General features: G+C 38.1%; 57 protein-coding genes and 1 tRNA gene (2 of these 58 cut by a window edge). 28 read left to right on the forward strand and 30 right to left on the reverse strand.

What is annotated here, in order from left to right:
- From ACESK1_RS00910 to ACESK1_RS00935, 6 genes are all read right to left on the reverse strand, one after another.
- Positions 1–468: the 5' portion of a type 1 glutamine amidotransferase domain-containing protein gene (locus tag ACESK1_RS00910; RefSeq protein ID WP_372916970.1), read on the reverse strand. Its footprint begins 81 nt before the window's first position; the window shows 468 of its 549 coding nt (coding positions 1–468); its start codon is at positions 466–468; its stop codon lies beyond the left edge, outside the window.
- Between the two features lie 145 nt (positions 469–613).
- On the reverse strand, positions 614–1612 hold the full coding sequence (locus tag ACESK1_RS00915; protein WP_372916972.1) for a YihY/virulence factor BrkB family protein: 999 nt from the start codon (positions 1610–1612) through the stop codon (positions 614–616).
- Positions 1609–2130, reverse strand: coding sequence for a DinB family protein (locus ACESK1_RS00920; RefSeq protein ID WP_372916974.1), 522 nt, complete (start codon positions 2128–2130; stop codon positions 1609–1611). Before ACESK1_RS00920 ends, ACESK1_RS00915 begins: the two co-directional genes overlap by 4 nt.
- On the reverse strand, positions 2130–4703 hold the full coding sequence (locus ACESK1_RS00925) for a phosphoenolpyruvate carboxylase (protein ID WP_372917119.1): 2574 nt from the start codon (positions 4701–4703) through the stop codon (positions 2130–2132). Before ACESK1_RS00925 ends, ACESK1_RS00920 begins: the two co-directional genes overlap by 1 nt.
- A gap of 86 nt (positions 4704–4789) precedes the next feature.
- Positions 4790–5269: an Lrp/AsnC family transcriptional regulator gene (locus ACESK1_RS00930; RefSeq protein ID WP_081211670.1), complete on the reverse strand. Its 480-nt coding sequence runs from the start codon at positions 5267–5269 to the stop codon at positions 4790–4792.
- A 75-nt stretch (positions 5270–5344) separates the two neighbouring features.
- Positions 5345–6508, reverse strand: coding sequence for a M14 family zinc carboxypeptidase (locus ACESK1_RS00935; protein ID WP_372916976.1), 1164 nt, complete (start codon positions 6506–6508; stop codon positions 5345–5347).
- Positions 6509–6786: 278 nt separating this feature from the next.
- Between ACESK1_RS00935 and ACESK1_RS00940 the strand changes: the two genes are divergently transcribed.
- Positions 6787–7203, forward strand: a complete 417-nt coding sequence (locus ACESK1_RS00940) for a helix-turn-helix domain-containing protein (RefSeq protein ID WP_372917121.1) — start codon at positions 6787–6789, stop codon at positions 7201–7203.
- A 31-nt stretch (positions 7204–7234) separates the two neighbouring features.
- Positions 7235–7612 (forward strand): DNA topoisomerase IV, encoded by a 378-nt coding sequence (locus ACESK1_RS00945; protein ID WP_372916978.1) that lies wholly within the window; start codon positions 7235–7237, stop codon positions 7610–7612.
- On the opposite strand, the gene mscL is transcribed toward ACESK1_RS00945, so the two are convergent.
- From mscL to ACESK1_RS00985, 8 genes are all read right to left on the reverse strand, one after another.
- On the reverse strand, positions 7613–8059 hold the full coding sequence (gene mscL, locus ACESK1_RS00950; protein ID WP_372916980.1) for a large-conductance mechanosensitive channel protein MscL: 447 nt from the start codon (positions 8057–8059) through the stop codon (positions 7613–7615).
- Positions 8059–10710 carry a DNA gyrase/topoisomerase IV subunit A gene (locus tag ACESK1_RS00955; RefSeq protein ID WP_372916982.1) on the reverse strand — a complete coding sequence of 884 codons (2652 nt, stop codon included), beginning with the start codon at positions 10708–10710 and terminating at the stop codon, positions 8059–8061. The genes mscL and ACESK1_RS00955 overlap by 1 nt, the downstream gene beginning before the upstream one ends.
- Entirely contained in the window at positions 10710–11192 is a 483-nt protein-coding gene (locus tag ACESK1_RS00960) for a hypothetical protein (RefSeq protein ID WP_372916984.1), read from the reverse strand. Before ACESK1_RS00960 ends, ACESK1_RS00955 begins: the two co-directional genes overlap by 1 nt.
- Positions 11189–13051 (reverse strand): DNA topoisomerase IV subunit B, encoded by a 1863-nt coding sequence (locus ACESK1_RS00965; protein WP_372916986.1) that lies wholly within the window; start codon positions 13049–13051, stop codon positions 11189–11191. The genes ACESK1_RS00960 and ACESK1_RS00965 overlap by 4 nt, the downstream gene beginning before the upstream one ends.
- A gap of 241 nt (positions 13052–13292) precedes the next feature.
- Entirely contained in the window at positions 13293–14387 is a 1095-nt protein-coding gene (gene ychF, locus ACESK1_RS00970; RefSeq protein WP_372916989.1) for a redox-regulated ATPase YchF, read from the reverse strand.
- A gap of 91 nt (positions 14388–14478) precedes the next feature.
- Positions 14479–14913 carry a response regulator gene (locus tag ACESK1_RS00975; protein WP_372916991.1) on the reverse strand — a complete coding sequence of 145 codons (435 nt, stop codon included), beginning with the start codon at positions 14911–14913 and terminating at the stop codon, positions 14479–14481.
- A 56-nt stretch (positions 14914–14969) separates the two neighbouring features.
- A complete protein-coding gene (locus ACESK1_RS00980; protein WP_372916993.1) occupies positions 14970–18905 on the reverse strand; it encodes a PAS domain S-box protein in 3936 nt (1311 codons plus the stop codon).
- 135 nt (positions 18906–19040) lie between these two features.
- Positions 19041–19394: a 4Fe-4S dicluster domain-containing protein gene (locus tag ACESK1_RS00985; protein WP_372916995.1), complete on the reverse strand. Its 354-nt coding sequence runs from the start codon at positions 19392–19394 to the stop codon at positions 19041–19043.
- A 144-nt stretch (positions 19395–19538) separates the two neighbouring features.
- On the opposite strand from ACESK1_RS00985, the gene ACESK1_RS00990 reads away from it, so the two are divergent.
- The 7 genes from ACESK1_RS00990 to ACESK1_RS01020 all read left to right on the forward strand — a co-directional run bounded on the left by ACESK1_RS00990 (position 19539) and on the right by ACESK1_RS01020 (position 26325).
- Positions 19539–20597, forward strand: coding sequence for an acyl-CoA reductase (locus ACESK1_RS00990; RefSeq protein WP_372917123.1), 1059 nt, complete (start codon positions 19539–19541; stop codon positions 20595–20597).
- 56 nt (positions 20598–20653) lie between these two features.
- Positions 20654–21718, forward strand: coding sequence for a 3-phosphoserine/phosphohydroxythreonine transaminase (gene serC, locus ACESK1_RS00995; RefSeq protein ID WP_372916997.1), 1065 nt, complete (start codon positions 20654–20656; stop codon positions 21716–21718).
- A gap of 48 nt (positions 21719–21766) precedes the next feature.
- Positions 21767–22720, forward strand: coding sequence for a D-2-hydroxyacid dehydrogenase (locus tag ACESK1_RS01000; protein ID WP_372916999.1), 954 nt, complete (start codon positions 21767–21769; stop codon positions 22718–22720).
- A 190-nt stretch (positions 22721–22910) separates the two neighbouring features.
- Positions 22911–23336, forward strand: coding sequence for a DUF6146 family protein (locus ACESK1_RS01005; protein WP_372917001.1), 426 nt, complete (start codon positions 22911–22913; stop codon positions 23334–23336).
- Between the two features lie 46 nt (positions 23337–23382).
- Entirely contained in the window at positions 23383–23688 is a 306-nt protein-coding gene (locus ACESK1_RS01010) for a DUF6787 family protein (RefSeq protein WP_372917003.1), read from the forward strand.
- Between the two features lies 1 nt (position 23689).
- Positions 23690–24004 (forward strand): hypothetical protein, encoded by a 315-nt coding sequence (locus ACESK1_RS01015; RefSeq protein ID WP_372917005.1) that lies wholly within the window; start codon positions 23690–23692, stop codon positions 24002–24004.
- A gap of 47 nt (positions 24005–24051) precedes the next feature.
- Entirely contained in the window at positions 24052–26325 is a 2274-nt protein-coding gene (locus tag ACESK1_RS01020) for a TonB-dependent receptor domain-containing protein (protein ID WP_372917007.1), read from the forward strand.
- A 71-nt stretch (positions 26326–26396) separates the two neighbouring features.
- Here ACESK1_RS01020 and ACESK1_RS01025 read toward each other — a convergent pair whose 3' ends face one another.
- Both ACESK1_RS01025 and msrA read right to left on the reverse strand, forming a co-directional pair.
- Positions 26397–26699, reverse strand: a complete 303-nt coding sequence (locus ACESK1_RS01025; RefSeq protein ID WP_372917009.1) for a hypothetical protein — start codon at positions 26697–26699, stop codon at positions 26397–26399.
- Between the two features lie 68 nt (positions 26700–26767).
- On the reverse strand, positions 26768–27319 hold the full coding sequence (msrA, locus tag ACESK1_RS01030; RefSeq protein ID WP_372917011.1) for a peptide-methionine (S)-S-oxide reductase MsrA: 552 nt from the start codon (positions 27317–27319) through the stop codon (positions 26768–26770).
- A 97-nt stretch (positions 27320–27416) separates the two neighbouring features.
- Here msrA and ACESK1_RS01035 point away from each other — a divergent pair, with 97 nt between their 5' ends.
- Genes ACESK1_RS01035 through ACESK1_RS01045 form a run of 3 tightly spaced genes read left to right on the forward strand, consistent with a single transcriptional unit; the run spans position 27417 to position 31405 of the window.
- Positions 27417–29915: a DUF5916 domain-containing protein gene (locus tag ACESK1_RS01035; RefSeq protein WP_372917013.1), complete on the forward strand. Its 2499-nt coding sequence runs from the start codon at positions 27417–27419 to the stop codon at positions 29913–29915.
- Positions 29916–29969: 54 nt separating this feature from the next.
- Complete coding sequence (locus tag ACESK1_RS01040; protein ID WP_372917015.1) at positions 29970–30629, forward strand: ABC transporter ATP-binding protein; 660 nt, start codon at positions 29970–29972, stop codon at positions 30627–30629.
- An 11-nt stretch (positions 30630–30640) separates the two neighbouring features.
- Positions 30641–31405 carry a TIGR02757 family protein gene (locus tag ACESK1_RS01045; RefSeq protein ID WP_372917017.1) on the forward strand — a complete coding sequence of 255 codons (765 nt, stop codon included), beginning with the start codon at positions 30641–30643 and terminating at the stop codon, positions 31403–31405.
- 10 nt (positions 31406–31415) lie between these two features.
- On the opposite strand, the gene ACESK1_RS01050 is transcribed toward ACESK1_RS01045, so the two are convergent.
- Positions 31416–31661 carry a hypothetical protein gene (locus tag ACESK1_RS01050; protein ID WP_372917019.1) on the reverse strand — a complete coding sequence of 82 codons (246 nt, stop codon included), beginning with the start codon at positions 31659–31661 and terminating at the stop codon, positions 31416–31418.
- 236 nt (positions 31662–31897) lie between these two features.
- Between ACESK1_RS01050 and ACESK1_RS01055 the strand changes: the two genes are divergently transcribed.
- From ACESK1_RS01055 to ACESK1_RS01080, 6 genes are all read left to right on the forward strand, one after another.
- Positions 31898–33142 carry an ATP-binding protein gene (locus ACESK1_RS01055; RefSeq protein ID WP_372917021.1) on the forward strand — a complete coding sequence of 415 codons (1245 nt, stop codon included), beginning with the start codon at positions 31898–31900 and terminating at the stop codon, positions 33140–33142.
- Between the two features lie 66 nt (positions 33143–33208).
- Positions 33209–34411 carry an ATP-binding protein gene (locus ACESK1_RS01060; protein ID WP_372917023.1) on the forward strand — a complete coding sequence of 401 codons (1203 nt, stop codon included), beginning with the start codon at positions 33209–33211 and terminating at the stop codon, positions 34409–34411.
- Between the two features lie 37 nt (positions 34412–34448).
- Positions 34449–36356, forward strand: coding sequence for a BatA domain-containing protein (locus ACESK1_RS01065; protein ID WP_372917025.1), 1908 nt, complete (start codon positions 34449–34451; stop codon positions 36354–36356).
- Complete coding sequence (locus ACESK1_RS01070; protein WP_372917027.1) at positions 36353–37603, forward strand: dihydroorotase family protein; 1251 nt, start codon at positions 36353–36355, stop codon at positions 37601–37603. The genes ACESK1_RS01065 and ACESK1_RS01070 overlap by 4 nt, the downstream gene beginning before the upstream one ends.
- A 43-nt stretch (positions 37604–37646) precedes the next feature.
- Positions 37647–37973 carry a DUF4870 domain-containing protein gene (locus tag ACESK1_RS01075; RefSeq protein ID WP_372917029.1) on the forward strand — a complete coding sequence of 109 codons (327 nt, stop codon included), beginning with the start codon at positions 37647–37649 and terminating at the stop codon, positions 37971–37973.
- Positions 37973–38629, forward strand: a complete 657-nt coding sequence (locus ACESK1_RS01080; RefSeq protein WP_372917031.1) for an alpha/beta hydrolase — start codon at positions 37973–37975, stop codon at positions 38627–38629. Before ACESK1_RS01075 ends, ACESK1_RS01080 begins: the two co-directional genes overlap by 1 nt.
- Here ACESK1_RS01080 and ACESK1_RS01085 read toward each other — a convergent pair.
- A complete protein-coding gene (locus ACESK1_RS01085; RefSeq protein ID WP_372917033.1) occupies positions 38626–39123 on the reverse strand; it encodes a hypothetical protein in 498 nt (165 codons plus the stop codon). The genes ACESK1_RS01080 and ACESK1_RS01085 overlap by 4 nt on opposite strands.
- A gap of 1 nt (position 39124) precedes the next feature.
- The gene (locus ACESK1_RS01090; protein ID WP_372917035.1) at positions 39125–39886 is read right to left on the reverse strand and encodes an MBL fold metallo-hydrolase; all 762 of its coding nucleotides are present in this window, start codon (positions 39884–39886) and stop codon (positions 39125–39127) included.
- 100 nt (positions 39887–39986) lie between these two features.
- Between ACESK1_RS01090 and ACESK1_RS01095 the strand changes: the two genes are divergently transcribed.
- The gene (locus ACESK1_RS01095) at positions 39987–41447 is read left to right on the forward strand and encodes a TonB-dependent receptor (RefSeq protein ID WP_372917037.1); all 1461 of its coding nucleotides are present in this window, start codon (positions 39987–39989) and stop codon (positions 41445–41447) included.
- Between the two features lie 73 nt (positions 41448–41520).
- Here ACESK1_RS01095 and murA read toward each other — a convergent pair whose 3' ends face one another.
- The 3 genes from murA to ACESK1_RS01110 form a co-directional block, all read right to left on the reverse strand.
- Entirely contained in the window at positions 41521–42831 is a 1311-nt protein-coding gene (gene murA / locus ACESK1_RS01100) for a UDP-N-acetylglucosamine 1-carboxyvinyltransferase (protein ID WP_372917039.1), read from the reverse strand.
- Between the two features lie 15 nt (positions 42832–42846).
- Positions 42847–43482, reverse strand: a complete 636-nt coding sequence (locus ACESK1_RS01105) for a DUF4290 domain-containing protein (protein ID WP_372917041.1) — start codon at positions 43480–43482, stop codon at positions 42847–42849.
- 97 nt (positions 43483–43579) lie between these two features.
- Positions 43580–43873: a DUF493 family protein gene (locus tag ACESK1_RS01110; RefSeq protein ID WP_372917125.1), complete on the reverse strand. Its 294-nt coding sequence runs from the start codon at positions 43871–43873 to the stop codon at positions 43580–43582.
- An 86-nt stretch (positions 43874–43959) separates the two neighbouring features.
- Here ACESK1_RS01110 and ACESK1_RS01115 point away from each other — a divergent pair, with 86 nt between their 5' ends.
- The 5 genes from ACESK1_RS01115 (at position 43960) to ACESK1_RS01135 (ending at position 48494) form a co-directional block, all read left to right on the forward strand.
- On the forward strand, positions 43960–44499 hold the full coding sequence (locus ACESK1_RS01115) for an AAA family ATPase (RefSeq protein WP_372917043.1): 540 nt from the start codon (positions 43960–43962) through the stop codon (positions 44497–44499).
- 5 nt (positions 44500–44504) lie between these two features.
- Complete coding sequence (locus ACESK1_RS01120; protein ID WP_372917045.1) at positions 44505–46406, forward strand: ATP-dependent DNA helicase RecQ; 1902 nt, start codon at positions 44505–44507, stop codon at positions 46404–46406.
- On the forward strand, positions 46406–47353 hold the full coding sequence (gene fmt / locus ACESK1_RS01125; protein WP_372917047.1) for a methionyl-tRNA formyltransferase: 948 nt from the start codon (positions 46406–46408) through the stop codon (positions 47351–47353). The genes ACESK1_RS01120 and fmt overlap by 1 nt, the downstream gene beginning before the upstream one ends.
- A 185-nt stretch (positions 47354–47538) precedes the next feature.
- A complete protein-coding gene (locus tag ACESK1_RS01130) occupies positions 47539–47811 on the forward strand; it encodes an HU family DNA-binding protein (RefSeq protein WP_006990442.1) in 273 nt (90 codons plus the stop codon).
- Between the two features lie 122 nt (positions 47812–47933).
- A complete protein-coding gene (locus ACESK1_RS01135) occupies positions 47934–48494 on the forward strand; it encodes a YqgE/AlgH family protein (protein ID WP_372917050.1) in 561 nt (186 codons plus the stop codon).
- Here the strand turns inward: ACESK1_RS01135 and ACESK1_RS01140 are convergent.
- Positions 48491–49336 (reverse strand): aminotransferase class IV, encoded by an 846-nt coding sequence (locus ACESK1_RS01140; protein ID WP_372917052.1) that lies wholly within the window; start codon positions 49334–49336, stop codon positions 48491–48493. The two genes, ACESK1_RS01135 and ACESK1_RS01140, sit on opposite strands and share 4 nt — an antisense overlap.
- A gap of 83 nt (positions 49337–49419) precedes the next feature.
- A complete protein-coding gene (locus tag ACESK1_RS01145) occupies positions 49420–49806 on the reverse strand; it encodes an START-like domain-containing protein (RefSeq protein WP_372917055.1) in 387 nt (128 codons plus the stop codon).
- Between the two features lie 181 nt (positions 49807–49987).
- Between ACESK1_RS01145 and ACESK1_RS01150 the strand changes: the two genes are divergently transcribed.
- Positions 49988–50061: transfer RNA gene (locus ACESK1_RS01150), tRNA-Met, on the forward strand.
- 101 nt (positions 50062–50162) lie between these two features.
- Here the strand turns inward: ACESK1_RS01150 and glk are convergent.
- Positions 50163–51236 carry a glucokinase gene (glk, locus tag ACESK1_RS01155; RefSeq protein ID WP_372917057.1) on the reverse strand — a complete coding sequence of 358 codons (1074 nt, stop codon included), beginning with the start codon at positions 51234–51236 and terminating at the stop codon, positions 50163–50165.
- Between the two features lie 149 nt (positions 51237–51385).
- Between glk and ACESK1_RS01160 the strand changes: the two genes are divergently transcribed.
- Positions 51386–52339 carry an aldo/keto reductase gene (locus ACESK1_RS01160; RefSeq protein ID WP_372917059.1) on the forward strand — a complete coding sequence of 318 codons (954 nt, stop codon included), beginning with the start codon at positions 51386–51388 and terminating at the stop codon, positions 52337–52339.
- Positions 52340–52397: 58 nt separating this feature from the next.
- On the opposite strand, the gene hisS is transcribed toward ACESK1_RS01160, so the two are convergent.
- Positions 52398–53768 (reverse strand): histidine--tRNA ligase, encoded by a 1371-nt coding sequence (hisS, locus tag ACESK1_RS01165; RefSeq protein ID WP_372917061.1) that lies wholly within the window; start codon positions 53766–53768, stop codon positions 52398–52400.
- Between the two features lie 142 nt (positions 53769–53910).
- Between hisS and ACESK1_RS01170 the strand changes: the two genes are divergently transcribed.
- Positions 53911–55158 (forward strand): ABC transporter permease, encoded by a 1248-nt coding sequence (locus ACESK1_RS01170; RefSeq protein ID WP_372917063.1) that lies wholly within the window; start codon positions 53911–53913, stop codon positions 55156–55158.
- 16 nt (positions 55159–55174) lie between these two features.
- On the opposite strand, the gene ACESK1_RS01175 is transcribed toward ACESK1_RS01170, so the two are convergent.
- The 4 genes from ACESK1_RS01175 to rpsF all read right to left on the reverse strand — a co-directional run bounded on the left by ACESK1_RS01175 (position 55175) and on the right by rpsF (position 56902).
- Positions 55175–55645: a DUF6495 family protein gene (locus ACESK1_RS01175; protein WP_372917065.1), complete on the reverse strand. Its 471-nt coding sequence runs from the start codon at positions 55643–55645 to the stop codon at positions 55175–55177.
- A gap of 153 nt (positions 55646–55798) precedes the next feature.
- Positions 55799–56248, reverse strand: coding sequence for a 50S ribosomal protein L9 (gene rplI / locus ACESK1_RS01180; RefSeq protein WP_372917067.1), 450 nt, complete (start codon positions 56246–56248; stop codon positions 55799–55801).
- Positions 56249–56261: 13 nt separating this feature from the next.
- Positions 56262–56561 carry a 30S ribosomal protein S18 gene (gene rpsR, locus ACESK1_RS01185; RefSeq protein ID WP_013071549.1) on the reverse strand — a complete coding sequence of 100 codons (300 nt, stop codon included), beginning with the start codon at positions 56559–56561 and terminating at the stop codon, positions 56262–56264.
- Positions 56562–56563: 2 nt separating this feature from the next.
- Positions 56564–56902, reverse strand: a complete 339-nt coding sequence (rpsF, locus tag ACESK1_RS01190) for a 30S ribosomal protein S6 (protein ID WP_081211625.1) — start codon at positions 56900–56902, stop codon at positions 56564–56566.
- Between the two features lie 165 nt (positions 56903–57067).
- Here rpsF and ACESK1_RS01195 point away from each other — a divergent pair, with 165 nt between their 5' ends.
- Positions 57068–57671: the 5' portion of a LytR/AlgR family response regulator transcription factor gene (locus ACESK1_RS01195; RefSeq protein ID WP_372917070.1), read on the forward strand. It continues 110 nt past the right edge of the window; only the first 604 of its 714 coding nucleotides appear in the window; its start codon is at positions 57068–57070; the stop codon falls past the right edge of the window.

Below are 57671 nucleotides of genomic sequence, written 5' to 3' on the forward strand. Positions count from 1 at the left end.
TCGGCTTGTTACAAAACCTTCATCAACCACAACTTCCTTATCTACCCAGAGGGCCCCTGCATTTTTAAGATCGGTTTTTATTGAATTATAGGAAGTCATAGTTCGCCCCTTCACCACATCGGCTTCAATAAGCGTCCATCCGGCATGACAAATGGCTCCTACAGGTTTTCCCTGTTTGAAGAAGTCTCTAACAAAAGTGAGCACATCTTCATTTCTTCTTAAATTATCAGGGTTCATCACTCCACCCGGAAGCACCAATCCATCATAATCTTTAGCGCTTACCTCTTTGGCAGTATGATTGACCTCTACTTCTCCGCTCCAGTTTCCATCTGCCCAACCTTTGATTTTACCTTTTTCAATGCTGATAATATCAACTTTGAAACCTTCTTTTTCCATAGCTTCCTTTGGAGACTTCAACTCAGATTCTTCAAATCCATTCGTAGCTAAAATTGCAACTTTCTTTTCCATAATATTATCTTTTTTTCGGTTCTATCAAATATAGCCAACAAAGAAAGAAGATGATATTAAGGGCCTTATAAAAAAAGCGATCCCTTAGTTAAACTTTACTAAGACAAAAGGAATAGGAATAACTTCTCTTAAAAGAATCAAACGGCTACTTCTTAGAAGCCTTCTTTTTTTCTTCTTCGAGGTCGAAATTGCTTTTGAGGGTATCAATGACCTCTTTTTCTTCTTCAAGCTGCACCCGTTTTTGCTGCAGTTTTTCCATTTCCTGATAAATAGCGGGTTCTCCATATTTATTGGGTACAACTTTTTCATTTTTATATAAGGCATACTGAACAGTGAATTCGGCTCCGAAAAATAGAATGAGACAGGTATAATAAACCCATAACAGAATTAAAACTACCGAAGATGCGCCACCATATACAGAGGCCGGTTCACTATTACCAAAATAAAAACCTAGAAGTTTTTCTCCTATCAAAAACAAAATAGTAGTTAAAGCTGCCCCTAAATAGGTTACACGCCACCTGATTTTAATATCTGGTAAAAGTTTAAAAATAGAGGCAAAAAGAGTGGTGACTATTATAAAGGAAATAAGAAAATTAGCCAAATCCACCATAAACCCGGTTATTCCGGGAGCAAAGCGTTCCACGTGCTCACTTAAAATAGCCAGAACCGCAGATATCACCATGGATACTAAAAGCAGAAGTCCTATAACCAGGACCATTCCGAAAGAAATTACACGATCCAGGATCATCTGCAAAAAGGTAGACTTCTTGGCGGCTACATTCCAGATGTTATTCATGGCTATCTTAAGCTGAAAAAAGACTCCGGTCGCACCAAATAGCAATAAACCAATTCCAAAGATAATGGCCCAGTTTGAATCATCTGAAAGAGCCGCATTACTTACAATAGATTCCAGGGCTTTTGCTGAATCCTGGCCAATAAATTCGCCAATTTCAGTAGTTATACGTCCCTGAACTTTTTCCTGTTTAAAAAAATAGCTCGCAATCGTTACAACAATGATAAGTAAAGAGGGTAAAGAAAATAAAGTATAATAGGCGATGGTCGCACTCCTTGCATATGGTTCGTTGCGATTCCAGCTGAAATAAGCTTTTTTTAGTAAATTAAAAAAAGTTTTGAAGAATTTCATATTAGGTACTTTTTCTTCAAAAGTTCCAAATGATGAATGGTATGGCCTATCGTTATAAAACCAATCGCTCCTGCACTGGTAGGGTTATTATTCACCACCCCTTTACGTTGAAGCATTTCTTCAGAAAAGCTTTGGTAAAGATCAATCCCCGAACTTCTTACATTTGAAAATTCTGTTTTTAAATTTTGAAGTTCCCGCCGGTTAGCTTCAGAAGCTGGTACATAGGCATCATGATCAAATCCAGGTAGGGAAGTTTTATCATTTCTGGCTATACTAAGGGCTCGATATTGAAAAATACGCTCCACGTCGATCATATGCTGAAGGACTTCTGCGAGAGTCCATTTCCCGGCCTCATAGCTAAATTTTAATTTTTCCGGAGTAATTATACTCAGGATTTCCTGAAGATCTTTTTGATTATCCTTCAGCAAACTTCCCAGCGTCTCGTCGCGGGGAAGCTTGTCAATATAGGTTTGATAAAATTCGTGGTAATCTCCTCTGTTTAAATCTGAAACTTTCATTATGCTGAATTTCTACTTGCATTAATATTACCGTACAAAGAACGGGTAACCATTTTTTCATAGACTTCAAGCAACTCTTCAGAAGCTTTGCCTTTCTCCTGAAGTTCCTGAACCTTTCGCAAAGCATGTTGTTGAATGGTAAGTAAAGGCAAAACAATGCGTTCCCGAGCCTGAATGGAAGCTTTTCCCGCCGGTTGATTTTCTAACAACTCCTTATATCCGGTCACCTTAAGCAACATTCTTTTTGTGCGCTCGTATTCTTCAAAAATGAGCTGCCAGAACTCTCCAAATTCTTCATCCTCTTTCATATAAGCAGTTAAAGCAAAAAATGACTTAGTAAGGCTCATCATGCTGTTTTCCAGTAGAGTTTTGAAAAATACAGAGTTGTTGTATAGGTGGCGCACCTTATCAAAATCTCCTTCCTTTTCATAATGTTCCATAGCGGTTCCTACCCCGAAAAATCCGGGTACATTTTGCTTCAACTGGCTCCAACTACCCACAAATGGAATAGCTCTTAAATCTGATAAATTCAGTTTCGCAGACTTATTCCTTTTTGATGGTCTACTACCAATATTTGTCTTAGCATAATATTTTAGCGTACTCATTTTTTCCAGATAAGGAATAAATTTTGGGTGCTGCTTGAAGTCCTTATAAGTATTGTAGCTAATTTCAGCGAGATTATTCATTGTTTCCCTGTCTTCATCTGAAAGAATGTTCTTTCCTTCACTAAAAATCTCATTAAAAACCCCAGAACTTAGCAATTGCTCCAGATTGTACCTGCAGCTATCCTGGGTACCGAAATTTGAACTGATGGTTTGTCCCTGAACCGTAAGCTGAATTTCTTCATTTTCTATTTTCTGACCTAAAGAAGCGTAGAACTGATGTGTTTTTCCCCCTCCCCGCGCCGGCGGACCGCCACGACCATCAAAAAATACCACTTTGATATCATACTTCCTCGAAACCTCTGTAAGCATTTCCTTGGCCTTATAAATACTCCAGTTAGCCATTAAATAACCGCCATCTTTTGTACCATCGCTAAAACCTAACATAATGGTCTGCCTGTTCCCACGCCGCTTTAGGTGCTTCTTATAGACAGGGTTAGTATAAAGAACCTCCATTACCTCGTGTGCTTTTTGCAAGTCGGGTACTGTTTCAAACAAAGGAATAATATCTACCGAAGGCTTCTCCCAGCCGCATAGTCGCATAAAAGCAAAGGGTTGCAGAACCCCTTGAACGCTACCACAATTGCTTATAATATACCTGTTGGCTCCATTCTCGCCATTTGTCTCCTGGATAGTCTGCATTGCATAAATCGAGGATAAGGTAGATTTAGCCATTCCCTCTTCCAGGTTTTCAGGATCTATATTATCCTGAACTTTAGTTAAGGCGTCAATTTGCTCTTCTTCGGTTAAATCAAAATAACTTTTTCCGAAAAGATCGGATTTATATTGTTCAAGCTCCTCCACAACTTCGATATGTTTACTGGAGTCCTGACGGATATCCAAAGTTCCGAAATGATATCCAAAGAGGTTGATTTTATTAAGAAGGTCATCTACTTCATCTAAAAACAAAGACTGATGCTTCTCTAAAACAATTACCCTGATCTGATGCAATTTAGACTTAAGTTCTTCAAGTGTTATTTTAATCTTCCCGGTTTTGGAAATTGCACTTGCGTATAGCTTAGGCTCTATTTCAGAAATTATTTCATCTACCTCACTAAAGGTCAGGCGACGTTTCAATTTCCTAAGATCCCTGTAATAATTTAGGAGAATGGTAGACCTAAGCCTCTTTGCTACTTTTAGTGTGATCTCTGTGGTCACAAATGGATTCCCATCTCTGTCTCCTCCGGGCCAGAAGCCTAGATTGATCACCTGGTTCCCTGGATCTTCTCCATCAAAAATGTTTTGTTGCAGGTAATTATAGATCTGACTTACGCTTTGATAAAATACATTCTCAAAATACCAGATAAGACTTACTGCTTCATCAAAGGGTGATGGTTTCTCTTTCTTAAAAAAAGGTGTTTTGCCCAGCTGCGCAAGCAAGTTTTTAATCGTGGTAAGATCATTTTTTTGTACCGCCCTATCAAGATCGGTTATGATCCCCAATACGGCTCCGGGATAAAATTGTGTCGGGTGTGCCGTTAATGTAGGCCTTACCTTGAAACGCTTTAAATACTCCCTCAATTCAGAAGTTTTATTGGCCGCCTCGGCCTCTTCTTTTACATTTCTCAGTGTACCGTGGCCATCCATGTTGTTAACCACTGGGAATGCAGCATCTTCAATGGCATCAAACAATACTACCTGCCTTTCTATATACTGAATAAACCTAAAAAGCAGGTTATTTTTTTCTTCTTCTGAAGGATCTTCCTGATACTTATTGAAAAAGGTTTCGATTATTTCTGAAGGATTCTTGTTTTCAGCAAAACCGGCTTCACAGATCTCCTGAAATAGAGGCAATAAAGCCCCAGTCTTTTTTATATCGTCAAAAGGTAAGGTGAGAAAAATGCTATTGTAAACCTGGTACTTTGCTAGTACACTTTCATTAAATCTTTCCAGTTTCGGTTCTCTGTGCATCATCTTAATTGGTGTTTAATTAAATGTATAAAAAAACCCTTTAAACAAATAAGCTTAAAGGGTTTTTAGTAAAAGTTTAGTACCCTTTACAAATTCTGAAAAATTGAGTGCATTAAACGTTTTTTGTCGTTTAAACTCTCCTCGAGAGAAATCATAGTTTCGGTTCTGTAAACTCCTTCGATATCATCTAACTGAAAGATGATCTCTTTAGCGTGCTGTGTATTACGAGCTCTTATTTTACAGAAAACATTAAATTTTCCGGTAGTGACGTGAGCAACAGTCACAAAGGGAATTTCGTTTATTCTCTCAAGAACAAATTTTGTTTGAGAAGTATTTTTAAGGAATACCCCAACGTAAGCGATAAAGGCGTAACCCAGCTTTTTATAGTCTAATGTCAGGGAAGAACCTGTAATAATTCCTGCTTCTTCCATTTTTTTCACCCTTACGTGAACCGTTCCGGCCGATATCAATAGTTTTTTTGCTATATCGGTAAATGGTGTCCTGGTATTCTCGATAAGCATATCAAGAATCTGGTGGTCTGTTTCGTCTAATTTAAACTTGGCCATTTTTTCAAATCTCTTTTTTTAATGAAATTCAAAATTAATACAAAATCATTGAATTATTGCTAAGTATTTTGAGAATTATTCACGTTTAAGAGTCCATATATCGCCATTTAGGACAATTTTATTAACTATAACGTTTTCGTGCAGATTGTTTAACTCCGGAAACTCAATTTTTTGATCTTTTAGCTCAATTTCCCAATGGGCGAAATTTGGTATATCAGGGGCAATTTTTTCAATTATCGGTACAAATTTCAATGTTTCATTTTCTAATTCTTCTTTATACTGAATAGAAACATCCAATTTCTGATTATTTATCAATGCATTCCGCAGGATAATATCATTAAAAAGCTTCTCGTTTTGGGGAATTTGATCGTAGATGGAAGACTTATTTTCTAAGTATCTCCCGGAAGCGATAGAATATAAAGCTGAAAATAAAGCAGCAAAAACATATTCTCTCACTTTATCGCGTTTATAATCGTTTGGAGCATGTCCCGCCTCAAACAAAAGTGTAGGCACTCCCAGGGTTTGAAAGGCATCTCCGGTACAATTAATATTATAAGCATCATCGTATCTGCCTATCCTCCCAGGTAATACGCTTTGAAGATGTTTATATATGCTCACAATCACCTGCATACTTTTTTCCCGTTCCGGAAAAACACTTCTTTCTGCATCCATTGAAGGAGTTAAAAAAGATAGTGTCGCAGGCTCGGCAACTTTCCCCGCACTAAAAATAGTACGCTGATCATGAAGATTTAAACAAAAATCAGGTTGAAATTCATCAAATTCCTTGCGCAATACATTGCTTTCCGGCTCCTTTAGCTTTTTTGCATCCCTGTTAAGATCGATTTCATTTGCATTAACCCTGGTATAAGCCTTAGCCCCATCAGGGTTAAGCATTGGAATAATACGAATCCTGCATGTCTCCAGAATGACTTTCATTTCCGGTACGTTCTGCAATAAATTCGCTGCATTCAAGAGGTCAAAGACTGCTTTGGTAGTGGTGGATTCATTTCCGTGCATTTGAGACCATGCTAAGATCTTAATGCTTCCAGCTCCAATTTCAACATAATGAATTGGTTGATCTAAAACCGATCTCCCAATTTCCTCTATTCGGAAGTTTTCTGTATGTTTTTTAAGTAGAGGAGCGATATGCCCTAAATGTAAATACCGACCCTCAATCGTATTTTCTTTAATCGATGAGTAAGCTTCCATTACCGTCTGTAGTGGTTCTGAATAATTCATGTTTACAAAAGTAAACAATCAATATTTTACATTTGTAAACACAATTTGGAAACCTCTATGTTTACAAGTGTAACAATTATGATTACAGAAAATTATTCCGCTTAGGAATAACTCCTAAAAAGATAAAATTAATGCATAATGGACTATATTTTAGTCTATTGTATAGGCTCGGAATAAGCTATGCTTTAATTAATAAACAGTGATTTACACTTGTGATTTTGTACATGTGAATCTTTTAATTACATTTGTAAACATTAAATTTGAGAATTGAAGTTACAATGGTAAACACTGAAAAATTTGCAGAGAGGCTCGAAAAGATTCTTACTTATTACGATTTATCGGCTGCAGCATTTGCTGATCAGATTGAAGTTGGCCGTTCCTCTATTTCTCATATCCTCTCCGGAAGAAACAAACCGAGCCTGGATTTTGTTATGAAAGTGATTTCGCATTTTCCTGAAGTCGAACTCTACTGGTTATTAAATGGAAAAGGGAAATTCCCTAAAGAGAGATCTTTTTCTCCTCCGACTCCACCCGGGCAACAAGCAGGAGCCGTTTCTCCTGAACCAAAAACAACTAATCCCACTTCAGAATTATTAAATCAGAAGAATCCTTTATCAGGAGTACAAAGTGGCAAGCAAATAAAGAAAATCGTAATTTTTTACTCAGACGGTTCTTTTGAAGCCTTTGAAAATTGACTTTCAGCTTAAAATAAGCTTATTTTGCAGTATGAGAAAAAACCTTATCCTGTTGGCCGTTATTTTTAGCCTTGTCGGTTGTTTTCAGCCAGAACGCAATTGCTCCGACTTCAAAACCGGTACTTACGAATTTGAGACCTATTTAAGCGGGGAATTGGTGACCTCACGCTTTGTGAGGAACGATAGTATTGAAATAGACTATTTCCAGGGGAATACAGATACCTCTTCGGTACGCTGGCTCAACGATTGTGAATACATTTTGAAAAATCTCAATCCTAAGAATATGGCCGAGGAGAAGCCTATTCATATTAAGATTCTTACTACCGATAAGGACGGTTATATCTTTGAATATGGAATGGTAGGCGCTACCAGAAAAGAAAGAGGATCGGTAAAGCGCATAAAGGATTAGTTAATCCTCCTTTTTTCTTAAAAGCTTATTTTGCTCCTCCATCAAATCGGTTAGTTTGGAAAGGAGCTCAATATCTTTAGGAGTTGTTTCCCGAAGATCTTGTGGATCTTCGGCTTTCCGGCGAAAACGGTTTATCACTTTGATTACCAGGAAAATTGTAAAACCAATGATGATAAAATCAAGCAAAGTCTCTATCAAGGCTCCATAACCAATTGCGACTTCTTCAATTGTAGTTATTCCCTCAGATTCTGCGACACCTTCCCTTAAAACTACCTTTTTATCAGAGAAACTCATCCCATCGGTCATCAGGCTTAGCGGGGGCATAATTACTTCCTTCACCAAGGTATTTACCACGGCATTAAAAGCGGTACCAATTATGATACCTACCGCCATATCTACCATATTCCCTTTTATGGCAAACTCCTTAAACTCCTTGATTAAGCCCATTATTCGTCAAATAATTTGGTTTGACTTTCTGAATTTTCAGAAGCTTTCCCGTTAATGGCTTTTCCTGCATCAACCCGGTTCTTATCTTCAGTGAGATTTTCTTCATCTACAACTTCAATTTCCTCTGCCGGAACTTCTTCTTCCTCTTCATAAGGTAACGGATCCAGTAAATTTATTTGTTTAACCTTCTCTGAAGTTAGCTGGTTACCCTGGGCCTTAATCCCTTTTACTGAAATAAATTCTTCCAGGTTCACTTCATCATTCGGTGGTTGCTCCTTACCTCTTGGTTTGTTATAAACCACTTCTGCCATCGGATAATAATCTGTTGAAACAATTTCGAGATAGGATTTTTCGTGATCGCTGATGAATTTTTCCTCTTTATCCGGATTTTCTATCAGAAAACGTTTTACATAGAAGCGTTCTTTTTCAGGCTCCCAGTAAATAGCTGAAATTGGTTTTTTTGGCGCCCATTTTTCCAACACCAACATTTCCTCATCAAATCGTGTGGTAAGTTCAGGTTTGATGGTCTTGGCGACACCGTCAGCAGTAACTATTAGAATACGATCCTCCCCTTTAAACTCTCCTAGCAATTCACCACGTTCATCAACGTTAAGTCGTTTTACTGTTTCATCGAACCATATCCTGCGTGGTTTTAAGGTCGAAACACCCTCTTCTTTTAATTCTATACGTTTTACAGCGTATTTAGTGACGATATTTCCTTTTACGTTTCGTCCTTTAATAAGGATATCGGCAAAATCAACATCAAATTTTAGCTTTTTAATGCTCCCAACCTGACGCAGTAAAACCATAACAACTTCTGCTTCCCCATTAGGATTAGCTGAGAAATAATGCACTTTTGAATCTTTCTTGCCCTGGGTAAGGTCATATTCCCTGTCCCGGGTCACCGAGGTCACCGAGAAACGTTTAATATATGAAGCACCCGACTTACCATCGCGATAGATCATATTGTATATAGTGCGTTTATCTTTTTTCTTGAAGATCGCCACGTGGATAATATCCTTTCCGATAAAGGTTTTTGAGTCTACCTTGGTGACCATCATTTTTCCCTCAGCCGTAAAGACTATCACATCATCAATATCAGAACACTCGGTAACGTATTCGTCTTTCTTAAGGGCTGTACCTACAAATCCTTCTTTGCGGTTTACATACAGCTTGGTATTCCTAATCACCACTTTTGTAGCTTCAATATCATCAAAGATCCTCAGCTCAGTCTTTCTGTCTTGTTCCTGGCCGTAATCTTTTTTAAGCTTTTTAAAGTAATCTATAGCAAATTCTACCAGGTTATCGAGATAATGTTTTATCTGGGCGATCTCCCCTTCCAAAGTCTCTATCTTTTGCTGGGCTTTATCGATATCAAATTTTGAAATACGCTTAATCCTTATCTCTGTAAGACGAACAATGTCTTCTTCGGTAACTTCCCGCTTCAAATGTTCAGTAAAAGGTTTCAGCCCTTTATCTATAGCCTCAATAACTCCGGGCCATGTTTCTTCCTCTTCAATATCGCGATAGATCCTGTTTTCGATAAAAATACGCTCTAAAGATGCAAAGTGCCATTGTTCCTCGAATTCATCCAGTTTTATTTCCAGCTCTCTTTTTAGAAGATAAAGGGTATGGTCAGTAGAACGGCGCAAGATCTCAGATACTCCTAAAAATTCGGGTTTGTTATCAATAATTACACATCCCAGAGGTGCCAGTGAGTTTTCACATTGCGTAAAAGCATAAAGGGCATCAATAGTTTTATCGGGGGAAATGTTGTTTGGCAAATGAATAAGGATTTCCACTTCGGCAGCGGTGTTATCCTCAATCTTTTTAATCTTTATTTTCCCTTTTTCGTTGGCTTTTAAAACAGAGTCAATTAGCGTTGAAGTAGTCGTGCCGTAAGGAATTTCTGTTATGGAAAGCGTATTTTTATCAATATTATTGATTTTTGCCCTTACGCGAACCCTACCTCCCCGTTTCCCATCATTGTAATTAGAGATATCAGCAACTCCGCCTGTAGGAAAATCAGGGAAAAGCGTGAAATTTTTCCCTTTTAAATGTTTAATGGAAGCTTCTATAAGCTCGTTAAAGTTATGGGGAAGGATGCGTGTGCTAAGCCCCACTGCAATTCCTTCGGCCCCCTGTGCCAGAAGCATAGGGAATTTAACCGGAAGATTAACGGGTTCGCTTTTCCTTCCGTCGTAAGAAAGTTGCCATTCGGTTAATTTCTGGTTAAATAAAACCTCAAGGGCAAACTTAGAAAGTCTGGCCTCAATATAACGTGGTGCCGCTGCCCGGTCCCCCGTTAAAACATTTCCCCAGTTTCCCTGGGTATCAATAAGCAATTCCTTTTGTCCAATCTGCACCATGGCATCGCCAATACTTGCATCACCGTGAGGATGGTACTGCATAGTATGTCCCACGATATTGGCTACTTTATTATAGCGGCCATCATCCAGGTCTTTCATAGAATGCATTATACGACGCTGCACGGGTTTGAAACCATCTTCAATAGCCGGAACAGCACGCTCCAGAATCACGTAAGAAGCATAATCCAGGAACCAGTCTTTATACATCCCGGTTACCTTAATTAATTCTTCCCTGGGTTGTTCAAATTCTTCCTGTGGGTTTCCTTCGGGGTTTTCTTCCATTAGGCGGTTGCTTTAGACTTCTCGAGAATTTTATCAAGGGAACTAAGCATTCCCTTTTTCTTTTTTCGAGTTAAAAAAGTGGTATTAAAGGTATATTTCTTATAGCCGCGTCTTCGGCGCGAGCTTATGTAAATTGTCAATGCTGAATAGAAAAAATAATCGCTGAACCTGTATTTTCCCAGTTTTCGCTTAGGAAATTCAGCCTTTTTCACGCGGTATTCCATAAACTTTGAAAAGAATACTCCGTTGTTTTTAAGATTAAGGGTTTCTCCATCGCTATCAAAATCGAAGGCCTGTCCTACCCTATGTACGTAAACTGCAAGAATCAGCACCACAATGTTTGGCACATAATGACTGAAATTTATAGGCTCATCAGATCCCATTAATTCCAGGTTCACAAAAATATTGGTCACAAAAATAGCAACCAATACAGTGTAAATGGAGGGGATTATTTTTATTTCGTTTTTATTGGTGAATCTCATACGCCCAGATCTTCGACTAAATCGAGTTCAACTTTGAGATTGTCAATAATGAATTCCTGCCTGTCTGGTGTATTCTTGCCCATATAGAAACCAAGCATTTCTTCAATGGACTTTTCCTTATCCAGCATTACGGGATCCAGGCGAATATCCTCACCTATAAAATATTTGAATTCATCGGGGGAGATCTCTCCTAATCCCTTAAACCTGGTTATCTCTACTTTGCCTTTTAGCTTTTCAATAGCCTGCCTTCTTTCGGTTTCACTGTAGCAATAGATCGTTTCCTTTTTATTTCTTACTCTGAAAAGCGGAGTTTGAAGAATATACAGGTGATTTTCTTTAATCAATTCAGGGAAAAACTGAAGAAAAAAGGTGATCAACAATAACCTGATGTGCATTCCATCAACATCGGCATCGGTGGCGATCACAATGTTGTTGTACCGAAGATCAGACAGAGACTCCTCGATATTTAAGGCTGCCTGTAAAAGATTAAATTCTTCGTTCTCGTAAACTATTTTTTTACTCAGGCCGTAGCTGTTGAGCGGTTTTCCTTTTAAACTGAAAACAGCCTGGGTTTCCACATTCCGGGATTTGGTAATAGATCCACTCGCCGAATCTCCCTCGGTGATAAAAAGTGTGGTTTCCAGGTAGCGTTCTTTTTTACTATCCCCTAAATGAATTCGGCAATCTCTTAGTTTTTTATTGTGCAGACTGGCTTTTTTCGCCCTGTCGCGAGCCAGTTTTCTTATTCCTGAAAGATCTTTCCGCTCTCTTTCAGCCTGTAAAATTTTTCGCTGAAGTTTATCGGCTGTTTCCTGATTTTTATGAAGATAATTATCCAGCTGGGTTTTGAGGAAATCATTAATATAGGTGCGAACGGTAGGTAATTTTCCGCCCATATCGGTAGAACCAAGCTTGGTTTTGGTCTGACTTTCAAAAACCGGTTCCATAACCTTAATACTTATCGCTGAAACTATAGATTTTCGAATATCACTGGCTTCGTAGTTCTTTCCGTAAAATTCCCTTATAGTTTTCACAATGGCTTCCCTGAAGGCAGACAAATGAGTTCCCCCCTGGGAGGTATTTTGTCCATTCACAAAAGTATGATATTCCTCGCTGTATTGGGTTCGGCTATGAGTTAGGGCAACTTCAATATCATTACCTCTAAGGTGAATGATTGGATATAAACGATCATCTTCATTTATACTATCGCTTAAGAGATCTTTCAATCCGTTTTCAGAATAAAATTTCTCGCCGTTAAAAATTATGGTCAGCCCCGGATTCAGGTAAACATAATTCTTAAGCATCTTTTCAATGTACTCGTTTCGGTATTTGAAGTGCTTAAAAATAACCTCATCGGGATTAAAGGTCACTTTGGTTCCGCGGCGACGGGAAGTCTCCTCCAGTAATTCCTCGTTCACCAGGTTTCCCTGCTCAAATTCAGCGGCTTTGGATTGGCCGTCCCGGGTTGATTCTACTCTAAAATAGGAAGAAAGTGCATTAACCGCTTTTGTACCTACTCCATTTAATCCTACCGATTTTTTGAAAGCGCGGGTATCGTATTTCCCTCCCGTATTCATCTTGGATACAACGTCAACAACTTTACCTAAGGGAATCCCTCTACCATAATCGCGAACAATTACACGCTGGTTTTGCACTGAGATATCAATGGTTTTCCCGGCTCCCATTACAAATTCGTCAATACAGTTGTCTATAACTTCCTTTAACAGAATGTAAATACCATCGTCGGCACTGGAACCATCGCCCAGTTTCCCGATGTACATCCCGGGACGCATCCTGATGTGTTCTTTCCAGTCTAACGACCTTATATTATCTTCGGTATATCTGGTTTCCTCACTCATAAGTAGAATTGGAGTTTGTGGCTAATATAACATATACCTTAAAAAGTTGAAACCCTTGCAGCACAAAGTAATTAACAAAGATTTAGGAACAATGTTAAAAGATTCTTCTAAAACCAGGTTGCCCAAACTCATCTTCAGAATCCTATAGCCTGGGTTATTCTTTTATATTCAGAATTAAATTTGATACTCCGAATAAAGACTCCAATGCCAGATTGAATTCAAACTTAAGTAAGGGACAGCCTTAAACGTTAAAACGGAAGTGCATTACATCGCCATCTTTCACGATATAATCTTTCCCCTCAACTCTCATTTTCCCGGCTTCTTTGACTTTCGCCTCGCTGCCATAGTGAACAAAATCATCATAAGCAATAACCTCAGCCCTGATAAAACCTTTTTCAAAATCGGTATGGATCACTCCGGCTGCCTGCGGAGCAGTGGCACCCTTAGGAAAAGTCCATGCTCTGACTTCTTTCACTCCGGCAGTAAAATAAGTTTCAAGATTCAGTAATTTATAGGCCCCACGAATTAATTTAGCAGCTCCAGCTTCGTCCAGACCAATATCCTGAAGAAACATTTGGCGTTCCTCATAGTCATCAAGCTCAGTAATATCTGCCTCGGTTCCAACGGCAAGCACAAGAACCTCAGCATCTTCTTCTTTCACGGCTTCTTTAACTCTTTCTACATGTTCATTTCCGGAAACTGCCGAACCTTCATCTACATTACAAACATACATAACCGGCTTGTCTGTGATGAATTGCAGCGGCTTTATAAAATCCTTACGCTCATCATCAGTAAAGGTAATTGCGCGAATAGATTTTCCCGCTTCAAGACCTTGTTTTACTTTAAGCAAAGCCGCTTCCTCTTTCTGAGCTTCTTTATTACCAGTCCTGGCAGCTCGTTTTACCTTTTCCAGTTTTTTCTCAGCTGTTTCAAGATCCTTAAGCTGAAGTTCCATATCTATGGTTTCTTTATCCCTGATAGGGTCTATAGAACCATCAACATGAACAATATTTTCATTTTCAAAACAACGCAGAACGTGGAGAATTGCATCTGTTTCACGAATATTCCCCAAAAATTGATTTCCCAAGCCTTCACCTTTACTGGCTCCTTTTACGAGACCGGCAATATCCACAATCTCCACGGTAGCAGGCACCACTCTTTCTGGATTGACAAGACTTTCCAGTTTTTCCAGTCTCGAATCAGGAACATTTACTACCCCTATGTTTGGCTCAATGGTACAGAACGGAAAGTTAGCACTTTGCGCTTTGGCATTGGATAAACAGTTAAAAAGGGTAGATTTTCCTACGTTTGGTAATCCTACAATTCCGGCTTTCATAAATTCAATTTTATGCTGAGTTTTAGCGGCTGCAAATGTAAGGATTAAGAACGATATTTTAATACCTGAAGACTAATTCTCCGGATTTCTTTCAATCGTGTATTTTAGGAAGTTTAACCAGGTTGATCCAGAAGTCTTCAATTTTTCCAATAGCTACCATGAAATCATTCAATTCTATTGGTTTTGTTATATAGCAATTAGCATAATTTTCATAGGATTTGTCAATATCATTCTGGGCCGAAGAAGTTGTAAGCATGATAACCGGAATACTTCTGAAAACATCGTGGGTTTTAATGTATTTTAATACTTCATGACCGTTTTTTCTTGGAAGGTTTACGTCAAGCAGGATAAGATCTGGTAATTTGGCATTTTTAAAATTCCCTTTTTTATTCAGAAAATCAATTGCTTCCTGGCCATCTCTGGCCACAGTTAATTTATTCATTATTTTCCCTTCCTCCAGGGCTTCAGTGGTAAGCAAAATATCTCCTTCATTATCTTCAACAAGCAAAATGTGAATAGAATTCATATGGTTGATTCAGATTAATTTGATAATAGCTTTTAAAAATATAAAAAACTCTGTAACTATAATTGTTTAACAATACTGAAATAAAATATGCTACCACTACCTTCTCTGGATTCCAGCCAGATTTTACCTCCCAGGTTCTCAATGATCTTTTTCGTTACTGCCAACCCCATGCCGGTGCCGGAGTATTTCTCCCTTTGATGTAAACGTTGAAAAATAATGAAGATCCTGTCAAAATATTCGGGATCTATGCCAATTCCATTATCTTTTATACTAAACACAAAATATTTGCTGGATTCTTCAACATTTATCTCAATTTCAGGAGGCAAAGTAGCTTTGCGGTATTTTATAGCGTTACTGATGAGATTTTGAAAAACCTGTCGAATCGGGGCTTTTGGAGCAACTATTTCCGGAAGATTACCGGTTTTAATTACCGCTCCAGAATCCTTAATTTCTTTTCGGTACAGGGTCTTCAGCTCCTCGATTATCTCATTAACATCTATATTTTCTTGTTTATCTTCACTTCTACCAACCCGGGAAAATTCTAAAAGATCAAGAATTATACTACGCATACGTTTAGCTCCGTCTACCGCAAAATGTATATATGTATGCGCTTTATCGTCCAGTTTATTCGAATATTTCTTTTCAAGTTGGGTAAGAAAGCTGGTTACCATTCTTAGTGGTTCCTGAAGATCATGAGAGGCTACGTAGGCAAACTGTTCTAATTCAGCATTTGAAATTTCAAGTTCTTTGGCATGTTTTTTCAAGTCTTCATTCAGAGATTTAAGAGAGCTTTCATAATCCTTGGATTTTGAAATATCCTGCATCGCTCCTACCGCTCTTATTGCCTTCCCGGATTTATCTCTAACTATATAACCTCTATCATATACATACTTATATTCTCCCTGAGCGGTAGCGAATCGATATTCTGATTCCCATTTTCTTTCCTTTCCTGCAATTGCATTTTTAAGGCTATTCCTGGCAACATTAAGATCCTCAGGATGAATATTATCAGACCATAAATTTAGTGCTGTAGTTAATTGTGAAAGCTTATAGCCAAAAAGGGTCTCAAAACCTTCGCCCCAATATACTTCGTCTTTTTCAAGGTCCCAATCCCAGATTGCATCAGAAGTAGCCTTGGTTAGGTATTTAAACCTTTCATTACTCATATAAAGCTCTTTTTCAAACTCATATAGATCGGTTACATCTCTTAATACCCCTATCATTCTATAAGCAACCCCAGCCCTATCTCGTAAAATATAGCCGTTTTCTACAACCCTGATATATTCTCCTTTAATATTCCTGAACCTATATTTTATCTGCCATTTTTTCTTCTTTTGATCAGAAAGATGACGCTCCAGACTTTTTTGTGTTTCTTCAAGGTCTTCAGGATGCACTTTTTCACTCCATTTTTCTATTGGAAATGCGTTATTTTCTACATCATAACCAAAGAGCTTTGTAAATCCTACCCCCCATTTAATATCGTTATTTTGAATATCCCAATCGTAAATGGCATCTCTTGTGGCTTTATTTACAAATTTATACCGCTGATTACTTTGGGTTAAAGCCTCTTCTTTTTGTTTAAATTCAGTAATTAACTGAAGTAATCCTATGGTTCTGTTTATAGTATTTCCCGGAAGTGGGTTTTCTCTTTTTCCGTTTTTGACATATACAGATAAAATACCCAGTAATTCACCTGATGAAGAGAGTACAGGATAGCTCAAGACTGAAGAAATATGATAATCCTTCATAAGGCGAGACAATTCTGAATCTTCCGGCCACTCGTTAATTTCTACCGGAGATTTTTCTCTAATCATTTTTTTGATAAATGCTTCACTAAAAGCATTTTTTTCAATCTCCTCTACTAAATCCCCGGGCAATCCGGCAGCTATCCATTTAATAAATTTCGTGCCTTCCAACTTCCAAATTGCCATTTGGATACTTTTTTGTGAATTTTCTATTTCCTGTAGATAATATTCAAGGATATCATCCAGGGATAATTCTTTCTGAAAATTCATCTCCAAAACTACCTTCTCCAGGTGTTCCAGGTCCTGAAAATATTTTTTTTCGGTGACATCCCGGGAGTTAGCAACAATTCCCTGTATCGCAGGATCATCCATTAAATTTGTCACCGTAGTTTCAACCCAGCGCCATCCTCCTTCTTTATGTTTAAATCTAAAAGGTGCAACATTAAATCTCTTTTCATTTTCCAGTCTACCAAAATTCTCCTGAACACGCTCCAGGTCTTCAGGATGAATGAAATCCCAGGCAATTCTATCATAAAAATCTTCAGGTTCAAAGCCCAAGATATTTATAGAAGTTGGACTGGCATATAAATAACTTCCGGTTTCATCCAATACGGCAATTAAGTCGCCGCCATCCTGCACCAATCCCCGAAATCTTTGCTCACTAAGTCTTAATTGCTGTTCTGCTTCTTTCCTCTCGCGACTATCCCGGGCAATGGCATATATCAATTCATCTTTTTCATCCCAACTAGCCGACCAGGTCAAGGGTATAATTTCCCCCGATTTAGCTACATAACGGTTTTCGAAATTCGTCATCGGTTGCCCTTCCATAATCGCTTTACTCGCAGCTTTAGTCTTCTCTTTATCTTCAGAAAAAACCAGGTTCATAAGAGGCATCCCCTCTAATTCGGTAGTAGAGTACCCCCACAATCTGGAAGCCGCAGCGCTAACTTTTATAAATAGTCCTTCTTTATCTATTATAGAAATAACATCCAGAGATTGGTCCATTATCCTGCTTAGTCGCAGACGATTTTCTTCCAGAGCATTCTCGGCGTCCTTTTTGGCCAGTTGTTCTTCTTTTTCAGCCGTGATATCAAGGATTACCGAATCCCAGATTATACTGCCATCACTTAATCTTTCTGGAGTGCCAATTCCGCGGTTCCATCTTAGGCTACCATCAGGATGGTTTAAACGCCATTCATGTCGCCATTCTGAGAGATTTTCAGCGGATTTCTGAATGCTTTTCATAAGGTCTTGAAAGTCTTCTTTCCAGAAAAGATTCCAGACCATATCATTATCCCGGGCAGCTTCATCAGCAGAAAGACCCCAAAGTTTTTCAGCTCCTTTACTTACATACATTAATCTATCACTTCCATCAGGAAAGAGTTTATAACGAAAAACTACCCCTGGGATATTATTATTGATGTTTTCAAGACGTTGTTCCGTTATTTTCCGGGCGGTAATATCCTGGGTTGCGCCGTAGACTCTGGTACATACCCCATCCATAAACTCAGGGCGACCAGTGGCCCGCACCCATTTTTCATTTCCTTTTGCTGTGATTATTTCTAATTCCAGATCAAAAGGTTCAGCCATTTCGATCGCCTTATTTACTGCATTTGAAATTATATCTTTATCCTCCTGGTTTTTATAAAAATCGATGGACTTACTTAATTTTGGGTTATAATCTGGAGTAACTTCATGAATGCTTTTAACCACCTTGTTCCAGCGTAAAGCATTTTTTACCAGGTCAAGTTCCCAGCTACCAATCTTAGCAACTTCCTGGGTTTCTCTTAAAAATTTTTGATTTTCCGTAAAGGATGAAAGAGCTATTTCCTCTCGTTTCTTAGAAGTTTCTTCCTCTGTAACATCCTTAATGCAATGAAGAATATATTCTACCTGTCCATTTTCATCTAATACAGGGATATTTTGATTATCCCAGAACCTCATTTCCCATTCCCCTGTTTCTTCGTTTAAAAGATCATAATGAATGCGCTCCATTTTTTGGGGCTCACCTGAATTGAGTGTTTTGTTAATAGAATCTTTTAGAAGAACGTTAAATCCACTATCTATTTTTTCATTACGATTAAAAGCTTCCAAAAGCTCCAGCCCAATTAAGGAGTCCTTCTTAATTCCTGTTGTTTCCTCATAAAGCTTATTAACATCAATAATGCTTATGGAATCTGTTGAAGTATCTAATAAAAGACAGGGAAAAGGGAAAACACTAAAAAGGTTCTTGTAATTTAGGATCATAGAAAAATATAATGAGGCTTTTCAAATATAGAAAAATTCAAATGGAATGTTAAAACACTAAAAAGGATTTCAGTTTAATCAAAAAAAATCCCGATTCAAAGAATCGGGATCATACAATTTTATAAAAAGTCCAGGTTATGCATCCCGGTGCATAAACTTCTGTTTTGCCAGTAATTCCTCTTCAGATTCAACGTGATCCTCATCAGGCACGCAGCAATCTACCGGACATACAGCTGCACATTGGGGTTCCTCATGGAATCCCTGGCATTCTGTACACTTGTCAGGAACAATGTAATAGATCTCATCGCTAATTGGTTCCTGGGGTTCTTCAGCATTCACCTGTTTCCCGTTTGGTAATACTACCTCGCCATCCAGGTCGGTTCCGTCTGCGTAACGCCAGTCATCGGCGCCTTCATATATTGCGGTATTGGGACACTCCGGTTCGCAAGCCCCGCAGTTTATACATTCGTCTGTGATTATAATTGCCATAGCTTCTTTTATTAGTAAATTTAAGGTCTGAATTAAAACCGAAACTCTCCTTATTTTTCAAGGAATCTTAGGAGTTTGTGGGTTGAAGTTTTAATTTCGCCGCTACAAATTTAAAACCAATCGCACTCATAACCAAATATGGCAATGACTATCGAAGACCGCAAAACACATTTTATCAAACTTGGTGAATTCCTGGCAAATTTTAAAAGAAATTCTCAAAAAATTCCGAGCCTTGGAAACAAGGATTTAAAATTCTTTAAAGAACTCAATGAAAAAATTGATGCTGCGGTTCACTATAACGGATGGTTTACCAGGGAAAATGTTGTGTTTTCTTTGCAGCAATGGAGTGAAGCGCTCTCCAAAAAAAACTTAGACCAATGGTTAGAACGTTATGATCTTTCTGAAAAAGAATCAAAAACCATTGGAATTATCATGGCCGGAAATATTCCACTTGTTGGTTTTCATGATTTCATTTCAGTATTACTTGCAGGACATAAAGTAGTAGCTAAATTATCCAGCAACGATAAACAACTGCTTCCCGTCATCGCCCGTTATCTCATCCACCTTGATTCTGAATATCAGAACAGAATAAGTTTTACAGAAGACAGACTGAAAGGTTTCGATGCAGTGATTGCCACAGGAAGTGATAACACGGCCCGATATTTTGAATATTATTTCTCAAAGGTGCCCAGCATAATTCGTAAAAATCGAAACTCTGTAGCGGTTTTAACCGGCAGGGAAACGCCTGAAGAGCTTGAAGCCCTCGGGGAAGATATTTTCAGGTATTACGGCCTCGGGTGCCGCAATGTTTCTAAACTCTTTGTTCCAGAAAACTATGATTTTGATGCTTTCTTTAAAGCAATGTATAAATGGAACCCCATAATTAACCAGGCTAAATACGCTAATAATTACGATTATAATAAGGCTGTTTATCTAATGAGTAACTTCAAACTCCTGGAAAATGGTTTTTTAATTCTAAAAGAAGATCGCGGCTATAGTTCCCCTATCGCTACTGTATTCTATGAAACTTATAAAGATTCAGAAGAGCTGAATGAACATTTACAAAATGAGAAAGACAAGTTACAATGTATAGTAAAGAAAAATCCCGGAATTAACGAAGTTAGTTTCGGTGAAACTCAAAAACCACAACTCTGGGACTACGCAGATAACATAGACACGATGGAATTTCTGCTTAAGATTTAATTTTTCAGGAATTATTATCTTAGTAGAAATATATCTAACCATATCATTCTTAAATTATGAAAAAACACAACTTTAGTGCAGGTCCTTGCATCCTTCCGCAGGAGGTATTTCAGGAAGCTTCTCAAGCAATTCTGGATTTCAATAACTCCGGTTTATCCATCTTAGAAATTTCTCACCGTAGCCCCGATTTCGTTTCGGTGATGGAAGAAGCAAGAAGTCTCTCTTTAAAACTTCTCGGGCTTGAGAATAAAGGTTACCAGGCTCTTTTTCTTCAAGGTGGAGCAAGTATGCAATTTTTAATGGCTGCGTATAATTTACTGGAAAAAAAAGCTGCCTACTTAAATACAGGTACCTGGGCTACTAAAGCAATTAAGGAAGCAAGGATGTTTGGAGAAGTTGTGGAGGTGGCTTCCTCTAAGGATAAAAATTTCAATTACATTCCAAAAGATTATTCCGTTCCTACTGATGCTGATTACTTTCACTGCACCAGTAACAATACTATTTTCGGCACTCAAATGAAGGAATTTCCTTCCGTGGAGATTCCGTTAGTATGCGATATGAGCAGCGATATTTTTTCAAGGCAAATGGATTTTTCAAAATTTGATTTGATTTATGCAGGTGCCCAAAAAAATATGGGGCCGGCCGGGACAACACTGGTTATAATAAAAGACGATATTTTAGGAAAGGTTTCCAGGGAAATTCCATCCATGCTGAATTATAAAACACATATTGAAAAAGACAGCATGTTTAATACTCCTGCCGTTTACGCTGTATACGTATCCTTATTAACAATGCGTTGGATGGATAAAAAAGGTGGTGTTAAAGCAATGGAAGAACTCAACAACAAAAAGGCAGAAATGTTGTATTCTGAAATTGACAGAAATGAACTTTTTAAAGCTTATGCGGCAAAAGAAGATCGGTCTTTTATGAATGTTACCTTTAACCTTACCGATGAAGGTCTGAAAAGCAAATTTGATGATCTCTGGAAATCGGCTGAAATCAACGGATTAAATGGTCATCGAAGCGTTGGTGGCTACCGTGCATCAATGTATAACGCCTTACCTCCTCTTAGCGTAACAACCTTGGTCGAGGCAATGCAGGAACTGGAAAGAAAAGCCTGATCTACCATTAGTATAAGAAAATAATAACCCAAACAAATAGAATTTTATATGAAAATATTGGCCAATGATGGCATTTCGCAAAGCGGAGCCAAAGCCCTTAAAGATGCCGGGTTTGATTTAATCTCGGTTAAAGTGGCCCAGGACCAGTTAGAAGATTATATCAATAAAAATAATATCGAGGGAATTCTTGTTCGTAGCAATACCAAAATCAGGAAAGCACTTATAGATGCCTGTACCAATTTAAAGTTCATCGGAAGAGGTGGCGTTGGCATGGATAATATTGACGTGGAGTATGCCAGGTCTAAAGGATTGCATGTTTTTAATACCCCGGCAGCATCAGCGGCTTCGGTAGCAGAGCTTACTTTCGCCCATTTATTCAGTGGAGTAAGACAGCTCTATAATGCTAATCGCAATATGCCACTGGAAGGTGACACCATGTTTTCGGAATTAAAAAAGGCCTATTCGAAAGGTTATGAACTAAGAGGAAAAACCCTGGGAATAATAGGTTTTGGAAGAATCGGCCGCGAAGTCGCTAAACTTGCCCTTGGTGTTGGCATGAAGGTTATTGCCAGTGATAAAGAAGTTGGAGAAGCAATTATAGAGTTGGAATTTTATAATCATCAAAGCATAAAGATTCCCATTAAAACTGAGCCTGTAGAAGATCTTATTAAACATTCAGATTATATCACTCTTCACGTACCTGCTCAATCCAAAGCCCTAATTGGAAAGAAAGAGTTTGACTCCATGAAACCAGGTGTTGGCATTATCAATACGGCCCGTGGTGGCGTAATTGATGAGGAAGCACTAATGGAAGCAATAGAATCTGGAAAAGTAGCTTTTGCGGGACTGGATACTTTCAAGGACGAACCAAAACCTGCAATTAAATTGCTAATGAATGAAAATGTTTCGCTTAGCCCTCACATTGGTGCAGCAACAATAGAAGCTCAGGAAAGGATCGGGCAGGAATTGGCTTCAGAGATTATTTCTAAATTTAAGCCTTAAGCTACCATTTTATATTTATGCTTAACTTTTATCGCTAAGAATACAAAAAAACCGTAATTTCAGTAAATAAATGGCTGGAGTTATGGTTTTTAAATCTTAGCCTTTGATTTGGATTGAATTTTGGTGATTAATTTTAACCATTTAGTGCATATAAACACCTCACCAGAAAGCAGTAAGTAAAATATAAACCATGAAAAATATTTTTTACATATTGATCTTAGGATTGATGATTTACAGTTGTGGCACCCAGGATCGAAATCTCAGGTCAGACAGTGTAGCAAATGCTGAAAACGATACCGTGCGTATAGCCAATGATAGCCTGGAATATGAGATCATTATCATAGAACCCGGGTTCAATCTTTTTATTAATAGTATTGCCAGACCTGAAGGTTATTACTCTCAGAGTTATTTAGAAAATAAAAACCGCTTCCTGGTGCAGGAATATAACCAGCGAGTAAGAAATCCGCAGCGATATAATCCAAATCTTTATATTCAGGAGATAAATTACGATAATAATATAGATTACGGCTATGAGGTGAATTATCTTTTATATAATTATTTTGTGTATTTAAGTCGCCAGTATAACCAACGTTTTTCAGTGCCTACCCGCATTTAAATATTGTTCAGTATTGAAGTAAGAAAGCTTTTAATATATTTGCCACATGAAGAAATTAAAAAAGCGTTGGGGTATTAATTCCAATTGGCAAATTCTAATAATCTTTATAGTTTTTGCCATTACAGGATCCAGTGCAGCAAAATTGGCCGGTCCTGTTACCGATTTTATAGGTCTATCTTCAGATTCTACCCATTGGATCATTTATTGGGGTGCCAGGTTAATTTTGATTTTTCCAATATACCAGGTTTTACTGGTGAGCTTCGGTTGGCTATTTGGTCAATTTGATTTTTTCTGGGCCTTCGAAAAGAAAATGCTAACCCGAATGGGCTTTGCCAAAATTTTTCAGAATTAAATTGAAATTTTTAAAAAACATATTTTCTGTATTGGCGGTGGTCATATTTTTGGCGCCAACTGCGATAAACTTTGCTCATCTCTTTAGCAAACATACTCACGAGGTTTGCGAACACTATGCAGAAGAACATTTCCACACTAAAAATCTGGAGTGTGAATTAGACCAGTTTCAGAAGAATCCTGCTCTTGTTTTTATTTTTCCTGAATTTGTTCCTGCAATCCAGTTATCTGAAAAAGAGGAACTCCCAGATTATTACCAATTTTTAAGTGATCATATAAAGCTTCCTTTTGAGCTACGAGGTCCTCCCCTCGCCTGAGACTATTTCGTAATTATCTAGTATCAGTATCACCTTAAAAAAATTATATGAAAACCAAAATTTTCTTTTTGCTGTTTTTGGCAGTAAATTCCATTCTATACGCTCAAAATAATATCGAAGGCACAATAACAGATCTTGCTAGCGATGAACCAATATTTGGAGCTACTGTATACCTTCCCGGCCTGGAAAAGGGCGTTTTAACAGATTTAGACGGGAAATTCAGCTTTAAAAACCTTCCTAACGGAAATCATAAGATTGTGGTATCTTCTGTGGGATACAGTACCTATTCAGGAGAAATAAAAATACCAACTTCAGCAAGTTTTGATCTGGGACTAAAACCTTCAGCAATAGAAATGGAGGAGGTAATAGTTTCAACACCATTTCATCAATTGCAAAGCGATAATGTGATGCGGGTCTCCCGGGAAAACGTTTCTACGCTTAACCGCAAAGGAGCTGTAACCCTTACTGATGGAATCTCTATGATAGAAGGTGTAGAAAGTCTTACCACCGGCTTAGGCATTGGGAAACCGGTAATTCGGGGTTTAAGCTCGAATAGAGTTTTGGTCTATACCCAGGGAGTGAGACTGGAAAACCAGCAATATGGCGACGAGCATGGTTTAGGTATTAGCTCTAAAGGAATTGAAAGCGTAGAGGTCATAAAAGGTCCTGCTTCTCTTCTCTACGGAAGCGATGCCATTGGAGGAGTTTTATACCTTAATCCTGAACGCTTTGCATCTGCCAACAATACCAAAGCTGAACTAGATGGTAATTATTTCAGTAATACAAATGGTTATCAGGGAAGCGCCATGGCAGCAACTTCCGGAGAAAAATTGAAATTTATTGCGCGAGGAAGCTATGCCGCCCATAGCGACTATGAAACCGGAGATGGAGAACGAGTAACCAATACCCGTTTTAACGAAAAGGACTTTAAAACAGGTATAGGTTACCAGGATCAAAAATATAAAGGAGATCTGCGCTATAACTATAACCGATCTAATATTGGAATTCCCGAAGAAATGGGCATCCAGAGTACAGATAAAGACCCGTTATTACCATATCAGGAGATAGATAACCACATCCTTAGTCTGGACAATAAATTTTACTTTAAAAATTCAAGCCTGGACCTTAAGGTTGGTTACCAATTTAATAACCGACGGGAATTTGAAGAGGAGCATGAAGATGATGACCATGAAGAAGAAGAAGAAGTAGAACACGAGGAGGAAGAAGAACACGATGACGAGCATCCTGCACTGGAAATGCATCTTGAGACCCTTAATTACAACCTGAAATATAATTTTCCAAGATCTGGAAAATTTGAAACTATTGCGGGGATCCAGGGAATGTACCAAACCAACACCAATTTAGGCGAAGAGATCTTAATTCCGGATGCAAAGACTACCGACATTGGGATATTTGCTACTTCTCACCTTCATTTCGAAAAATGGGATTTTCAAGGAGGTTTGCGTTATGATTTCAGGAATCTGGAAAGTTCAGAATATGGTCATGACCTTGACGAGGACTTCATTCCAGCCCTGAACCGTAACTTCAACAGTATTAACGGTGCATTAGGAGCAAAATTTGATATTTCTGAAAGCCTTAATGCCAGATTGAATCTTGCAAGTGGATTTCGTGCACCAAACCTTGCCGAACTTACTTCTGATGGGGCTCATCACGGCGCCAACAGGTATGAAATTGGAGATGCTAATTTATCGAATGAACAAAACCTGCAGATTGATCTTTCTTTAGAATTTAGGAATGAACATGTTGAAACCTATGTAAACGTGTTCCAGAATAGCATAAACGATTATATATATATCAATCCTACCGGAGAGGTAATCGGAGATAATCTTGTATTTCAATACACGCAAAATAATGCCAGTTTGTATGGTGGTGAAATTGGAGCTCATATTCATCCTCACCCATTGGATTGGCTACATTGGGAAACCGGTTTCGAAATGGTTCGTGGAGAACTTGAAAATGGAGAAGACCTCCCCTTAATTCCAGCGAATTCCCTCAACAATACTTTCAGGATTGAGCTGGAAGGAGAACTTGTTAGGAAAAAATATGCATTCTTAAGGTTGCAAAATGTTTTCGACCAGGACAGGATTAGCGATTTTGAAACCCGCACCGGAGGTTACAGTTTACTTGGTGCCGGCTTTGGTGGTACTTTTGATCTCAATGGTTCAGAACTTCAGTTTACTCTTAATGGTAATAATCTTTTAAACAAAACTTATATCTCACATTTATCTCGCCTAAAACCGGATAATATTGGCAATATTGGCAGAAATATTTCTTTTTCTTTACAATGGTTTCTCAAGTAAAAAAGAGGTTTATATAAAAGTAAAAGTCGGGAATTCCCGACTTTTACTTTTATATAATTCTTTAAGAAAATTTAAGATCTAATTCTTATAGGGCGTAATTCACCCGGTTTTTCTTTATTCCAAACATAGGTATATAACCACATAAGAGTGAATGTTGGAATTATATCAGTGCCCGGCAGGATCTCTTCAATAAATAGAATTGCTGAAGCTATTTTACCTTTTTTTCCGGGATACATTTTTTGAAGGGTTTTAGCAGCGTATGGTGCCCATAGAATATCTAAAAATGGGCCTACAACAGGTATACCTAAAGTAGCCATACCAACAACATCATACGCGAGTCCTTTTATAAGTAATTTATTTTTCGATTCTTCCATTAGTTATAGTTTTACCTGTTAAATATAACAAATAAGGTGCCAGAGTTAGGCATAGCAGGTCTTCCCAACTAACTCCCTGATTTGAGCTTCTCAGAAAACGAATTCCTTAATTTTTCAATTTTAGGATCGATGATATATTGGCAATAAGCTTGTTGCCGGTGTTGATTATAATAATCTTTATGTTCCTCTTCTGCAGGGAAAAAATTTGATACCGGAGTGATTTCAGTAACAATCTTATTCTCAAAAACATTCTCTTTCTCCAACTCATCAATAACTTCATGAGCTGTAATCTTCTGCTCTTCGGAATGATAAAATACAGCACTTCTATACTGAGTCCCTACATCGTTCTGTTGTCTATTCAAGGTAGTGGGATCGTGGGTGCCAAAAAAGATCAGCAATAATTCTCTGAAACTCACTTCCCCGGGATCAAAACTTATCTGGATGGCTTCAGCATGACCGGTCCTGCCGGTAATGATCTCTCTATAAGCCGGGTTTTTAATATTTCCTCCGGTAAATCCGGGAATTACAGTTTCCACGCCCTTTATTCGCTGAAAAACAGCTTCGGTACACCAGAAACATCCTCCAGCTAATGTAGCAGTTTCTAAACTTTTCTTTTCCATAGTTTATAAAGATAAAAACAGACTTCAGATTTAGCTTACTAAGCACGGAAAATAATCTCAAATTAACTAGAAATTGGCTAATATTGTAAAGGCTTTTATGAAACGTATAACAGTAATAAAAACCAGTCCTAATTACCATAAATATCAATTGATGCCCAATCGTTTTTTTATATTAATATTTATTCTATTCACTCACACTTTTTTTGCTCAAATAGAGGAAATTGAAATAGAAGATCGTAAAACCTATGAGATCACTCGAATAACTGATGCCCCCAAAATAGATGGCGATCTTTCTGATAAAACATGGAACGACTTGCCCGTAGCTTCAAATTTTGTGATGTTTGAACCAGGCGATGGAGATCCTATTCCGGAATCATACGCCACCGAAGTTAAAATTGCTTATGATGATGAAGCAATTTATATTGGAGCTTCTATGAAGTCTGGAGAGCCAGAAAAAACTGTAAAGCAATTTACTCAACGGGATAACATAGGATTATCTGAATATTTTCAGATGGATATTAATCCTTATGATGATGGTGAGAATCAAACCCGCTTTATTGTAACAACCTCGGGGACCATAATTGATGGAAAAGCCAATGGCGATTCCGAGGATTACACTTTTAATACCGTCTGGGAGGCAGAGGTCTTGCACGATGAAACAGGGTGGTATGCCGAAATTAAGATCCCCTATTCTGCCCTAAGGTTTCCCAAAAAAGAACAGCAATCCTGGGCTTTTCAATTTTTCAGGTCTATAACTCACCTTAATGAAACTTACACCTGGAATTATATTGATAAATCTGTGGGGAAAACCAGTCAATATACCGGTTTGATAACGGGTATCGAAAACATTGATCCACCTATTAGACTTAGCCTTTACCCCTATGCTTCAGCCGAGATCCAACAGTATGATGATCGCACTGAAACCGCTTTGAGTGCCGGTTTGGACATTAAGTACGGGTTAAATGACGCCTTTACTCTGGATGCAACGCTAGTACCTGATTTCGGGCAGGCAGCCTTCGATGATGTTGAACTGAATCTCACTCCCTTCGAACAACAATTTGGTGAAAACCGAGCCTTTTTTACAGAGGGCACTGAACTTTTTACAAAAGGTGATCTTTTCTATTCCCGGAGAGTGGGAGATGCACCAACCGGATATAGATCAGCTTCAACATACCGCAGGACTAATGAAGTGATTGAAGAAAATCCGGAACGCGCAGATCTCTTAAATGCCTTTAAGATATCTGGCCGTACTGAAGATAATCTCGGAATTGGTTTTTTTAATGCCATTACCAGTGAAATGAAAGCTATTTTCCGGGATACCATTACCGGTGATACACGTACCAGAGTCACAGAACCATTTGCGAATTATAATATACTGGTACTTGACCAGCAGTTTAACCAGAATTCTTCTATTAGCTTAATAAACACTAATGTGACTCGCGAAGGTCATTACAGAGATGCTAATGTAAGCGGGTTTTTGTTTGATGTCTACAATAAGGCAAATTCTTTCAATTTTGAAGGGGATGCAAAAATGAGCCAGGTGAATGCAACCGGTAATACTGTTGCCGGGTTTGCTTCAAAATTTTCGGTAAATCGAACAAAAGGCAATTTTCGTTATGGCGTAAGCCACAGGTTTGCTAACGAAACCTATGATATTAACGATTTAGGGATAAACTTCACCAATAATTACAACAACTTTTTCTGGAGTACATCTTATCAGATCTTTGAACCCACCGAGCGGTTTAACAGTTACCGAATTCAGGTTTACGGGAATCATCGGCGGAGGTACCGTCCCGATATGGCTGTAGGTACAGGTATTGGCGGAAGCTTTTTTGCAGTGACCCGGGAGCGCTTTGCTTTTGGTGGTAATCTGGATGTTAATTCTAAATTTCGTGATTTCTTTGAAGCTCGCAAGGAAGGCTTGTTCATTAACTACAACGAAAGTATTAATAGCCAGTTGTGGGTTTCTTCAGATTACAGAAAGACTTTTGCGTATGATATTCGCCTTCGTTATGGAAAGTATATTAATTCCTCTCAGGAAGAGTATAGGCTACGCTTAAGTCCACGAGTAAGGTTTTCTGATAAATTTGATGTTATATATTCTTTTAACTATTCCCTTGAGAAAAACAGGTCAAGTTTTGTTGACTTTTCAGACAGAGATATCATATTTGGAAAAAGAGATATGGAAAGTATTGAAAACTCAATTAAAGCCAGTTATAATTTTAATACAAATCAAGGCTTAGATTTAAGTTTCAGAAATTTCTGGTCCACTGCTCATTTCACCGAAGATGCTTATTCGGTTCTAAAGGAAAATGGAGAGTTAGATCCCAGATCATATCCGGTTAACCAGCAAAACAACCCAAACCGAAATTTTAATATATGGAACCTTGACCTGAGCTATAGCTGGACATTTGCACCGGGAAGCCAGGCGATCCTGCTGTATAGAAATTCCATATTTAACCAGGATAAATTAAGCCTATTGAATTACCGTTACAGTCTTGAAAATTTATTCAACCAACCTATAAAACAGGTTTTGAGTCTTAGAATTGTTTATTTTATAGATTATAATAACCTTAATAATATCTTTGATAGCTAATCTTGGGGATTCTGCCTAATTTGGCTACTTTTCCGCATTCTTAGCGCCTTAAATATGATAACTGCTCAAAACATTCATAAATACTACGGAGATCTTCATGTTCTGAAAGGAGTGAATTTACACATTAAACGCAGTGAGATCGTATCTATAGTAGGAGCTTCAGGAGCCGGGAAAACCACCCTGCTTCAAATTCTTGGAACTCTCGATAATCCTGAAAAAAACCAGGCTTCAGAATTAAAAATCAACGAAACCAATATTTATGGGCTTTCTTCCAGAGAGCTGTCCAGGTTTCGTAATAAGCATATTGGATTTATCTTTCAATTTCATCAGCTGCTTCCCGAGTTTTCTGCCCTGGAAAATATTTGTATTCCGGCTTTTATTCAGAATAAATCCAAAGCTGAAGCCGAAAAACGGGCTCATGAACTTCTTGGTTTCCTTGGCTTAGAAAACCGGGCAAACCATAAACCTTCAGAATTAAGTGGTGGGGAACAACAACGCATTGCCGTAGCAAGGGCCCTGGTGAATAATCCTGCTGTTATTTTCGCCGATGAACCTTCCGGAAATTTAGACAGTGAATCTGCTGAAAATCTACATAAATTGTTTTTCCGACTTAGAGAAGAATTTCAGCAAACCTTTGTGATCGTTACCCATAATGAAGAATTAGCCAATATGGCCGATAGGAAACTCACTATGGTTGATGGGGAAATTATCTAAGATAAACTCACTTGAACAAAAAAGAACTCAAATCTTATCTGGACTTCAAAGTTGAACAATACAACACCCTACATTTTATTGAAGCCGACCCTATTCAGATCCCACATCAATTCGGCAAAAAACAAGATATTGAGATAGCAGGATTTTTAACGGCAACTATTGCCTGGGGGAATAGAAAAAGCATTCTCAAGAACGCTGATAAAATGATGGAGTTTCTGGAAAGGTCTCCCTATGATTTTATCCTGAACCACTCCCCTGCCGATCTGGAGCCTTTAAACGCTTTTGTTCATAGAACTTTTAACGGGATGGACTTTCAATACTTCATTACGGCCCTAAAAAATATCTATTTAAACCACGGCGGAATTGAAGGCATTTTTAATAAATATGCCGAAGATACCTCGCTGCAACCGGCTATTCACCATTTCAAACAGACCTTTTTTGAGTTGCCCCATGCCAGGCGCACAGAAAAACACGTAAGCGATCCCCTGAAAAATTCGGCGGCAAAACGGCTTAATATGTATTTAAGGTGGATGGTGCGAAAAGACGCTTCAGGAGTGGATTTTGGGATCTGGGAGGATTTAAAGCCTCATCAATTAAGTTGTCCGTTGGATGTTCACTCAGGCAATGTAGCCCGAAAATTAAAACTGCTGAAACGAAAGTCAAACGATGCTAAGGCTCTTACTGAACTCGATAATTCCCTTCGTAAAATGGACCCGGTGGATCCCGTAAAATACGATTTTGCCTTGTTTGGAATAGGGGTTAATGAAGATCTTTAAAGTTTTTAGCTTACCTGGATGGACTGGAAACCACATCATCCCAGGTCCAGCCGTCATTTATAATAATATGATATAAAGTTTTTCTTCGGGATTCCATATTTTCGAGAACTTCCCGAGTAAATCTGTTGTTTCCGAAACGATCGCGGTCTAGTGAATTCTGGTATTCAAATACCGGACTTTTAGTAGCCTCCATTCTTACTTCACCTGTAATTTCCTGTAAATAGGCATCAAGACTAGAAGTAAAATTGTACCCCACATAGTATATTTTCCCTATCCAGTTTGCAGGTTCTCCGAAAGAAATGTCTACCACCCTCATCCGTAAGGTAAATCAAACTATAGCCCAGCCAGAGCGTGCCCACCTAACATACAAAAAACAACAACACCAGAATACTTACCTCTACTCAAACGTACTGGAGAATTAATATTAAAATTTTTTAATTTTATTTTAACAGAATTAAATTTTTTTTGTTAATTTAGGTTAACTCTTTTCTTATGATCAAAACAAAGGACACAGAAAAAATTAAGATGATCAAACCAGCGGTACTGCAAAATGAACTTGATCGATTGGCTTCTCTAAAAGATGCCCAGATTTTTAATACCCCACCTGAAGCTGAATTTGATTCCATAACCAAACTTGCCAGTTTTATTTGTAAGACTCCTATATCATTGATTTCTCTGGTTGGAGAAAGTGAACAGTACTTCAAATCCAAATACGGAACAGAAATATGTGGTTCCAAACGGGATATTTCTTTTTGCGCTCATGCAATTCTGAAACCCAAACAGCTGATGGAAGTTAGGGATACACGGAAAGACGAGCGATTTAAGGATAACCCCTTTACTTTGGATAAAGATAATCCCATCCTTTTCTATGCAGGCATGCCTCTTTTAGATAAACAAGGCTTGCCTTTAGGTACACTATGCGTTTTAGATAAAAAACCCAATAAACTCAATAAAGAGCAAAAGATTGCACTTAAGGCCCTGGCAAAACATGTGGAGGTTTTATTCGAGCTAAGAAGGAAGAACATCCACCTCGAACAAATAAAGCAGGAATTAAAGGAACATAATAAAGCGCTAAAGGATTTTGCAGGGGTGGTTTCTCATGATATGAAGATGCCGCTCGCCAATATGGTCATTACAGCCGATATCCTGAAAAGTAAGTACGGAGATAAACTTGGGGAAGAAGGACGAAAATACCTAAAAAACCTAAAAAGCGCCGGACTTAATTTAAGCGACTACATTAATAGCTTGTTAAACCATTACGAAAGTAATGATACTTCAGAACTAAAAAAGTATGAATTTGATCTTCATCATCTGCTGGAGGAAATAATTGACCTCTTTAATATAACTGATAATGTAGAAATAAATCTGCCAAGTGAGAATATTATCATTAAAACGAACCGGGCAGCTTTGGAACAAGTTTTTTTAAATCTGTTAAGCAACAGCCTTAAATATAATTCCAAAGAAACAATTATAATTGATATTGACTTCAAAGAAACACCGGATTTTTATTATTTCAGTGTTAGCGACAACGGAATTGGAATTCCCCAGGACCAACAAGAAGATATTTTCGAGATGTTCGCAACCTTAGCAGTTACTGATAGAAAAGGTAATAGAGGCAACGGTATTGGACTTTCTACAGTTAAGAAATTAGTTAAAGATTTGGGTGGAAATATAAAATTAAATTCTAAACCGGGGCAAGGAACGCAGTTTACCTTTTCGGTTAAACGCAACTTCTAAAACAACGTTGCCCGAGTCTTTTTTTGTTGCATAATTTTAATATATTGTAGGAAAGCATCTTGGGGTATGCAACAAAAACAAATAACATTTAATGAAAAATTGCGGCGGGCAGCCTTAGCGCAGTATGCCATTTTCAAGTCGGGTCCTGATAAGGATTATGACCAGCTGACTTTCCTTGCAGCTGAAATTTGTGAAGTTCCTGTCGCTAAAATAAATATTATTGGGAAAGAGGAGGTTTGGAATAAATCGGTTTACGGAACTAAGGTTTATAGCGTCCCAAGAAATAATTCCTTTTGTGAGGAGAGTATAAATTCGGGTAAGGAAATTCTTATTCTGAATAAACCTCAAAACCCTAAAATATTTGCCCGGGCAGAAGGCATTTACGATAAGGATTATCAGTTTTTTGCAGGAGTACCTCTTTTTAATAAACAAGGCTATGCCATAGCAGTTTTCAGTGTCTTTGATACTAGGCCCAGGGAACTCAAACCAAATCAAATTGAATCTTTAAAGGCTCTGGCAAACCAAAGTATGAAGCTTTTTGAAGCCAGGAGACAAACCATTAAATTACATCATGTTCAACGCTCTTTAAAGCAAAAGTATCGGGAACTGGAAAAGTTTGCCAGCCTCGTTTCCCACGATATAAAATCTCCCCTGGCCAATATCATTTCCTTAACGGAATTGCTCAAAGCCGAAAATGAAAATAAATTTAACGAGGAAACCAAAGAATATCTCAATTTCCTGGTAGATTCGTCTTATTCCCTGCGGAATTATGTAGATGGAATCCTTAGCTTTTATCGCAGCGATCATATCCTGGAGAAAGATTATGAAGATGTAGATTTGCGGGAGCTGTTAAAAGGCGTGGTTGATCTATACGCAATTTCTGAGGATATTGTAATTCACTATCCCAAAGAAGGAAAGCTTCATAATGTAAATAAAGCTGCACTTACTCAGGTCTTCATGAACCTAATAAGCAACTCATTAAAATATAATAAAAAAGATCTTAGGAAAGTTGAATTTCGATTCAGGGAAAGTGATCGGTATTATCATTTTGAAGTTGAAGACAACGGAGATGGAATTCCTCCTGAAAAAATAGAAAAAGCCTTCGAACTTTTTACCACTTTAGAGGTAAACGATCGTTACGGCAACCCAGGTACCGGAATTGGATTGGCTACCGTTAAAAAGCATATTGAAAATATGCAGGGAAAAATTGAGGTAGAATCCACTCCCGGGAAAGGAAGCAATTTTAAATTCAGGATTAAAAGGCTTTAGCGATTCATTTCCTATATTTGAAAAACATTTAGCCCGCATGTATTTTAATCAGCCGGAAATCCTTTTCGCCCTAGTGTTTCTGCTTATACCGCTGCTGGTTCATCTTTTTCAACTTCGAAAATATCAAAAAGAGGATTTCACCAATGTGAAATTCCTAAAAAAGATCTCCAGGGAAACCCGGAAGAGTTCTCGTCTTAAGAAATGGCTGGTGCTTCTCACCCGGATGCTGGCTTTAGCAAGTATTATAATTGCTTTTGCACAGCCCTATTTACCCGCCAGGGAAGAATCCAGGTCAACTTTTGAAAAAGTGATCTACCTGGATAATTCTTTTAGCATGCAAGCGAACGGAAAATCGGGGGAACTACTTAATTCGGCAATCCAGGATTTATTAAAGAACATCCCAAATGAAGGTAACTTCCACCTTGTCACCAACGAAAATGAATTCAGCAATCTTCAACCTGAAGATTTAAAAACTAAATTACAAGAAGTTGAGTTTTCTTCAGGCTCTCTGGATTTTCAGGATATTGAACTGAAAACAAACCAGTTTTTAAAAAATGAAAAATCTTCTGAAGTAATTATTATTTCAGATTTTCAGCAAATTGATTTACCTGCAGACCTTGAAAATAATACCAGTTATCATCTGGTTCCGTATACCCCTGAAAAATTCAATAATTATAACCTGGATAGCCTTTATATTGAAGAGCAAGACCCGGAGTTTATTAAACTTGGATTTATCCTGAAATCGTATCGGGAAAATTCAGAAGAAATTACGGTAAGCGTATTTAATGGTGAGGAGTTATTGTCGAGAAAAACCCTGGCTTTTGATAGCAGCGATCGGTTGGAAGGAAATTTTCAGTTGGAAAACACTCCATTTCAAAATGGAAAACTAGAAATAGAAGACAGGGGCTTACAATATGATAACAAATTGTTTTTCAGCATAAATCCTCCTGAAAAAATTACCGGTGTGGCGATTTCAGGTGATGAAACAGAAGCTGATTTTCTTAACCGATTATTTACAGAGCCTGAATTTGAATTCTCTAATTTTAACATAGGGAACATTGATTACAACTTACTTTCGAAGGCATCTTTTGTTATTTTAAACGAACCGGAGGAAATATCCTCCTCATTGGCTAACACGCTGGAAAAGGTGCATTATGATGGGGGTACAATAGTTATAATTCCATCGGAAGAGAATTCCGCAATCAATTCATTTCTTGCCGGCATAAATAACCCATCTTATGGTGATTTTCAATCTCGGGAAAGGCTCATCACTAATATAGCCTTCGATCACCCGCTTTTGAACGGAGTATTTGAAAATGAAATTGATAATTTTGATTACCCTTTGGTGAGGAGTTATTACGAACTATCGGGTGGAAACAAGGTCCTGAGCTTCCAGGATAATTCTGCATTTCTCACCGGGCAGGATAATGTTTATCTTTTTTCAGCGCCATTAAATAGCGACAATTCCAATTTCAAAAATTCGCCATTAGTCGTACCGGTTTTTTATAACCTTGGTCGTTCCAGCCTTGCACTTCCCCGGTTATATTACCAGGTTAACCGCTTAAATGAGATAGAAGTACCGATTGAAACTGAAGGTGATGAAGTAGTTAATCTGGTTTCAGACTCAGAGAATTTTATTCCGGCCCAACAAGCATTTTCAGGGAAGATCACGCTTACCACTGAAGATCTACCATCTATCGCCGGAAATTTCAGTATAATTTACGAGGAAGAAAAAACCGGAGGAATAAGTTATAATTATCCGAGAACGGAAAGTTCCGGACTGTATCCCGAAGCCTTTAAAAATGCTGAAGTTTACAATTCGGTTTCAGAATATTTTGACGATGTACAAAGCGCCACTCAAAGCGAGGCACTTTGGAAATGGTTTGTTATTTTAGCACTGATTTTTTTAACTGCAGAAATGCTCCTCTTAAAATACCTCAAATGAAGCTACTCCTAAAGTCGGCCACTATTTTGGACGCCAAATCTGATTATCATAGAAAAACAGTTGATATTTTAATTGAAAACGGAGTTATAAAAAAGATCGCTCAAGGAATTAAAACTAAACCGGATCAAACAATTTCCTTTAAAAACCTTCATGTTTCCAGGGGCTGGTTTGATTCCAGCGTAAGTTTTGGAGAACCGGGATTTGAAGAACGGGAAACTCTCGCAAACGGTTTGGATACAGCGGCCAAAAGCGGCTTTACTTCCGTGGCGTTAAATCCGGAAACTTATCCGGTACTGGATAATAGCGGGGCGATAAGTTCGGTTAAATCAAAAGCGGAAAAACATCCGGTGAGTTTATTTCCCGTGGGCGCATTAACAGTTAAGGCAGAAGGAGTAGATCTGGCAGAACTTTACGATATGCAACAGGCTGGAGCAATTTCATTTGGGGATTATAAAAAGTCTGTGACCAATCCGAATCTATTAAAACTCGCCCTGCAATACACCCAGAATTTTGACGCTTTGGTGCAATCATTCCCGCAGGAAAACCGAATTGCCACAAATGGACTGGTAAACGAACATCATCAAAGTACAATGCTGGGATTGAAAGGGATTCCAAACCTGGCAGAAGAATTACAAATAACCCGGGATCTCTATTTGTTGGAATATACCGGAGGAAAACTTCATATACCTACTATTTCTACGGAAAAATCGGTGAAGTTAATAAAAGATGCCAAGAGAAAGGGACTTGATGTGACTTGCAGCGTGGCAATACATAACCTTCTGTTAACAGACGAGCTTCTAAATGAATTTGATACCAATGCAAAGCTTCTGCCTCCTCTTCGTACAAAAAAAGACAGCAAAGCGCTTATAAATGGTTTAAAAGATGGAACTATAGATATGGTGACAAGTGACCACATGCCTATAGATACCGAACATAAAAAAGTAGAATTTGACAATGCACTTTTTGGAAGTATTGGACTGGAATCAGCCTTTGGAGCTTTAAACACTATTTTTACGCCTGAAGAAAGCATTGATTTTCTCACTCGCGGTAAGGAACGTTTCAAAATAAATAATACTGAAATTACTGAGGGAAATCCAGCAAACCTTAGTCTTTTTGAAGTGGAGGAAGATTATACATTTGGTCCGGAGCATATTTTATCTACCTCAAAAAATAGTATTTTCCTTGGTAAGAAGATGAAAGGAAAAGCTTTAGGAATCGTAACCGAAAAAGGAAGTCGTACGGTTTAAAGAACATAAGATTTTATAACTTTGTAAATCAAAATTAAAACAGATGAAAAGCCTGGTAGAAGAAGGAAAATCAGCAGCAATTGTAGCTTATCTCACTATTATAGGTACTATAATCGCATATTTCATGAACTCTGATTCTAAGAACAGTTTTGCGGGTTTTCATATTCGTCAGGCCCTGGGAATACATATCACCTTTTACGTATTAGGAGTTCTGGTTGGACTTTTTGACAGCTGGCTGGTTTCAGCAGCATTCTACATTTTTATTGCTGTATTAGGAATTTACGGACTAGTAACCGCAATACAGGGTGAACAAAAAGAAGTTCCAATTATGGGACAGTATTATCAAAAATGGTTTAGTACAATATCTTAATGCAAACATCACTTTCCTTACAACATCTGATTCGCAAACCTGCAGTTATTTCAAAAGAAACACCATTGCTTATTATGCTACACGGTTATGGCAGCGATGAAAATGATCTTTTTTCTTTTGCTGAAGAATTACCTGGCGAATTGCTTATTCTTTCGGTACGTGCCACCTATCCTATGCAACCTTATGGCAATGCCTGGTATGCGATACATTGGGACAATACCAATGGGAAATTTAGCGACGATAAGCAGGCTATTGAATCCCGCGACAGAATCGCAAATTTTATTGACGAGGCTGTGGAGGAATACGGAGTTGACAGGAATAATGTGAACTTGCTCGGTTTTAGCCAGGGCAGTATTTTGAGTTATGCGGTGGCGCTTTCTTACCCTGAAAAAGTAAGAAATATAATTGCCTTAAGTGGTTATATCAATCAGGAAATCTTAAAACCCGGATATGAAAACAAAGATTTTTCAAATCTGGATTTCTATTGTTCTCATGGGTCCCAGGATCAGGTTATCCCAGTAGAATGGGCACGAAAGAACAAACCCTTTTTAGAAAAACTGGGAATAAAAAATCAATATTCAGAATTTCCTGTCGGGCACGGAGTTGCTCCCCAAAACTTTTTCGAATTTAAATCCTGGTTGGAAAAAAGGATTTAATTCAACGGATACAAGAAAGATTTCTCCCGGGTAAATGTTATTTGGCCATCCTCACCTACTTCATAGCTAAAAAACACCTCTCCCCAATAAGTCCCATCGGTGAAATCTGCGATGATCCATTTGTGGTTTAATACATTAATCTTATTAAAGCGCATGTTACCTTCCATCCCGTCATAGGGAACCAACTCGTTATCGCCATCAGCTAGGTTTTTGCTTATCAATTCGTCCTCGATTTTTGCGATCACTTCATCCGAATCTACGCCCATACTTTCGAAATAACTGATGGCATCATCATTTTCTTTCAGAGAAAAATACCGGAGCTGGTCATTTTCGGTAGCCAGATCTCTATTTTCAGCTTCCAGTCTTTCTATTGCTACTTCTCGGTTGGCAAGATCTTCCTGAAGAGAATCCAGGATCCTTTTGTCATTCACATAAATAAATATGGCAAAAAGTGCACTGAAAATAAAGAGGTACAAAAGAATCTTATTTCGCATTTTAAATTGTGATTTTTAGATTATCATAGGCCAGAAAAACATTTTCCGGCAATTGTTTCTGAACTTCCTCGTGAAATCCCAGCAAGTGACTAATATGGGTTAAGTAAGCTTTTTGGGGATTTACTTTTTCAATGAATTCGAGAGCTTCTTCAAGGTTTAAATGAGAATGGTGTGGCTCAATTCTCAGTGCATTTACGACTAGAACTTTTAATCCTCTTAATTTTTCAACTTCTTCCTCCTCAATAGTTTTAAGGTCTGTCAGGTAGGCGAAATCCTTCATTCTGTAACCAAATACCTGGACCCTGTTATGATCAAAATTTACAGGAATAATTTCCAGTTGTTCAAAATAAAAAGGTTTGTTTTCAATCTCATTCTGAATAACCCCAGGAGCTCCCGGATATTTGTTTTCGGTTTCAAAAATGTAGTCAAAGCGCTTAATCAAACTTTTCAATACTCTTTTATGCCCGAAAACCGGCATGTCCCCCTGGCGGAAGAAAAAAGGTCGAATATCATCCAGGCCGGCAGTATGATCATTATGTTCGTGAGTGTAAAGAATGGCATCCAGTTTCTGAACATCGTTGGCCAGCATTTGCGCCCTGAAATCGGGACCGCAGTCTATTAGAATATTATAACTCTCCCAGGTTACCAACACTGAAACCCTAAGTCTTTTATCCTTTGGATTTTTACTTAAACAAACAGGATGTTTACTCCCAATTATGGGAATTCCCTGTGAGGTGCCGGTACCTAAAAATGTGATTTCCAAAAAAGATGATTTTGGTCACAAAAGTAAATATAATTTTTTGTTTACTTTAACGATTTAGTACCTTTGATTGCACAAAAAAAGAAACTTTAAAAGAAGAATTATGCCAATAACCATAATGGGTGATAAGGAATTTGAAAATGTTCCTTCTATAAAAAGCAAAGCCCTTCGCATTAATTTAAACGAGAATATTTACGGTACTTTCTCTGAAATTGGTGCCGGGCAGGAAACTGTGAGGAATTTTTTTAGAGCCGGTGGAGCCTCAGGTACTATTGCCAAGGCAATGAGCGCCTACGATAAGGACTTTAGTGATTCTATTTATGGAATTGAAGAAGACCAACGTTATGTAACCGAAGCCCGACTTAAAAAAATGCTCTCCCACGAGATCAATTTGATCGAGGACAGAATTTCACGAGAAAAACACCCTGATAAATTATTCTTCAGCTATGCTAATACCGTAGCAACCATAGATTTTGCTAAAAAATACAAGGGACACGGCTGGGTTGGTATCAAGTATCAGGTAAAACCTGATGAAGATTACAATGAAATAAGTTTACATATAAGGTTTCATGAAAACGATGCCCGCCATCAGCAAAATACCCTGGGAATACTTGGAGTTAACCTGATTTATGGTGCATATTATAAATACGATAATCCTAAAAAGTTACTGCGTTACCTTTACGATCATATTGATAAAGACCAGATTGAAATAGACACTATCAATTTTAGTGGTCCGCGTTTTAAAAATGTAGACAACCGCCTGATGAGCCTTCAATTGGTTAAAAACGGAATGACCGAAGCCGTAATGTTTGCTCCAGACGGTCATAACGTGCTGCCGGCAGCGGTACTTTATAAAAAGAATATTCTTGCGCTTCGCGGAAGTTTTCGTCCTGTGACCAAGGTGAACATGGATATGTACGAAAGGTCACTGGAATTGTTCCTGAAGGAAAATAAGGTGAAAAAGGAAAGTACTGAGGTGATCTTCGAAATTACCTTATCCAACCTCCGTGCGGAAGGAGAAATTGATGAGGAAGATTTCATGGACCGGGCGAAACTGCTGTGCTCCCTGGGTCAAACTGTTATGATCTCTAATTTCCAGGAATACTACCGCGTGGTTGAATATTTTTCTAGATTTTCAAAACAACGTATGGGGCTCACAATGGGAGTTAACAACCTTGTAGATGTGTTCGACGAAAAGTACTACCGTCATCTTAGTGGGGGAATTCTGGAAGCTTTTGGAAAGCTTTTCTTTAAGGACCTGAAGGTTTACTTGTATCCGTTCAAAGATGCTGAAACGGGTGAAATCACCACAAGTGATAACTTAAAAGTGCATCCAAGAATGAAAGAATTATATAAATTCTTTAAGTATAATGGACGTGTAGAAGATATTGAAAACTACAATCCTGAGATTATGAATGTTTTTTCCAGAGAAGTTTTACAAATGATACACGAGGGAAAAGAAGGCTGGGAAGAAATGATTCCTGAAAAAACAGCTAAGATGATTAAAGAGCAGAATCTCTTTCATTATAAAGAAAGTAAGGAAAAAGCAAAAACGGAAGCTTAGACCACAAAATAAGAATCTAAAAAAGGCTGTTCTCCAATAGAAAACAGCCTTTTTTTATAGATAAATAGAAATATTAGACTCTTGTGATCTTTGCTCCTAAAGCTCGTAACCTATCATCAATATTCTCATACCCACGGTCTATTTGCTCAATGTTATGGATCGTGGAAATACCTTTTGCCGAAAGTGCCGCAATTAACAAAGAGATTCCCGCTCTAATATCAGGAGAACTCATCGTTGTAGCCTTTAGCTTCGATTTAAAGTCGTGGCCTATCACCGTTGCTCTATGGGGATCACAAAGAATAATCTTCGCTCCCATATCAATCAGTTTATCTACAAAGAAAAGTCGGCTTTCAAACATCTTTTGATGTATTAGAACACTTCCTCTCGCTTGAGTAGCCACAACCAGTAAAATGCTTAATAGATCTGGTGTAAAACCTGGCCATGGTGCATCGCTAATGTTCATTATAGAACCATCAATAAAGCTCTGTACCTCATAACCGTTAGTATGGGCGGGAATAAAAATATCATCTCCCTTTTGCTCTATGGTGATCCCTAATTTTCTAAAGGTAGTTGGAATTAAGCCCAGCATATCCCATCTCACGTTTTTGATAGTGATTTCACTTTGTGTCATCGCTGCCATACCTATCCAGGATCCTATCTCGACCATATCTGGTAGAACGGTATGCTCACAACCTTTCAGACTTTTCACACCTTCAATTTCCAGTAAATTAGAACCAACTCCTTTAATATTGGCTCCCATTGAATTCAGCATTTGACATAATTGCTGAAGATAAGGTTCACAAGCAGCATTATAAATAGTGGTTTTTCCTTCAGCCAGAGCAGCAGCCATAACAATATTAGCTGTTCCGGTAACTGATGCCTCTTCCAGAAGCATAAAGCTGCCTTTTAAACCATTTGGAGCTTCAACGCCATAGAAACGCTCCTCCTTATTATATCTGAATTCAGCGCCAAGTTTTATAAAGCCTTCAAAATGCGTGTCAAGACGACGCCTACCAATTTTATCTCCGCCGGGTTTTGGAATAAAACCTTTTCCGAAGCGAGCAAGCAATGGCCCAACAATCATTATAGAACCACGAAGCCCACTTCCGTCTTTTTTAAATTGTTCGCTACTTAAATAATCAATATTAAGCTCATCACTTTTAAAAGTGTAGCTTCCCTTTCCTGTTTTATTAACTTTAACTCCCAGGTTTTTAAGAAGACCTATGAGTTTGTTTACATCAAGAATATCAGGAATATTATTAATTGTGACCTCCTCAGGTGTCAATAATACTGCACAAAGAATTTGAAGAGCTTCGTTTTTGGCACCTTGCGGCTGGATTTCTCCTTTTAAACGATGCCCTCCTTCGATCTGGAAAGTTCCCATAAAAATTAAAAGATTTTAGTGACGCTTACGGCCTTTGTTTCGGTTAGATTTCTTAGCAGGAGCCTTGGTATGCTTTTTCTTACTTCGCAATAAATTTGCAGCCTCGCTAAGATCTTCATCAGTATTTTTAAGATTAATTGCCCCTTCACTAAGTTCGTTCAGGTGGTCAAAAATCACTTTATCTTCCACAGAATCGCGATTCCAGTTGAGATATGATTTTTTCATATGATTTGCAATGCTGAGAACTAGAGCGTCTTTTAAGGGACCTTCTTCATATTTCTTAGCCTCGTCTATCATCCGTTTAATATTGTTGCCGTAGAAACGATATTTTGGAAAGTTTTGAGGATAATTAAGCATTTCAGGACGCTCAGCAAGCATTTCGCGTGTAGGCTTTGGAAAAGGAGACTCTACATCAAGTTTAAAATCACTAATAATGAATAACTGATCCCATAATTTATGCTGAAAATCGGACACGTCTCTTAAATGGGGATTCATGTTTCCCATAACAGCAATGATAGATCTGGCTACTTTATTGCGCTCGGCTTCATCTTCAATGGTCACAGCATGTTCAACCATTTTTTGTAAGTGTCTTCCGTATTCAGGAATAATGAGGTTACTCCTTTCAGAGTTATATTCTAATGCGTTTGTCAAAATTGAAATTTATAAGGTGATACTTTACTGTAGAAGTTAATCGTTGCAAAATACTAAATATTATTCAGAAATAATCAGATCTCAGAGTTTTAAATGTCTACAAAGAAATTACCCCGTCTACTTTTTCACCCACTTCCTGATATTTATCGATAACAGCCTCGGGATCCTTCATCTTTACATTTATGGAAACACTGGTGTATTTTCCATTCTTTGAATGCTTGGTGGTGATTACCGCTCCCATATTATCAAAAATTTTTTCAATGGTATCAACTTTTTCCTTATTGGTAGGAACGATAAATTTATAGAGATATTCTGCAGGCCACAGCGATGTATTTTGCAATTGGGACTTAAGTTTAGCGTAAAATTCTTCGGGATTATTGGCTTCACTCATAACATTTCTTTCTTCATTGTTTTTTTGCAAAGATACATAGTTTGCCTGCATTTTTATAATCGGATACAAATGACGAAATTTGCAGCGTGAAAACAAAAAAAATTGTGATAACCGGAGGCCCCGGCACCGGTAAATCATCCATCATTCGAAATTTAGAGGCTCAGGGCCATGAATGTTTACACGAGATTTCGCGGCAGGTAACCCTGGAAGCTCAAAAACAAGGTGTTGACCAGCTCTTTCTAGATAAACCGCTGCTTTTTAGTGAAAAACTACTACAGGGAAGAATTGTGCAACATAAAGAAGCCGATATGCTTCCGGCGACCACTGTGTTTTTAGATCGTGGGATTCCCGATGTTCTGGCCTATATGGAATATTTCAGGACGAGTTACCCGTTAGAATTTATAAATGCCTGTAATATTCATCTTTACGATAAGGTCTTTATTTTACCGCCATGGCCAGAGATTTATATAAGTGATAACGAACGTTACGAATCTTTTAATGAGTCCCGAAGAATTTCGGCGTATCTTATGGAAACTTATCAAAGTTATGGCTATGAGCCAATTGAAGTACCAAAAGCTCCGATCAAAGAGCGTACAGCGTTTATTTTAGATAATATTGGTGATTAAAATATTTGCAGCAAGCCACTCACATATTACAAAAATACTGGGGACATAAGTCTTTCAGGCCCTTGCAGTGGCCCATTATTGAGGCTGCATTAGAGAATAAAGATGTGATTGCCCTTTTACCCACAGGTGGAGGAAAATCGGTATGTTTCCAGGTTCCCGCACTCTATAAGGAAGGAATATGCATTGTGGTTTCACCTTTAATCGCATTGATGCAAGACCAGGTAACCGCTTTAAAGGACAAAGGAATAAAAGCCATCGCGCTTACCGGTGGAATTTCTTTCCAGGAGCTTGATACCGCTTTGGATAATTGCATCTACGGAAACTACAAGTTCCTTTATCTATCTCCTGAAAGACTTCAGCAGGAGTTAGTTCAGGAAAGGATTAAGCAAATGAATGTAAATCTTATCGCTGTAGACGAAGCTCATTGTATTTCACAATGGGGTCATGATTTCAGGCCGGCTTACCGAAATGTAAATATTCTTAAAAACCTGAAACCCGATGTGCCGTTAATGGGATTAACCGCCACAGCAACTGTGAAAGTAGTAGAAGACATCGTTTCCCAACTCGAATTAAAAGCTCCCCAGGTTTTCAGACAATCTTTTTTTAGAAAAAATCTGGCATACAATGTTTTAACGGCTGAAGATAAAAATTACAGGTTATTACAGCTTTTAAGTAATAAGGAGGAATCGGCTATTATTTACGTAAGAAGCCGGAAAGCAACAATTGATATCACCAACTTTCTAAAACGCAATAATTACAGGGCTGAGGCTTTTCATGGAGGTCTTAGAAATGATGAAAAACAGAAAAAACTTCAAAACTGGCTGGCTAATAAAAACTACATTATGGTTGCTACTACAGCCTTTGGGATGGGAATAGACAAACCAGATGTTAGACAGGTAATACATCTCAACCTTCCGGAATCTCTGGAGAGTTATTTCCAGGAAGCAGGCAGGGCAGGACGGGATGAACAAGCCGCGGCTGCAACTATAATTACTCATATAAGTGACATCCCGGTTTTAAAAAATCAATTTCTTGCAGGACTTCCGGAAGTTGCCGATGTTAAACTGGTTTATCGAAAATTGAACTCTTATTTTAGAATCGCCTACGGGGAAGGAAAAAATACCAGCCACGATTTTAATTTTGGGCAGTTTTGTCAGCATTATCAATTCAATACCATAAAAGCCTATAATGCACTTCAGCTTTTAGATCGCTGCGGAATTCTTAAACTTTCTCAGCAATTTTATAAGAAGACGGAATTGCTATTTTTAGTTTCCGGAAAGCAATTGCAATATTTTCTAGAGGAAAATTCAAAATATGATGTGCTGGTCAAGGCTATTTTAAGAACTTACGGCGGGGTCCTGGAAAATAAAACGGGAGTTAATCTAACGGTAATTTCAGATAAAACCGGTATAAAAGAAGAAAACGCTTTGCAGCTTTTAGAAGAGCTGGATCAAATGGGAATCGCAGACTTTGTTCACGCCAGGCATGATGCCAATATCACTTTTTTAATGCCCAGGGAAGACGATACTACCATCAATCCTTTTTCTGGGTATATTAAAGACCAACAAAAAACAAAGGAAGCCAATATTCAGGCTGTTCTCAATTACATAGAGAATGAAAAGATATGTCGCAGCAGGCAGTTGCTGGAATACTTTGGAGAAAAAAATGTAGAAGACTGCGGAATTTGTTCTGTTTGCGCTAAAAATAATCAGAACCTTACAAGATCTGAAATGAATAAAATTTACCATGAGATTATACCTTTACTCAAAAAACGAGAGCGCAGTTCCCGGGAAGTAACTCAAAATTTAAATTATCCTGAAGATCATGTATTGGAGGTTATCCGCCTTTTAACCGAAAAAGGGATAATTTATCGCACCAGGACAAACGCTTACAAAATAAAAGATTGATGAAAGACCTAAGAATAGTTTTTATGGGCACTCCGCAATTTGCGGTGCACTGTTTAGAAGAAATTTTAAAAGCCGGTTTTAACGTGGTTGGAGTAATCACAGCACCAGATAAACCGGCAGGTCGTGGTCGGAAACTTCAGGAAAGCGCAGTCAAGCAATTTGCAGTAGAGAATAATTTAAGGGTGTTACAACCTATAAACCTGAAAGCAGAAGATTTTTTAAAAGATCTTAAACAGTTGCAAGCCGATGTTCAGGTGGTTGTTGCGTTCAGGATGCTTCCAAAATTGGTTTGGTCTATGCCTGCTAAAGGAACATTTAATCTTCATGCTTCTCTCCTGCCCCAATACCGGGGCGCAGCACCAATTAACTGGGCAATTATGAACGGTGAAAAGATAACGGGCGTTTCAACGTTTTTTTTAGATGAAAAAATAGACACCGGGGAGATGATTCTACAGCAGGAAGTGGAAATCACCCCAGAGGAAAATGTAGGAGAACTCCACGACAAGCTAATGCATACAGGGGCCAGGTTGATTATTGAAACTCTTAAGCTAATTGAAGAAGATAAAGTAACCACTACCCCTCAATTAGAAAGTTCTGAATTAAAAGAAGCTCCAAAGTTGAATAGGGAAAACACAAAAATAGATTGGAACAAAAATATCGTTGAGATATACAATCATATTCGCGGACTCAATCCTTATCCTGCTGCCTGGAGCTATTTAATTAATGATGGAGATAATTTAAAGGTTAAGATTTATGATTGTCGCATGGAATCAATAAAACATAATTTCCCTTCCGGAAAAATTTTAATAGAGAATAAAATCCTGAAAGTTGCCGTCGATGGAGGTTACATTATTATAAATGAAATTCAGCTCCCGGGTAAACGAAAAATGAAAATAAAAGATCTTTTAAATGGATTTGAATTCGGCCAAGAGTCAAAATTCTTGTGAACCCTTATCAATGCTGAAGGAGCAAAAAATCAATAAAACTTACATAACTTTATTAACAAAAAGTTAAAGTTATTAACAATAAGCCGCTTTTCCCTTGTTATTACTTGCACGGGAAAGAATTCCATATAAATTTGTAAAGCAATTTAACAGAATGTTTAACCAACAATTTATTTAAAATTCAAATTATGAACAAAACAGATTTAATCGACGCAATGGCTGAAAATGCTGGAATCTCTAAAGCAGCAGCTAAAAAAGCCTTAGAATCTTTTCTAGAAAATGTTGAGAAGTCACTTAAAAAAGGAGACCGTGTATCTCTAGTAGGATTTGGATCCTGGTCAGTTTCTAAAAGAGCCGCTCGTGAAGGAAGAAACCCACAAACCGGAAAAACCATTAAAATTGCTGCTAAAAATGTAGTTAAATTTAAAGCCGGAGCAGACCTACAAAAAGCTGTGAACTAATAATTTGTATTAGTAAGAAATTAGTAAGCCTTCCGGTCGGAAGGCTTTTTTTATGCAAAAGTTTTGTTTAAATGTTTGATTTTTTTTAAATAAATAGTAGCTTAGATAAAAAGTATCCTGTTATGATAGCTTTAAAACCAACCAAAGGCCATCTTTTAGTAGCAGAACCTTCCATTATTGGCGATGTGGCATTTAACCGCTCTGTGGTTTTACTTGCCGATCATTCTGAAAAAGGTTCCGTTGGTTTTATCCTGAATAAAATTCTGGATTTCAATTTAAAAGACCTTATCCCCGAATTAGACTCTGACTTTAAAATATACAACGGAGGACCGGTAGAACAGGATAACCTGTATTTTATACACAAAGTCCCGGATCTTATTCCCGAAAGTATTGAAATTGCTAATGGAATTTACTGGGGTGGTGATTTCGATGTGGTTATAGACCTTATCACTAAAGGTGCGATCACCGAGAAACAGATCAGGTTCTTTCTGGGTTATTCCGGGTGGGAAGCTGAGCAGTTGAATGAGGAGCTGAATTCACACTCCTGGATAATCACTACAAATGAAAACGCCTCTGAAGTTATCGAAAGGCCATATTCTTCTTTCTGGAAGGATAAAATGATGCAATTGGGCGGAGAATACCTTCTATGGTCTAATGCGCCTGAAAACCCTACCTACAATTAACCTAACCTCGCTTTTACATTAAGTTTTGAAAGTAAATCCCGGGCAATTGTATTATCAAAATACTTCTTGCGATATTTAGTAATAGGTTGAATTCCTGCGATCACATTGGTTATAAATAATTCATCGGCTTTCTGAAGCTCAAAAGGTGAGACCGAGGCTTCTTCAAGTTGGTATTCCGGTAATTGCTTGATAACCTCGAGTAATTTTTTACGGGTTATTCCATTCAAAGCACCATCGGTTATGGGAGGCGTTTTAATGGTTTTGTCTTTTACCACAAAAAGGTTTCCGTTTAATGCTTCAACAATATTCTTCTTTTCATTTAAAAGAAGACAGTTTTTATAATCATTTTCCACTGCGAAAATACTCCCCAGAACATTCACAGCCCTATTATTCGACTTGATACTTGAAAGTAAACCACTAGTGATATAATGATCCTTAAAAAGTTCAATTTCATAATCCTCCTCATTCAGAAGATAGAAAGCATCTTTTAAGGGTGATGCCGTCACTATAAATTCTATCTCCCGGGTGGTTGGTGTATAATACCCTCCCTCTTTTCGATAAACGGTAAATCTTATTCTTGCAGGTGAACTTTCCAAATTATTTGCTACCACCAATTCTTGAATCAGGTTTTCAAGAAATTCAGGAGAGAAATCGGTAGGGATCTCCATTCGCATAATACGCATCGAGGCCATTAACCTAAAATAATGATCTTCCCAGAACATCACTTGCCCATTGATGACCCTAATGGTTTCAAAAACTGAGTCTCCGTAAGCAAGACCACGATTAAATACTGAAATTTTAGCGTTCTGGTCTTCTACCAGGTTTCTGTTTAAATTAATCATAAATAACTTGAGGTTAATGAGCGGGGAACATAAAAAAACCCCCGTTTATGGCGGGGGCAAAGTTAATGTTTATCTCTTGAATATTAAACCGATCCCAGTACCTGTTTTAAATTTGAGATCATATTTTCCCAAAGCATTTTGCCTTCATCAATTTCATCTTCTTCAGAAAAATCGGTGATCATTATCGAAACGTCTTTGGTTATATCATCTACTTGAATTCTGATCTCAAAAAAGTATGGAGTTTCCTCATCATCCAGCCATTTGAATTTTATACGTTCATCGCTTTTTTTACTTACCAATTTGGCCTTCTCTTCACTACCTTCCCAGATAAACGTGAAGATCTCACCGCGGGAATTAACATTGTCGGCATACCATTCACTAAGGCCAGAAGGTGTGGAAATGTATTGATATAAGAGAGAAGGAGAAGCGTGTATGGGGAATTCCATTTCGTACTTGATCTTTTCTTCCATTTTAAGTTTTATTAGTTAGTTTGGGCAATATAGATATTAATTGGAAAGATAAAAAGAAAACAAAATAAATATTTTAGAAAATAATGTTTGTGTCAACCCAAATTGTTTTTATATTTGCACCCGCATTTACGGGCAGTCAATATCCCGAAAAGGCACGCCACTAGGCAGATTACAAAGTTATGGCGAGGTAGCTCAGTTGGTTAGAGCGTCGGATTCATAACCCGGAGGTCACGAGTTCAAATCTCGTTCTCGCTACACTAAAAATCCCTTCTTTTCAGGAAGGGATTTTTTTATTTTAACCCGGGATTTCTTTAGGTTTGATTATTAGTTTATAACCTACTTTAATCACGATTTAATTATTTCTTCGGAAGGTTTCTCGCGGCACAAAAAGCAGCTCCAAAAAGCGGGCTTTTATCATTTAGGACTATCTTCACAGGGATTTCATCCAAAAGGGATTTCATCTTGTCTGACTGAAGAAAATGGTGCAAAAATATTTCACTATCAACCATATCTATAATTTTGGGCAGGATGCCACCACCTATAAATATGCCTCCCAGCGCTTTAAATTTTAAGGCCATTTGAGCAGCTTCAGTGGCAAGGTATTCAGTAAAGAGCTCCAAGGTTTCCTTGCAGATATCAAAGGACCCTTCCTTCGCGCAATTACTAATCGCCGCCGGATCGCCTTCTTTAAGTTTTTTCTTCAAAGTTTCTGGCTCGGTTACATTTTTATCTTTAAGCAGAAACTCATATAAATTTACAATTCCGGGCCCGGACACAACCCGCTCCCAGCTCACATAACCATATTTATTCTGCAGAAATTGCCAAAGTCTAATATCCAATTCCGTACGCAGGCTAAAATCACAGTGGCCCCCTTCAGAAGCAAATGGATGATAATAATCACCGTCCCAATAAAGCCCCACTTCCCCGAGACCGGTTCCGGGAGAAATCATAGCGGCATTTCCACGAATCCAGGTTCCCTCTTTAATTTCAACCAAATCTTTTTTTTCCAAAACTGAAAGTCCATAAGCGTTGGCTTCCATATCATTTATTAATGAAACGCGACCTACCTTAAGTTCCCTGGCGATTTTCTTTTCATCAAGTTCCCAGGAAAAGTTTGTCCCCGTCACCTTACCGTCAATCACAGGTCCAGCTACTCCAAGACAAATACTATCTATGGCCGGTAAATTTTTAGCGTGAAAAGTTGCCATAAGCTCCAGAAAAGAAGACCAGTTATTTGTCTTAAAACTTTCCTTTTTAATGGTTTTCAAAGTATTTTCCTCAAAATGAATTAAGGCAAGGTTTGTTTTAGTTCCTCCTACATCCCCGGCCAAAATCACTCCTGAAGACTGTTCAAAAGTCTCCTTTCTCCGAAACGAAAGCGGAATATAAAACTCTTCAGATTCCTTGTTGAACCTTACAATTTCGTCCATAATTAGTGAGGTTTTAAGTTCTTTAACTCATCTCCCTTCAGCATCAATTCTGCCTATTCAAGATAAGAATTTGATTCCCCACTGTAATAAGAGCCTTGTTAAATCTTACAAAAAATCGTATTTTAGAAAACAACTAAAACCCTAAATCTATGCTTAAAAAGCAACTTGGAAATACCAGTATTCAGGCGCCTCCTATCATTTTTGGAGGGAATGTTTTTGGATGGACCTTAAACGAAGAGGAATCCTTTAAAATGTTGGATGAGCTCTTTGACCGCGGTTACGATATGATAGACACAGCCGATGTTTACTCCCGCTGGGCCGAAGGTGTTGAAGCAGGAACTTCAGAAAAAATAATTGGAAAATGGATGAAAGACCGTGGAATTCGGGATAAAATCACCATTGCTACAAAGGGAGGCTCCAGCATGCAGCAGGGCGGTCCTAAAAACACTTCAAAGGATTATTTACTCAAAGCGGCTCATGATTCTTTGGAGCGGCTGCAAACAGATTACATCGACCTTTATTTCACCCATTCTGATGACGGTGAAACTCCGGTAGATGAAGCGCTGGAAGCCTATCAGCAACTCATTAGAGCCGGTAAAATAAAACATATTGGTGCCTCCAATTTTTCTCACTCAAGGTTGCAGGCATCTTTTGATGTGGCCAAGGAAAAAGACTTACCCAGATACGAGGTGTATCAACCGGAATACAACCTCATGGCCCGGGAAAATTTTGAAAGCTGGGGCAGGCGGTTCGCCAGGGAAAATAATTTAGGCGTAACCCCTTATTTCGCACTTGCCAGCGGCTTCTTAACCGGGAAATACCGAAAAGCATCAGATTTTGAAGGTAACGAGCGAAAAATATTTGCTGAAAAATTTTTAAATGAACGCGGCCGGAAAGTCCTGACAGCCCTGGATAAGATCGCTAAAGAACACGAGATATCACAGGCTGCTGTAGCTCTTGGCTGGCTAATGCAAAGGCCGGGAGTAACCGCTCCCATTGCAAGTGCTACAAAATCTTCTCACCTGGATGCCTTTAAGGAGGCCATCGAACTGGAGTTAACAGGAGATGAAATGAATTATCTCTTGCAAGCTTCAGAGTATTAAACTAAAAAGCCGGAACCCCTTAAGGTCTCCGGCTTTTCTATGTAAGGGTTTTTTCCGCTTACCGAACTTTCTCTATTAATTCTGTACCTGATACCTTGTCTTGGTCCCCGGTTTGCATATTTTTCAAGGTAAATCTCTCCTGTTGCATTTCTTCACCTCCAGCTAATACAACAAAAGGAATTTCCCTTTTATCGGCATATTTCATTTGCTTGTTCATTTTAGCTGCATCCGGATAAAGTTCAGCAACGATTTTGTTTCTTCTTAACTCCGTAATCGCTTTTAGGGCATATAGCGCTTCTTCTTCCCCGAAATTGATAAATAATACTTTTGTATTTTCAGTTACTGTTTCCGGGAACAGTTCCAATTCTTCAAGAACCAGGTAGATCCTGTCCAGTCCAAAGGAGATTCCCACCCCGCTCATATCCTTTAATCCGAAGATTCCGGTGAGATCATCATAGCGGCCTCCGCCTCCAATAGAGCCCATCTTTACTCCTTCTGGTGCTGCAACCTCGAAGATCGCACCTGTGTAATAATTAAGTCCGCGAGCCAGGGTTACATCAAGTTCCAGTTTCGCTGAGTTTAATGGCATAGCAGCAATGGCTTTCTCAATAAATTCAAGTTCTTCAATCCCTGCTTTCCCTATTTCTGAAGTTGCAAGTATATCTTTTATTCCCTGTATTTTTTGTCCAAAATCCCCCTGGAGATTGAAAATAGGCTGAATTATTTCAAGGGCGCTTTCTGCAATTCCTTTCTCGCGCATTTCTTTCTTAACGCCTTCCTCACCAATTTTATCGAGCTTATCCAGGGCAACGGTAAAATCTATAAGTTTATCCTGTTCCCCAATAACTTCAGCAAAACCCGATAGTACTTTTCGGTTATTTATCTTAATAGTTACTCCTTTCAATCCAAGCGAATTGAAAACCGCATCATACAGCTGAACGAATTCTACTTCCTGCCACAGGCTTTTACTTCCCACCACATCGGCATCACACTGGAAGAATTCACGGAAACGTCCTTTTTGTGGCCTATCTGCACGCCAAACCGGCTGGATCTGGTAGCGCTTGAATGGAAAATCTATTTCATTTTGATGCTGCACCACATAACGGGCGAAAGGAACGGTAAGATCGTACCGAAGGGCTTTTTCACTAATTAAAGACGTAATTTTCAGACTGTCTTTTTCCTGAAGCAGTTTTTCATCGGCTTTCTTTAAAAAATCTCCTGAATTAAGGATCTTAAATATCAGCCGGTCCCCTTCTTCCCCATATTTTCCCATTAGTGTATCAGAGTTTTCAAAACTCGGAGTTTCTATAGGCTGAAATCCGAAGTTTTTAAACTGGGATTTAATTTTTTCGAAAATATAATTTCTTTTAGCAACTTCAGCAGGAGAAAAATCCCGGGTGCCCTTAGGAATAGATGGTTTTTGTGCCATAAAATTTTTGGTAGTAAAGCCTTGTATTGATTTTGTACTGGCTGCAAATATCTTAATTTTTAAGCTAACCCAAATAAATTTCAATTTTAAAGTAACATTTGGGTGTTCTTAGAGTCTAATCTTTGCATAATAATTCGAAAATATGTTTGGCCTGCTAAAAGAAAACATCAGGATTGCCTTCAATTCCATTAAAAGTCAGCTCCTGCGAACGATTTTAACCGTGCTTATTATTGCTATTGGAATCACAGCCCTTGTTGGCATCCTTAGCGCAGTGGCAGCTCTGGAAAACACTATAAGCAGCGATTTTGCTTCTATGGGAGCAAATACCTTTAATATTCAACGCTACGAATTTAATTCTCAACGCCGCGGAGGCGGTGAAACCGAAAAAATAAATCCGATAATTAGTTACAGAGAGGTACGTGAATTTGAACAGAATTACGATTACCCCTTCACCCAAACTTCCGTTTCTTTTACCGGAACGGGAACTGCTGAAGTTAAATATGAAAATGAAAAAACCGATCCTGAAGTTTCTGTTCTTGGAGTCAATGAAAACTTTTTAAGCAACAGTGGGTTGAATGTAGAACTTGGACGGGAATTCAATGTATTTGATATTGCGAACAACAGCAATGTTGCCGTCCTGGGTTCTGACTTTGTAAAGGAAAAAGGTTTATTCAAAGGAGCTGATCCCGTTGGAAAGACCATTAGTGTGCGTGGAGCAAAATTCAGGGTTATTGGGGTTTTGGAATCAAAGGGTTCCACCTTTGGAAATAACCAGGATCTCAGGGTTTTGATACCAATTCAGATGGCCAGGTCCTTATTTACTCAACCCCGAATAAACTATAATTTAAGCGTTAAGGTAGAAAACAAGGAGTTTTTAGAGGCGGCTCAAGAGGATGCCATCCTCACTTTTAGAAATATCAGAAAGCTCAATCCTGTGGAAGAAAATAATTTCGGCATAGAAAAGAGCGATGATTTGATAAATAGAATTTTTTCCATTACTGGTTACTTGAATATGGCAGCCTGGGTTATATCTATCATTACCATTTTTGGTTCTTCCATCGCACTGATGAATATTATGCTTGTAAGCGTTACTGAAAGAACCCGTGAAATAGGAGTTCGTAAAGCACTGGGTGCTAAAAGTAAAACTATTGCTACCCAATTCTTTATGGAAACACTTATAATTGGTCAGATTGGGGGTATAATTGGGATTCTGATAGGGATCCTTATTGGTTTCGGAGTTTCTGCAGCCGCAGGTTTCGATTTCACCACTCCATGGATCGCTATGCTTTGGGCAACGGCAATCACCATTCTTGTGGCTATCCTTGCCGGAAGTTATCCCGCCGCTAAAGCCGCAAAACAAGATCCTATTGAATCATTAAGATACGAGTAAAGATAAAGTTACCAGATTAATTTACAACCTTCTCAAAGTAGCCATATAACTCACCTTTTGTAATATTGGCGCCCTGCTGAATAAGCGCAAAAATATCTTTATTGCGATCGTCGCTTATCGCTTTGGTAGATGTGTAGATATTTACCGATTCATCCAGAAGATTTCCCTGTAGCCAGTTATATCCTTCTTTAGTTCTAAGATCAATAGCCTCATTTTCTATTTTAATAGCTATAAGGTTGATCGTAGCCGCAGTAATTTGAAATAGAAAAACTTGATTGGGCGAAAAATGCTCCAGGTACTCTACTTTATTTAAGACTGCTTCCCATACGAGATCACTGAAAACGTCAAGTTCCTGCTCGGCGACTTCCGGTTTACTACTTTTTATTTCCTGCCACTCATCGGCAGTAATAGATTGGCTTGCCAGGAAATTGATGAATTCCTGGTGCATTTCTTCAAATTGTTCTTTGGTTAAGCGGGCGTATTTCATTTTCAGTAAAAAATTAAAGGGAATCTAAATATACATTGAGATTAATTCAACCGGCAAACTTGCTGCGTAGTATTACAACTTGCAAATTTGGGTTTCACTAAAATAGAAAAGCCCACTCATAAAGAGCAGGCTTATTCTTAGGTGTAAAATAAATTAAGCTTCAGCTACAACATCAAAGCTAAAGTTTGAGATCACCTCACGGTGGAAACGCAAAGTAGCGTCATACTGTCCCAAACGCTTGATGTTACCACCTGCGATATTAATAAATTTCTTTTCGATTTCCACACCTTCCTTAGCCAGTGCATCGGCAAGGTCGGCATTGGTAATAGATCCAAACAATTTGTCTCCAGCTCCTGCTTTTGCAGGGATCCTGATTTCCAAACCATTTAGTTTTTCAGCCTGTTTTTTGGCTTCGTCTATGTGCTTTTGTTCTTTATAGGCACGTTGTTTCAGGGTTTCAGCTAAAACTTTCTTAGCTGAAGGGGTTGCAAGCTGTGCATATCCCTGAGGAATTAAAAAGTTACGCCCGTATCCGTTTTTCACGTCTACCACGTCATCTTTAAAGCCTAAATTATCTACGTCTTTCTTAAGTATCAATTCCATAAAACTGCCTTTTTTATTTTAATAAATCACCAACGTATGGCATTAGTGCCAAATGACGGGCGCGTTTAACGGCAACAGCCACTTTTCTTTGGTATTTCAATGAAGTTCCTGTAAGACGTCGAGGTAACAATTTACCTTGCTCGTTTACGAAACTCATTAAGAAATCCGGATCCTTATAATCTATATATTTAATTCCAGATCTTTTAAACCGGCAATACTTCTTGGTTTTTGAAGTTTCTATGTTAAGAGGGGTAAGATACCTGATCTCCCCGTCTTTCTTTCCTTTTGCTTGTTGTTCAATAGAGGTAGCCATACTTACGCTTTTTCTTGTTTACGGTTTCTTCTTTTCTCAGCCCATGCGATAGCATGCTTGTCTAACTTCACAGTTAGGTAACGCATCATGCGCTCATCTCTTCTGAAGGCAAGTTCCAATGGCTCGATAGCCTCACCTGGTGCCTGGAATTCAAATAAGTGATAAAAACCACTTTTTTTGTGTTGGATTGGATAAGCCAGCTTTCTAAGCCCCCAATCTTCTTTCGATATCATCTTTGCACCTTTAGAAACAAGAAATTCTTCGTATTTCTGAACTGTCTCCTTTATCTGCTCATCAGATAAAACGGGATTCAAGATGAAAACAGTTTCGTAATGATTCATATAAAATTACTTTTAATTAAATTTGGCTGCAAAAGTAGAATTATTATTTCTATTTTCAAAGCCCTATCGCATAGATAAAGTTCATTTATACTCGATGAATGTCTGCATTAACTTGTAATTAATAAATTTAATGACTAATATTGTTATTACTTAACCTATCTGACTGTGGAAGAAATTTTACTCAAATGTGCTGTTGTTGATGATTCCAGCTTACAAAGATTGTCTATTGTCAAGCTGATTAAAGACCATTCCAATCTAAAATTAGTGGCAGAGTACAATAACGCCATCGAAACAAAAAACGGATTACTTGACACCGAAATCGACCTGATTTTCCTGGACATTGAAATGCCTATACTTTCGGGCTTTGAACTTCTTGACGATCTTCCCAATAAACCTCAGATTATATTTGTAACCGGTAAGACCCAATATGCTTTTAAAGCTTTTGATTATGACGCGGTAGACTACATTCACAAGCCAGTCACCAAAGAGCGTTTTAATAATGCGGTTGGTAAGGCAATTAATCTTTATAAACTTAAACACCAGGTTCCTATTAACCCTGAAGAAGAGGAATTCATTTTTGTGAAAAGCAACCTAAAAAACAGAAAGGTTTTTCTGAATAAACTAAAATACATTCAGGCCTTAGGCGACTATGTTAAGTTTGTAACGGAAAAGGAAAATTTTGTGGTCTTAGCTACAATGAAATCTTTTGAAGAACAATTGCCAAACGATAAATTTCTGCGAACTCACAAGTCTTATATTGTAAATCTTG

The organism is Salegentibacter sp., assembly GCF_041642575.1.
Classification (GTDB): domain Bacteria; phylum Bacteroidota; class Bacteroidia; order Flavobacteriales; family Flavobacteriaceae; genus Salegentibacter.

Bases quoted from the DNA above. Each gene is read 5' to 3' on its own strand.
- ACESK1_RS01145 (WP_372917055.1), bottom strand. From the start codon at position 49,806: ATGGAAGAAAAGATCAAGTACGAAATGGAATTCCCCATACACGCTTCT.
- ACESK1_RS00945 (WP_372916978.1), top strand. From the start codon at position 7,235: ATGAGAAAAAACCTTATCCTGTTGGCCGTTATTTTTAGCCTTGTCGGT.
- ACESK1_RS00960 (WP_372916984.1), bottom strand. From the start codon at position 11,192: ATGAGATTCACCAATAAAAACGAAATAAAAATAATCCCCTCCATTTAC.
- ACESK1_RS01085 (WP_372917033.1), bottom strand. From the start codon at position 39,123: ATGCGAAATAAGATTCTTTTGTACCTCTTTATTTTCAGTGCACTTTTT.
- glk (WP_372917057.1), bottom strand. From the start codon at position 51,236: ATGGACGAAATTGTAAGGTTCAACAAGGAATCTGAAGAGTTTTATATT.
- ACESK1_RS01005 (WP_372917001.1), top strand. From the start codon at position 22,911: ATGAAAAATATTTTTTACATATTGATCTTAGGATTGATGATTTACAGT.
- ACESK1_RS00920 (WP_372916974.1), bottom strand. From the start codon at position 2,130: ATGAAAGTTTCAGATTTAAACAGAGGAGATTACCACGAATTTTATCAA.
- ACESK1_RS01175 (WP_372917065.1), bottom strand. From the start codon at position 55,645: ATGAAATACGCCCGCTTAACCAAAGAACAATTTGAAGAAATGCACCAG.
- ACESK1_RS01135 (WP_372917050.1), top strand. From the start codon at position 47,934: ATGATAGCTTTAAAACCAACCAAAGGCCATCTTTTAGTAGCAGAACCT.
- ACESK1_RS00985 (WP_372916995.1), bottom strand. From the start codon at position 19,394: ATGGCAATTATAATCACAGACGAATGTATAAACTGCGGGGCTTGCGAA.
- msrA (WP_372917011.1), bottom strand. From the start codon at position 27,319: ATGGAAAAGAAAAGTTTAGAAACTGCTACATTAGCTGGAGGATGTTTC.
- ACESK1_RS01040 (WP_372917015.1), top strand. From the start codon at position 29,970: ATGATAACTGCTCAAAACATTCATAAATACTACGGAGATCTTCATGTT.
- ACESK1_RS00990 (WP_372917123.1), top strand. From the start codon at position 19,539: ATGACTATCGAAGACCGCAAAACACATTTTATCAAACTTGGTGAATTC.
- ACESK1_RS01160 (WP_372917059.1), top strand. From the start codon at position 51,386: ATGCTTAAAAAGCAACTTGGAAATACCAGTATTCAGGCGCCTCCTATC.
- ACESK1_RS01110 (WP_372917125.1), bottom strand. From the start codon at position 43,873: ATGAGTGAAGCCAATAATCCCGAAGAATTTTACGCTAAACTTAAGTCC.
- ACESK1_RS00935 (WP_372916976.1), bottom strand. From the start codon at position 6,508: ATGAATTATTCAGAACCACTACAGACGGTAATGGAAGCTTACTCATCG.
- serC (WP_372916997.1), top strand. From the start codon at position 20,654: ATGAAAAAACACAACTTTAGTGCAGGTCCTTGCATCCTTCCGCAGGAG.
- ACESK1_RS00980 (WP_372916993.1), bottom strand. From the start codon at position 18,905: ATGATCCTAAATTACAAGAACCTTTTTAGTGTTTTCCCTTTTCCCTGT.
- ACESK1_RS01000 (WP_372916999.1), top strand. From the start codon at position 21,767: ATGAAAATATTGGCCAATGATGGCATTTCGCAAAGCGGAGCCAAAGCC.
- ACESK1_RS00965 (WP_372916986.1), bottom strand. From the start codon at position 13,051: ATGAGTGAGGAAACCAGATATACCGAAGATAATATAAGGTCGTTAGAC.
- ACESK1_RS00955 (WP_372916982.1), bottom strand. From the start codon at position 10,710: ATGGAAGAAAACCCCGAAGGAAACCCACAGGAAGAATTTGAACAACCC.
- murA (WP_372917039.1), bottom strand. From the start codon at position 42,831: ATGGGAACTTTCCAGATCGAAGGAGGGCATCGTTTAAAAGGAGAAATC.
- ACESK1_RS01065 (WP_372917025.1), top strand. From the start codon at position 34,449: ATGTATTTTAATCAGCCGGAAATCCTTTTCGCCCTAGTGTTTCTGCTT.
- fmt (WP_372917047.1), top strand. From the start codon at position 46,406: ATGAAAGACCTAAGAATAGTTTTTATGGGCACTCCGCAATTTGCGGTG.
- ACESK1_RS01170 (WP_372917063.1), top strand. From the start codon at position 53,911: ATGTTTGGCCTGCTAAAAGAAAACATCAGGATTGCCTTCAATTCCATT.
- ACESK1_RS01025 (WP_372917009.1), bottom strand. From the start codon at position 26,699: ATGGAAGAATCGAAAAATAAATTACTTATAAAAGGACTCGCGTATGAT.
- rpsF (WP_081211625.1), bottom strand. From the start codon at position 56,902: ATGAATCATTACGAAACTGTTTTCATCTTGAATCCCGTTTTATCTGAT.
- ACESK1_RS01020 (WP_372917007.1), top strand. From the start codon at position 24,052: ATGAAAACCAAAATTTTCTTTTTGCTGTTTTTGGCAGTAAATTCCATT.
- ACESK1_RS01075 (WP_372917029.1), top strand. From the start codon at position 37,647: ATGAAAAGCCTGGTAGAAGAAGGAAAATCAGCAGCAATTGTAGCTTAT.
- ACESK1_RS01140 (WP_372917052.1), bottom strand. From the start codon at position 49,336: ATGATTAATTTAAACAGAAACCTGGTAGAAGACCAGAACGCTAAAATT.
- ACESK1_RS01035 (WP_372917013.1), top strand. From the start codon at position 27,417: ATGAAACGTATAACAGTAATAAAAACCAGTCCTAATTACCATAAATAT.
- ychF (WP_372916989.1), bottom strand. From the start codon at position 14,387: ATGAAAGCCGGAATTGTAGGATTACCAAACGTAGGAAAATCTACCCTT.
- ACESK1_RS01095 (WP_372917037.1), top strand. From the start codon at position 39,987: ATGCCAATAACCATAATGGGTGATAAGGAATTTGAAAATGTTCCTTCT.
- ACESK1_RS00925 (WP_372917119.1), bottom strand. From the start codon at position 4,703: ATGCACAGAGAACCGAAACTGGAAAGATTTAATGAAAGTGTACTAGCA.
- rplI (WP_372917067.1), bottom strand. From the start codon at position 56,248: ATGGAATTGATACTTAAGAAAGACGTAGATAATTTAGGCTTTAAAGAT.
- ACESK1_RS01010 (WP_372917003.1), top strand. From the start codon at position 23,383: ATGAAGAAATTAAAAAAGCGTTGGGGTATTAATTCCAATTGGCAAATT.
- ACESK1_RS01130 (WP_006990442.1), top strand. From the start codon at position 47,539: ATGAACAAAACAGATTTAATCGACGCAATGGCTGAAAATGCTGGAATC.
- ACESK1_RS01055 (WP_372917021.1), top strand. From the start codon at position 31,898: ATGATCAAAACAAAGGACACAGAAAAAATTAAGATGATCAAACCAGCG.
- ACESK1_RS00930 (WP_081211670.1), bottom strand. From the start codon at position 5,269: ATGGCCAAGTTTAAATTAGACGAAACAGACCACCAGATTCTTGATATG.
- mscL (WP_372916980.1), bottom strand. From the start codon at position 8,059: ATGGGCTTAATCAAGGAGTTTAAGGAGTTTGCCATAAAAGGGAATATG.
- ACESK1_RS00940 (WP_372917121.1), top strand. From the start codon at position 6,787: ATGGTAAACACTGAAAAATTTGCAGAGAGGCTCGAAAAGATTCTTACT.
- ACESK1_RS00975 (WP_372916991.1), bottom strand. From the start codon at position 14,913: ATGAATTCTATTCACATTTTGCTTGTTGAAGATAATGAAGGAGATATT.
- ACESK1_RS01060 (WP_372917023.1), top strand. From the start codon at position 33,209: ATGCAACAAAAACAAATAACATTTAATGAAAAATTGCGGCGGGCAGCC.
- hisS (WP_372917061.1), bottom strand. From the start codon at position 53,768: ATGGCACAAAAACCATCTATTCCTAAGGGCACCCGGGATTTTTCTCCT.
- ACESK1_RS00915 (WP_372916972.1), bottom strand. From the start codon at position 1,612: ATGAAATTCTTCAAAACTTTTTTTAATTTACTAAAAAAAGCTTATTTC.
- ACESK1_RS01070 (WP_372917027.1), top strand. From the start codon at position 36,353: ATGAAGCTACTCCTAAAGTCGGCCACTATTTTGGACGCCAAATCTGAT.
- rpsR (WP_013071549.1), bottom strand. From the start codon at position 56,561: ATGGCTACCTCTATTGAACAACAAGCAAAAGGAAAGAAAGACGGGGAG.
- ACESK1_RS01080 (WP_372917031.1), top strand. From the start codon at position 37,973: ATGCAAACATCACTTTCCTTACAACATCTGATTCGCAAACCTGCAGTT.